This is a genomic window from Roseateles terrae, from assembly GCF_014192155.1.
In the GTDB taxonomy this organism is placed as follows: Bacteria; Pseudomonadota; Gammaproteobacteria; order Burkholderiales; family Burkholderiaceae_C; genus Roseateles; species Roseateles terrae.
In genome coordinates this window covers 55,541-108,848 of record NZ_JACHXO010000002.1, presented here as the reverse complement: position 1 = coordinate 108,848, position 53,308 = coordinate 55,541, and the positions used below count along the sequence as shown (strand labels likewise).

Here is a 53,308-nt window from a genome sequence, read left to right as displayed (position 1 = left end):
CGTGGGCTGATCATGTCCTGGATCACCGCATGGATGGCCGCGCGCTGGTCCGGCGTTTCTTCGAAGCCGAAGCTGGCGGCAAAGGCCTCGTAGTCGTGTGGCGAGTAGCGGAAGGCATGGCCTTCGCGAGCCGCGCGCCGTGCATAGAGGTTGAGCAGTTCGGCGGCGGTGTCGCGCACCTGTTCGGCGGCCTTGCGGCGGGCCTTGTCCCATTGGCCCGACCCCAGCTTGTGAAGCGGCGCCTCTTCCGGGCTGACGCCGGTATAGCGGCTGATCAGGTGCAGTTGGGCCACCGGCACATAGAGCGTGGCCTTGTCGGCATATTCCAGGTGCAGGAATTCGCTGGGGCCTTCGCCCAGGTCGATGTTGATCAGGCCCAGATAACGGCCAATGCCGTGGCTGGTGTGCACCACCGGATCGCCGACCTTGAGTTCGGAGAGGTCCTTGATCAGTGCATTGACGTCACTGACCTGCTCCTGCTTGCGACGCCGCCGGGTGGTCGGCGTGGTGGCGAAGAGTTCGGTTTCGGTGAAGAGTTGAAGGATGACGGGATCGTCGGCAGTACCTGCCTGGGCCTTCGCCTCTGCCGCAGCGCCGGTCACCGTGCCGGCGGGCGTTACCGACGGATTCAACCAGCTGAAGCCGGCGGCCAGCGGTGCGGCCGTGATGGCAAAGCGCTCGTTGCCGGCCAGGAACTCCGCCAGGTCCTTCACCGAGGGCGGATCGATCTTGTTGTCCCGCAGCAGCTCCAGCAGGCTTTCCCGACGGCCTTCGCTTTCCGCCAGCAGCAGCACCCGATGGGAGGTGCTCTTGAGGTGGCCGGCCAGCCGCGCCAGCGGCTCCTGCGCACCGCGCTCCACGCTCACATCCGGGAGCGGCCGGGCATAGTCCACCGGTTCGCGGCCGCGGACGGACAGCACCGCATGCCGGTGCGTCGCGCCAAAGAAGTCTTCCGGTCGGAGATAGATCTCTTCCGGCGGCAGGATGGGCCGCTCGGGGTCATGCTGCAGGAAGCGATGGCGCTCGCGTGTGTCCGCCCAGAAGCGCTGCAGCGCCTCGTCCACTTCGCCGTGCAGCACCAGGCCGGCCTCGGCGGGCAGGTAATCGAACAGGGTGGCCACCTGGTCGAAGAACAGCGGCAGGTAGTACTCGATGCCGGCGGTGGCGATGCCGGTGTCGATGTCCTTGTAGATGCGCGACCGGGTCGGGTCGCCGTCCATCTTCTCGCGCCAGCGGGCCCGGAAGGCCTTGCGTGAGGCCTCGTCCATCGGAAACTCGCGGCCGGGCAGCAGGCGCACGTCCGGCACCGGATAGAGGCTGCGCTGGCTGTCCGGGTCGAAGACGCGGATCGAGTCCACCTCGTCGCCGAACAGGTCCACCCGGTAGGGCACGTTCGAGCCCATCGGGAACAGGTCGATCAGGCCGCCGCGCACCGCATATTCACCGGGCGACACCACCTGGCTCAAATGCTGGTAGCCGCCCAGCGTCAGCTGCTGCTTCAGCGCCGATTCATCCAGCCGCTGCTTCTGCTTGAAATTGAAGGTGGTGGCCGCCAGAAAGGCGGGCGGCGCGAGGCGGGTGAGGGCGGTGGTGGCGGGCAGCAGCACCACATCCAGGTCGCGGTCGGCCACGCCGCGTCCATTGGCCTGCAGCAGGCGCCACAGCGTGGCCAGTCGCTCGGAGATCAGGTCCTGATGGGGACTGAAGTTGTCATACGGCAGCGTCTCCCAGTCGGGGAAAACCGCCACCCGCAGGCCGGGGGCGAAGAACTTGAGCTCATCTTCCAGCCGCTGGATGTCCCCGGGCTCGGCGGTCACCACCACGGTCAGGCGTCCGGCGGCCAGTTGCTGCTGGGCGAAGGTCGCCAGCAACAGCGCGTCGGCGGAACCGATGGGGCGGGGTTGTGTGAAGCGTTTACCGGGGGCGATGGAAGACAGCTGCATGGCGCACAAATGAAGACAGCCCCGAGAGGGGCGTGACGGGATTGTAGGGAGTGTGGGCAACCCGCGTGCGTGCGGGGTGGATGAACACGGGATCAGGTTCCTGCCTCGGACGGGGGAACTTGTGACGGGTTTCGGCGGGGTCCGAGGGGGTGACTCACCCATGGAGGCAATTGGTCGTCGGCGAGGGCGTTTTGAGAATGAAGGCCATCGGCAACTCCGCATTCCTCCTCTGTGAACCTCGTGTCTTCGCTCGCGCCGTGGTCGGCGCATCGGTCCTGTCTGTCATCGATTTCATCTCCGCCCACGGTCCGCGGGGTGGCCCTGGCCGTCGCCCTGTTGGTCGGCGGGTTGTCAGCTGTGCCGGCGCCCGTGCTGGCGCAAGCCGGCCTGCCGGACGCCGGCTTGCTGCGGCAAGACCCGGCCCCGCCGCCCACCCCCAAGCGTCCGCAGGACCTTTCGCGTCCGGAAGACCCGCGCCTGGCCCAGGAGGCCAAAGGCGTCGAAGGGCGCAGGGTGGTGCTCACCCAGGTGGTGGTGGAAGGCAGCACCGTCATCCCGGATGAGGCCTGGGAACAACGCCTGTCGCCGCTGCCTGAAGAAGGTTTGACGCTGCGTCAGATGCGGGCCCTGGCGGAACAGGTGCAAGGGGCGGTGCAGGAGGCCGGCCGGCCGCTGGCCGTCGCCTTCCTGCCACCGCAGGACCTGAGCGAAGGCATCCTGCGCATCCAGGTGGTGGAAGGGCGGTATGGCCAGGTGGCCAGCCAGGGGCCGCTGGCCAGCGAAGCCGCCGGCTGGATGGCACCGCTCAAACCTGGCCTGCCCATCGGCCCGGAACTGGAGCGGCAGATGCTGCTGCTGTCGGAGCTGCCCGGCGTGCGGGCGCAGGCCACGCTGTCCCCCGGCGCGGCGGTCGGCGATGCGGACGTTTCGGTGGACATCCACCCGGGCCCCACCTGGGGCGGCGAGCTCCGTGTGGACAACCACGGCAACCGTTACGCCGGCCGGAACCGGGTCGTCGGCAATGTCTACGTCAACCGGCTCCTGGTGCTGGGCGACCAGCTGACCGTCGCGGCCGGGACCGGCGATGAAGGCGGCGGTCAGGCCCAGCTGGGATATGGGCTGCCGTTGGGCGCTCAAGGCATGCGGCTGGATCTGACGACCGGCTTCAGCCGGTATGAACTGGGCCGGGAGTTCGACATCCTGGGCGCCAGCGGCAAGGTCAGCACCGTGAGCGGCACGCTGACCGTGCCGCTGCAGGTGACGCAGCGTCGTCGCGTGTCCTGGTCCTCCGGGTTGCAGGCGCAGCAGATCTCCAACCGCCAGGCTTTGTTCGAGATCGAAGACCGGCGCTCCGCCCTGGCCTGGGTGAACACGCTGCAAGGCGCGCAGTGGCTGTCCGGCGGCGGGGCGATGTGGGGACGGGTGTCGGCAGAGACCGGCCGCGTCCGCATCAAGGACCACCTGTCGCAGGAGATCGATGCGCTCACCGCACAGACCGCCGGCGGCTACCTGCTGCTGGGCATGGACGTGGCAATGCTCAAGCCGATCGGCGACTGGCAGATCTTTGGTCGAGTGGCGGGACAGGTGGGCAACCGCAATCTGGATCCGTCCAGGAAGTGGGTGCTGGGCGGGCCGAACGGCGTCCGCGCCTGGCCGACGTCCGAGGGCAGCGGGGATGACGGCGCCCTGGCGCAGATGGAAGTGCGGCGGCAGTGGGGGGTGTTCCAGCCTTTCCTGTTCGTCGATGCCGGGCGGGTGCAGATCAATCACCAGCCCTGGGTGGAAGGCCGCAACAGCCGCACCTTGTCCGGTGCTGGGCTGGGACTGCGGGTGAACAAAGGTGCATGGGCTGTGCAAAGCACGGCGGGCTGGCGGCTGGGTCCGGACCGGAACGCTCCGCAGTCCGACCCGGGCGCGAACGCGGTGCAGTTCTGGCTGACCGTCGGTTATCAGCTGTAGACCGGGCCGGGGGCGCGGCTGGTCCGCCCGCGCACCCACCGGCCCCCAACGTGTGTTTCGAGATTCCCAAGATTCACTGAATAAAGGTTCTTCATGACTGTCTCCCTTGCATCCGTCCGGCGTGATGCGTTGTCTGCTTCCGCTTCCGCCCTTTGCGCTGGGCCGTCTCTGGATCGTTCGGCGATGAACGCCTCCATCCGTGTGTCGCGCCGCTCCGCTGAACGCGGCACCCGCTGGTCCCGCGCGGCGCTGCGCTCGAGCTCCTGTGCGGGCGGGCTGTTTGCGCTGTCGCTGCTCAGCCAGGCCATGGCGCAGGCCTTGCCCGGGACGGCCACCATCGTGTCAGGGCAGGCGGATATCGCGCGCACGGCCAATTCAGTGACCCTCACGCAGGGCACCCAGCGGCTCATCACCAACTGGACCGACTTCAACGTGGGCGCCGGCAATACCGTCAGGTTCGTGCAGCCCAACGTCGATGCGGTGGCGCTGAACCGGGTGACGGGGACGACGCTCAGCACGATCGCCGGCACGATCACCGGCAATGGGCGGGTGTTCCTCGTCAACCCCAATGGGGTGTTGATGTCCGGCACGGCGAATGTGTCGCTGGGCAGCCTGGTGGTGTCCACGCGGGCCATCGACAACGACCAGTTCCTCGGCGGGAACTATCGATTCACGGGCAGCTCCACGGCGAGGGTGATCAACCAAGGCAGCATTGCGGCCAACACACCGCGCAATGACGCATATGTGGCGCTGATCGGGAGCGATGTTTCGAACGAAGGGGTGCTGGACGCCGGCAGTGGCGGGCGCATTGCACTCGTCGCTGGCGATCAGGTTCGAATCGCCCCGGAACGGCGGGACTGGGTGACGGCATCGGAGACCACCCCGGACGCCGCCATCACCAATTCAGGGTCGCTGTTTGGGCAGGGCGGCGAGGTGGTGCTGCTGCTGAAGGGAACCAACGGGTCCGCGGGGATCAACCAGTCCGGAATCATTCGAGCGGACAGCCTCATCGACGGGGCGGGCGGACGCATCGTTCTGGACGCCGGCACCCAGCGGGTGACGACCACCGGACTCATGAACGCTTCGGGCCGCTCTCAAGGGGGGCGAGTCGAGGTTCAGGGCGGCACGGTGCAGATGGGCAGCACCATCCAGGCCAATGCGGAGGAGGGGAGTGGCGGCCAGATCCAGATTCAGTCCTCCGGCGACCTGGCCGTGAACGGCGCCATCAGCCTGGAGGGAACGGGCGGCTCCGGGGGGGCGGCCCTGTTGCGATCGGGTGGGGCGCTTCAGATCGGCGCTTCGGTGGACGTCTCCGGGTCCGCCCAAGGGGGCTCCATCGAGATCGACGGTGCCACCTCCCTGACCTGGGGGGCCGGTGCAGCCCTTCGCGCGACCGGTGAGGGGGCGGGTGCGGGCGCGGGCGCGGGCGCCATCCGGCTGACCGCACCTTCGTTCACGGTCGGTAGCAGCGGGGGCATCAACCAGATGCCCGTGGCCGATCTCTTGGTGTGGCTGAATGAACATCGCAGCACCGTGGATCTGCGTGCCGCTCAGGACCTGACACTGGCCAGCAATCTTGCCAGCGATGCAGCCGGCGGCAGACTGTCGCTGACGGCTGGGCGTTCGGTGTTGATCAACAGCACCTTCCGCACGGGCACGACACCGCTCACCCTCGTGGCCAACGCCAAGGATGTCGACCTCCAGGCGGGTCGTGGCACCGGGCAGGGCGCGATTCGCATGGCTGCCAACGCTTCGCTCGTCACCGGCGGCAACGTGAGCCTGAAGGTGGGCGGCGTAGCCGGTGATGCCAACGCCGGAGAGATGGTCCTGACCACCGTCCGGGCCGGTGCGTTGTCCATCGAGTCGCCGCTCTTCGCTGGTACGGCCACCGCCAGCAACAAGGTCTACGACGGGACCTCGTCGGCGCCGCTGCAGTCGGCCACCGTGACCGGTCTCGATCTGTCCGGCAGCAATCTAGAGCTGGCCACTTCCGGCAGCTTTGCCGACAAGGGCGTGGGCACCGGCAAGGAAGTGAGGGTGCGGTACGCCGTCTCCGGCTTTGACACGGCAGAACCGGGTCGCCAGGCAGACCTGCTGCGGCAGGGCGTTGCACTGACGGCGACGTCGACCGCTGACATCACCCCGCGCACCCTGCGCGTCAGCCAGCTGACCGGCACCAGCAAGGTCTACGACGGTCTGACCACCGCCACGGCACAGATCGGCGCGGACGACCGCGTGCAAGGCGATCAGCTGACGCTCGCCGCCACCGGCAGTTTCGCGGACAAGAACGTCGGCACCGGCAAGCAGATCACCATCCAGAGTGTCCGGCTCGAGGGCGCCGACGCCGCCAACTACACGGCAGACACCAGCGGGCTGACCGCTCAGGCCGACATCACCCGGCGTCGCCTGAATCTCGTCGGCGCCTTCGCTGAGGACAAGATCTACGACGGCACGACCGCCGCCACGGTCGGTTTCGTCCGGGACGACCGCGTGGCAGGCGATGTCGTCGAGGCCGAGGCCAAGGGCACCTTCTCCAGCAAGGACGTCGGCGTCAACAAGCGGGTGCAGGTGGGGACCGTGGCATTGACCGGCACGGACGCCCGCAACTATGAGGCGACGACCTCGGAGATCTTCACCGCTGCCGACATCACCCGCCGCACCCTGACGCTGAGTGAGCTGACCGGCCAGACCAAGGTCTACGATGGCACCCGGGCTGCGACGGTCAGTTATGGCGGCAATAACCGGCTGAGCGGGGATGAGCTGTCGGTGAACGTCACGGCGCAATTCGACAGTGCCCACGCCGGTACCGGCAAGCTGGTGACCGTCACGCAGCTGGATCTTTCCGGCGCTGATGCGGGCAACTACCGCATCGACGATGCTCCGCGGACCACCACGGCGGAGATCACCCGGCGGCAGCTGGTGGTCAGCAACCTCGCCGGCCAGAACAAGGTGTACGACGGGACGCGGGTGGCGCAGGTGCAGATCGGCAGCGACGACCGCGTGGCCGGTGATGACCTGCAGTTCAGCACCACCGCCAGCTTCGACTCCAAGCAGGCGGGCATCGGCAAGCGCGTCACGGTGGATGACATCCGCCTGTCGGGCGCCAATGCTGGCGACTACCTCGTACAGAAGGCAGGCCTGTTCACCACGGCGACCATTGACCGGCGTGTCCTGTCACTGGCCGGCCTGTCCGCGCAGGACAAGCTCTACGACGGCAACGCGGTCGCCGAGGTGCGTTATGCGCGCAACGACCGGGTGGCCGGCGACCAGGTGCAGGTCTCTGCCGTCGGCAGCTTCAGCAACAAGCAGGCCGGCACCAACAAGCTGGTGACGGTGAACGGCGTGACCCTGTCCGGCATTGACGCGGACAACTATGTGGTCGAGGTCAGCGGCGACACGACCCGTGCCACCATCGATCCGCGTCTGCTGACACTCGGCGGCCTGACCGCCAGCGACAAGGTCTATGACGGCAACCGGGTGGCGCAAACCCGCTACGCCACCGACGACCGGGTAGCCGGCGACGAGCTGCAGATCCACACCACGGCCAGCTTCGACGACAAGTACGCCGGCACCGGCAAGACGGTCACGGTGAACCAGATCGGCCTGACCGGCGCCGACGCCGCCAACTATCGGTTGGAAGGGGCCGGCGCCACGACCACCGCGGCCATCGACCAGCGCCTGCTCACGCTCAGCCAGCTCGCCGCGCTGGACAAGATCTACGACCAGACGGTGCGGGCCGACGTGTCCGCCGGCGGCGACGACCGTGTGCGCGGCGACCAGCTCACGGTGGCACTGACCGGCGAATTCGACACGCGCCATGTGGGTAGGGACAAGACGGTGACGGTGACGGGCATCCGGCTGTCCGGGGACGATGCGTCGAACTATCGCGTCACCGAGGACCCGCTGACCACGCAGGCCGCCGTGACGCCGCGTACGCTGAAAGTGGGTGTGACCGCCGCAGACAAGGTCTACGACGGCAAGCGCGACGCGTCGGTGGCGTTCGGTGACGACCGGCTCGCCGGGGACCATCTGCAACTGGTGGACGGCACCCACCGTTTTGCGGACGCCAATGCGGGCAAGGACAAGACGGTGACTTCTGCCGGCTGGCAACTGATCGGCGACGACGCGGGCAACTACCGGCTGGACGCGCCGAGCTGGCAGACCTCCGCCCATATCCTGCCGCGGGTGCTGCATGTCACCGCGCCGTCGTCGGTCGAGTTCAGCAAGTCCCTGCGCCCGCAGACCCTGCCGATCGGCCACGATGCGCTGGGGATCGATCCGATCCAGGTGGTGGCCGGTTCGCTGCGCTGGGGTCCGGCCGAGGGCCTGCCCCGGGCCGCGACGCTGGCGGATCTCGCCATCCAGGGGCCCGGCGCCGGCAACTATGTGCTGGACGTACCAACGCTCACCACGCTGGCCATCGTGAAAGCGCCATTGCCGCTGCCCAGCACGAGCGGCGAATGGCTGTGCAGCGGACCGGGCCGGGGTTGCGGCGCCGTGCTGGACGCACGCCTGGGCACCGCAGGCGCGCTGCCGGGCCAGACCTCCGAGGCCGGCACGAAGCCGTCGACGCCGGCACTGGTGGTGCGACAGCGTGGCATCCAGGTGCCCACGCAGCACCTGATGGAAGACGGCGAGTAAGCGACGCTGGCACGCCATGGTGTCGCTGCCGCAGCTGCCGCAGCCGCCGGGTGTCTCGTCGTCAAAGACCGACGACGTCCACACCGGCGGTGTCGGTGTCAGCGCGCGGGCTGGATCGCGACCGTGCGCTTGCGCGGCTGCGCGGCCCGCGCCCGCAGCTGCCCACAGCCGCCGTCCACATCCTGCCCGGCGGAATCCCGCAGCTTGGTCAGAACACCCCGCTGGTGGAGACGCCGCGCAATGTCGCGCGCCTTGTCCCAGTCGGGGCGCTGGAAGGGCAGTTCCGGCACGCTGTTGTAGGGGATCATGTTCAGCACGCCGTATTTGCCCTTGAGCAGGGTGACGATGGCGTCCAGCTCATCATCCCCGTCGTTGACGCCGTCCAGCAGGGTCCACTGGTACTGGATGGGGTAGCCCGTTTCGCGGGCATACCGCTCCCCGGCGTCCACAATGTCTGCGGGTGTCAGGCGCGGTGCGCGCGGCAGCAGTTCCCGCCGCAGCGCGTCCTTGGTGGTGTGCAGGGACAGCGCGAGCGCCGGCTTCACGGGACCTCGCGCCAGGCGCTCAAACACCCGCGGGTCGCCCACGGTGGAAAACACCAGGTTCTTGTGGCCGATGTTGCCCACCGTGCCCAGCACCTCGATGGCCTCCATGACCGCTTCCAGGTTATGGGAGGGTTCGCCCATGCCCATAAAGACCACCTTCTTGACCGCACGCTGCCGGCGGGCGAGGGCCACCTGCGCCACGATCTCGGCGCTGGTCACCTGACGGATCAGTCCATCCCGACCGGTCATGCAGAACTGGCAGCCCACCGCACAGCCGACCTGGCTGGAGACACACAGGCCGTCACGCGGCAGCAGCACACTTTCCACCGTCTGGCCGTCGCCGAGGCGGACCAGCAGACGGGCGGAGCCGTCCGCGCCCGGATGCGATTCGACCAGCGTCGCCAATCCTTCCAGCTCGGCCATCAGCGCCGGCAGGGCCGCCAGCAGCGCATGCGGCAGGTAATGCTCGAGCTGACGCCGGCCCTGCGTGAGTGGCAGCGCCTGCACCCAGTGGCGCATCACCCGCTGCCGATGCGCGGCATTGGCGCCGAGGGCGGCGAGTCGTTGCTCGAGGTCTGCGATGGAAAACACGGTGCGGCGTGGAAATAAGGAGGGGGAAGAGCGGAATCCGTCGGGCGACCAGCGACCCGTGAGCCAACGGCGGATCAACCGGCGGATCAAACGTCGTATTGAACGGCGGATCAAACGGCGGACCCAACGGCGGACCCAACGGCGGTGCGAAGGCTGGCACGCGGTCAGGTCGAACCGCGCTAAGCTGCGCGCCATTCGACCGGGAGACGGCCCCGGGGAACTTCACAGGCGTCGCGAATTCTCGCCGATTTGTTCCCTGTGGATTGTGCATGGAGGGTCGCGAAGGGCAGTGAGACGCCTCCGCCGGCGCCGAATCTGGCCGGCAGCGCGCACTCCAGCCAGTCTTTGTCAGCCTCCCGGCCGCCCCGCACCTTCGGTTCGTTCCGCTCGTTCCGCCAGTCCCGTCCGTCCGTCCGTCCGTCCGCCCGTCCGCCCGTCCGCCATGATCGTCCGCGACCGCCCCTCCGGCCTCCATCTGTTCTTCATCATGAAGGGCTCGATCCTGCGCTCGATCCGCTGGACGCTGCTCGCCAACATCCTGCTGGCGGTGCTGGTCACCGTGAGCCACGGCTCCTTCTTCGACCACAAGCTGCAGGTCACGGCGCTGCCCTTCAGCCTGATGGGCCTGCCACTGGCAATCTTTCTGGGCTTTCGCAACAACGCCTGCTACGACCGCTATTGGGAAGCCCGCAAAATGTGGGGCGATGTGCTCCAGCGCTGCCGCAGCCTGGCCCGTCAGCTCGTGACGCTGGTGGAGCCCGAGAGCAGCACCAGCAGCGGCCACGCCACCGCGCACCTGCGGCGCATCCTGGACGACCGCAACTGGATGGTCCGACAACTGCCGGCCTTTGCGCATGCGCTGCGCCGGCACCTGCGGGGGCTCACCCGCCCCGATCCCGCCTGGGACCACTGGATGCCCGAGGCGGACCGCGAGGCCCTCGCGAGGGTTGGCAATCCGCCGTCCTTCCTGCTGCTGCGGCTGGCGCAGCAGCTTCAGGTCTGCCGCCGGCAGGGCCGCCTGGACACGGTGCTGGCGACTTCCATCGAGGCGCAGCTTGCCGGGCTGACAGCCTCGGCCGCCGCCTGCGAACGCATCCAGAGCTCGCCGCTGCCGTTTGCCTACACCCTGCTGCTGCACCGCACCGCCTACCTCTATTGCTTCCTGCTGCCCTTTGGCCTGGTGGACACGATGGGCTGGCTGACGCCGCTGGTCGTCGCCATCGTGGCCTACACCTTCTTCGGGCTGGATGCGGTGGGCGACGAGATTGAAGAGCCTTTTGGCGATGGCCCCAATGACCTGCCGATGGACGCCATCTGCCGCGCCATCGAGATCGACATGCTGCAGGCGCTGGGTGAACCCGAGGTGCCGCCGCCCCTCAAGCCGGTGGACTATCTGCTCACCTGAGCCGGGGCACAATCACGCCCCATGAGCGACTTTCCGATAGGCGTGGTGCCTCGTTGTTTTGCGCTGGTGCCCGCGGCGGGTGTCGGCAGCCGGTCCGGCGCGGACCGTCCCAAGCAGTATGTGCCGCTGGCCGGGCAGGCCATGATGGCGCACACGCTCGCTGCCCTGGCGGCGGTGCCGCGCATCGAAGCGACGCTGGTGGTGCTGTCGCCCGAGGACGACCAGTTCGAGCAGGCGGTGCCCGGTTTTGAGGGGCCGCGCTCCTGGGTGGCACGCTGCGGCGGTGACACGCGGGCCGAGACGGTGGCCAATGGCCTGCAGGTGCTCCGCGAACACGGCGTCGCCCCCCATGACTGGGTGCTGGTGCACGACGCCGCACGCTGCCTGCTGCAGCCGGCCTGGGTGGATCGTCTGATCGACGCCTGCCAGGACGATGAGGTCGGCGGCTTGCTGGCTTTGCCGGTGGCAGATACGCTCAAGGCGGCTGGTGCGGCTGGTGCGGCTGGTGCGGCTGGTGCGGCTGGTGCGGCTGGTGCGGCCGGCGCCGCTTCTGCGCATCCTCGCGTTGCTGCCACCGTAGACCGGCGCGGCAAGTGGGCCGCCCAGACGCCTCAAATGTTCCGCCTCGGCCTGCTCGCCCCGGCGCTCGCCGCCGGCCTGGACGGCGTGACCGATGAAGCCAGCGCGGTGGAAGCGCTGGGCCATCAGCCGTTGCTGGTCGAGGCGTCGATGGAAAATTTCAAGGTGACCTGGCCCGCGGACTTCGCATTGGCAGAGCGCTTGTTGCGCAGCCGACCCACCAGCGTGTGAAGTCGCCGTAGAACCATTCGATCACGAGGGCGCTGACGCCATCAGGCCTACAGCGACGGAGGGAAGGGTAACCGCCGGGAAGCAGCTCGCGCTCAGGCCTTCATTCCCAACCGCGGCAGCGCCCTTTCTCAAAGCAACGCAGAACTTTTGGACCGATCTATGCAAACCCCATTCCGTATCGGCGAAGGCTGGGACACCCATGCCCTTGTGACCGGCCGCCCGCTCATCCTCGGCGGGGTGACCATCCCTCACACCCACGGCCTGCTGGGCCACTCGGATGCGGACGCGCTGGCGCATGCCATCACCGACGCGCTGCTCGGTGCCGCGGCGCTGGGCGACATCGGCAAGCTGTTCCCCGACACTGCGGCGGAGTTCAAGGGCGCCGATTCGATGGTGCTGCTGGCCGAGGCCTATCGCCGCGTCAAAGAGACCGGCTGGGTCATCGGCAATCTGGACAGCACCATCATTGCGCAGGCGCCGAAGATGGCACCGCACATTCCGGCGATGCGTCAGCGGCTCGCCGAGGTGCTGGGCATCGATGCGCAGCAGATCAACGTCAAGGCCAAGACGGCCGAGAAGATGGGGCCGGTAGGGGAGTTGCGTGCCATCGAAGCGCGTGCGGTTTGCCTGCTGGTGGCCGCCAGGGGCTGAGACCACATCCACGGTTGGTCGGGGCGCAGGGCTTCACGCCGTGGCGCCTGGAAGATGGAGCCTCGGGGGACGAGGCTTCGGGCTCGGACTTCAGGGATTCGCGCGCTTCAGGGATTCGCGCGCTTCAGGCGCAGTTGCGCCACGAATCCGCTGTCTTCCGCATTGGTCAGGCGCAGTTGCGCGCCCAGCCGCTGGATCGACTTCTCCACGATGGCCAGCCCCAGGCCCGCACCGGTGGCGGCGGTCCGGGCGCTGTCGCCGCGATAAAACGGTGTGGTCAGCTTGGCCAGCTTGTCCGGCGGCACACCTGGGCCGTGGTCCCGCACGGTGAGCAGCACCCAGGCACTGTCCGCCTCGGCGGTCACTTCCACCCGCGCCGGCTCGTCGGCATGCCGACCATAGCGCCGGGCGTTCTCGAACAGGTTCAGCAGGATGCGACCAAACTCGGTCGGGTCGGTCCAGATGCGCAGCGCCGCGGAGAGCCGCACGCTGATCTGAATCTGCGCCGGGTCGCGGAAGCCCTGTGCCTCGCGCTCCACCAGTTCCCGCAGGTTCATCGCCGTCAGCTGCAGTTCGCTCGGGCGCGCATAGTCCATGAACTTGTTGATGATGGCGTCGAGCTGGTCGATGTCCTGAGCAATGAACTGGCGCGCCTGCTCATCGGTGACACTCATCTCCGCTTCCAGCCGCAAGCGGGCCAGCGGCGTGCGCAGGTCATGCGAAATGCCCGCCAGCATCACGCTGCGGTCTTCTTCCATCTTGGCCAGTTCGCGGGCCATCCGGTTGAAGCCCATATTCACCTCGCGAATTTCGCTGGTGAGGGTGCTTTCGTCCAGGCGGGAGTCATATTCGCCTTCGCGGATGCGGCTGGCGGCAATGGACAGTTCCCGCAGCGGCTGGTTGATCAGCCGTGCAATCGCCGCCGCACCCAGCAGGGAGGCGCCCAGCGCAATGACGATCCACCACCAGTTGCTGGACATGTTGGCCTGCAGCGGTGCGGGATTGGTCTGGAGCCAGAACTGGTCCGGGCCCACATCAAACCGCACCCACAGGCCGGGCACGCCGTTCAGTCCACTGGCCAGTACCGTCTGCGGGCCCAGCTTGGAGACCAGCTCCTTACGCAGGCGCTGGGCAAACGGCGTGTTCTCGTAGGGCATCCAGCGGTCGGTGGTCTCGGCCACCTCCACCTGCACCGCCTCGCTGCGCGCGAGCGACTTCACCACCGCCACGCGGTTGATCGAATCGGTGCTCGACAGCGCCACGCGAGACAGGTTGACCAGCCCGGCGAGCTGCTGGGCAGCCTCCAGAGCCTTCGGCTCCGCTTCCAGCGCCTTGAAGGTCTGTTGCCAGGCCAGCACACCCGCCGCCAGCAGCAAGGCCAGCAATGCGAAGGTTCGCCAGAAGAGGTTGAGCGCTAAGCGGGGAGGGGTCACGGCGGGTAAATGCTTTCCGTCGGTCTACGTTGGTGGAGCGGAGGCGGGCGGACCGCCCCCCACCAGCCCTGGGCTGGACGCTGCGGGCTGCCCCACCGCGGCGACGCCCGAAGGCGCAGCCGGGGGCGGCCCGTTCGGACTCAGGCCGCTTCGTCAGGCACGAAGACGTAGCCCACGCCCCAGACGGTCTGGATGAAGCGCGGCTGGGCCGGATCTTCTTCCAGCAGCTTGCGCAGACGCGACACCTGCACGTCCAGGCTGCGGTCGAAGGGTTCGAACTCGCGGCCACGGGCCAGCATCGCCAGCTTGTCACGGGACAGCGGCTGACGCGGATGGCGCACCAGCGCCTTGAGCATCGAGAACTCGCCGGTCGTCAGAGGCACCGGTTCGCCGTTTTTCGACAGCCGGCGCAGGGCCAGGTCGAATTCGAACGGGCCGAAGTTCACCGTCATCGGCTCCTTCGACGGCGCGCCCGGGGCTTCCGGCGGCGGACGGCGACGCAGCACCGCATTGATGCGGGCCAGCAGTTCGCGGGGATTGAACGGCTTGGCCAGGTAGTCGTCAGCGCCGACTTCCAGACCCACGATGCGATCCACTTCCTCGACCTTCGCGGTGAGCATGATGATGGGCGTGCTGTCCCCGGCCGCGCGCAGTCGGCGGCAGATGGACAGACCGTCCTCACCAGGCAGCATCAGGTCGAGCACGATCAGATCGACCGTCTCTCGGGTGAGCTGCTTGTTCAGCGCCTTGCTGTCCTCGGCCAGCAAGACTTCAAATCCCTCTTGCGCCAGATACCGGCGCAGCAGGTCGCGAATGCGTGCATCGTCGTCCACGACCAGGACGCGGTTGGGGCGGGTGCTGCTCTGCATGGCGGCCACTCCTGAATTTGTAACAGCGGCACTGTAAGGCCGTTTTTTCGGCTTGTTTGCGGGATGCAGCAGCCCTTACGGCTTAGTTACAACTTATGTAACGGCGGCGGTGATCCTTGGCAGCTGTCTGTGTCGTTATGCTGGTTACCCCTGACTTTGAAGGATCCCGCATGACACGAAAGCAACACTGGTTGGTGATGGGCACCCTGCTCGCAGCGGCTGCCGCAGCGCCCTGGGCGCATGCACAGGCGCCGGAACGCCGCACCGATGTGCTGAATCTGCAGGCGTCGGCCAGCATCGAAGTGGCGCGCGACATGCTGTCGCTGACCTTCTCGACCACTCGCGAGGGCAAGGAACCCGGGGGCGTGCAGACGGAACTGAAGCAGGCGCTTGAAGCAGCCCTGGCCGAAGCCCGCAAGGTCGCCAAGCCCGGCCAGGTGGATGTGGAGGCCGGCAGCCTGTCGGTGTACCCGCGCTATGGCCAGCCAACGGGCAAGGCGAGCAACCAGCCGCAGATCACCGGCTGGCAGGGCAGTGTGGAGCTGGTGGTGAAGGGCCGCGACATGGACGCCATTTCGCGCCTGACCAGCCGCATCACCTCGTTGAACATCGCCAACGTGAGCTATGGGCTGTCGCGGGAAGCCCGTGAAAAGGCGGAACAGAGCGTGGTGGCTGATGCCATCGCCAACTACAAGACCAAAGCGGGGCTGTATGCCCAGCAGTTCGGCTATCGGGGCTTCCAGATCGGCGAAGTCAGTGTGAATACCGATGGCGGCGCGCCGGAGATGGTGGGCCTGTCCCGCATGAAGACCATGGCGGCGCCCGCGGCGGACATGGCCCTGCCGGTCGAGTCCGGCAAGACCACCGTCACGGTGACGGTCAACGGCAACGTCGTGATGACGCGCTGACCGGCACCGGGGTTCGTTGGCCCGAACGGGCTGCATGGGCCCGCACTGCCTGAACCAAGTGGGCAGGCAGGATCAGGTGGATGGGCTGGCTCGAAAGGGCCAGCCCGCCCGTCACTGTGCCGTCCAGCCGCCGTCCATGGCCCAGGCCTGACCCCGCACGTTGATGGCAGCGTCGGAGCACAGGAAGACCGCGAGCGCGCCCAGTTCTTCCGGCGTGGTGAACTGCAGGGAGGGCTGCTTTTCGGCCAGCAGCTGCCGCTTCGCTTCATCCGGATCCAAGCCTTCCTTCTGCGCCCGCGCATCGATCTGCTTTTGCACCAACGGTGTGAGGACCCAGCCGGGGCAGATGGCATTGACCGTCACCGGCAGTTGGGCGGTTTCCAGCGCGGCGGATTTGGTCAGCCCCAGCAGGCCGTGCTTGGCGGCCACATAGGCGGATTTACCGGCCGAGGCGACCAGCCCGTGGGTCGAGGCAATGTTGATGATCCGTCCCCACTGACGCTGCTTCATGCCGGGCAGCGCCAGCCGCATGGTGTGGAAGGCGCTGGAGAGGTTGATGGCGATGATCGCGTCCCACTTCTCCGCAGGAAAATCTTCCACGTTGGCGACGAACTGGATGCCGGCGTTGTTCACCAGGATGTCGCAGCCACCAAATTCCTTGTCGATGTAGGCCATCATGGCCTCAATGTCGGCCGGCTTGCTCATGTCGGCGCCGTGGTACCCGACACGGGTGGCCTGATCCTTGCCTGCTTCCTGGACCTCCTTGATGGGGCCCTCGGAATCTCCAAAGCCGTTGAGCACCACATGGGCGCCCTGTCGCGCGAGCGTCAGGGCAATCCCCAAGCCGATGCCACTGGTGGAACCGGTCACCAATGCTGTCTTGCCTTTCAACATGCCAGGTCCTCTTCAGGGTTGTTAGGATGGGCACAAAGGATACGAGCGATGTCTGAACCCTTGTTGAAAAAAGTCCAGGCCTTGAGCCCTTGTGGACTCCATCAGATGGCCTACTGGGAGTGGGGCCAGGCTGACAATCCTCGCGTGCTCGTCTGCGTCCACGGTCTGTCCCGCCAGGGACGCGACTTCGACGCGGTGGCTCGCCGGCTGAGCGATCGCTACCGCGTCATCTGCCCGGACGTGGTGGGGCGCGGTGAGTCCGACTGGCTGGGCGATCCGCGGAACTATCAGCTGCCGCAGTACGTGTCGGACATGGTCACGCTGCTGGCCCGGCTGGGCGTCTCCCAGGTGGACTGGCTGGGCACCTCCATGGGGGGGCTGATCGGGCTGGCCCTGTCGGCCATGCCGTCCAGCCCGGTGGGCCGGCTCATCCTGAACGATGTCGGCCCCACCATCGAATATGTGGCGCTGCAGCGCATTGCCGGTTATCTGGGCCGTGCGCCCCAGTTTGAGACCTGCCAGCAAGGGGCGGAATACCTGCGCGGCATCTCCGAAGGCTTCGGACCGCACACGGACGAGCAGTGGCTTGAACTGTCCCGCCCGATGTTCAAGGCGGATGGCGACCGCTGCCGCCTGCATTACGACCCGCGCATCGGCCAGGGCCTGGCCGGGCTGACGCCCGAACTGGCCAAGGCCGGTGAAGCGCAGCTCTGGGCCGCCTATGACGCCGTGCGCTGCCCCACCTTGCTGCTGCGGGGTACCGAGTCCGACCTGCTGTCCGCCGCCACTGCGCAGGCGATGACGCTGCGCGGGCCGCGGGCGCGGGTGGTGGAATTCGCCGGGGTCGGCCATGCGCCGACGCTGGTCACCGCCGAGCAGATCGCGGTGGTGGAAGCCTTCCTGGAGGAGGGCAGGCGTTGAGGGATCGACGGTCCCGCGGGGCCTTGGCAGTATGAAGTTGGCGATATGAAGACAGAGTTGGGCTTACGGGCCGAGCAGGCGCCGATCGTGGCCTTGCTCGATGGGGATCTGCCCAGCCGGCTGCCGGCGGCCCAGCCGGTGAAAACCGAAACGGTGGATCCGATCCAGCGCGCCCGGGCCTTTGCCGAGCCGCTGCTGGCCGGCCATGTGCTGGATACCGGCGAGCCGGCACTCGAGCATGCGGACGGGGTCGCCGCGATCCTGGCGGGCGTCGGCGCGGCGCCGTCGATGCGTGCGGCGTCCTACCTGGTGTATGCCGGGGACTATCTCAACAAGCCTGAAGAAATCGTCGCCAAGGCCTTTGGGGAGAGCGACGCCAGCCTGGTGAGCCACACCCGGCGTCTGGTCCAGATCCAGCGCGCAGCCCGCGAAGCGAAGGTCGAGGACCAGCGCCGCCAGGAGCAGACCGAGCTGGTGCGCAAGATGCTGCTGGCGTTCTCCCGCGATCTGCGGGTGGTGCTGTTGCGTCTGGCCTCCCGCCTGCAGACCCTGCGGTGGTTCGCCGCGAGCAAGACGGCCTGCCCCCGGGAACTGGCGGCGGAGTCGCTGCAGGTCTTCGCGCCGCTGGCCAATCGGCTGGGCATCTGGCAGATCAAATGGGAACTGGAGGATCTGTCCTTCCGCTTCCTGGAGCCGGAGCAGTATCACCAGCTGGCCAAGGGCCTGCATGAAAAGCGGGTGGAGCGGGAGCAGTCGGTCGAGGCGGTGCGTGCGTCGCTGGAGTCGCAGCTGCGCGCCCAGGGGCTGCAGGCGGAGGTGCAGGGGCGTCCCAAGCATCTCTACAGCATCTGGAAAAAGATGCGGGGCAAGGGCCTGACGCTGGAACGCGTCTTCGATCTGCGTGCGCTGCGGGTGATCGTGCCGGAAGTGGCCGACTGCTATGCGGTGCTGGCCCGCCTGCATGAGTGGTATCAGCCGGTCGATGGCGAGTTCGACGACTACATCGCCCGGCCCAAGCCCAATGGTTATCAGTCGCTGCACACCGTGGTCGTAGCCACCGACGGCCGGCCGATGGAAGTGCAGATCCGGACCCGCGCGATGCATGAGCATGCGGAGCATGGCGTGGCGGCGCACTGGGCCTACAAGGAAGCCGGGACCAAGGGCTATGCCGGGGTCACGGCCGCCGGGGAGTTTGAAGAGCAGGTCGCGCAGGCCCGCAAGGCGGTGTTGCGGCAGCTGCTGGCCTGGGAGCGCGACTTCATCGCTGAAAGCGGTCCTTCGTTTGACGACCGCATCTATGTGTTCACACCGCAGGCCAATGTGGTGGAGCTGTGTGCCAACGCGACGGCGGTGGACTTCGCATATGCGCTGCATACCGATCTGGGTCACCGCTGCCGGGGCGCCAAGGTCGATGGGCAGATGGTGCCGCTGAACACGCCGCTCAAGAGCGGGCAGACGGTGGAAATCGTGGCGCTGAAGGAGGGCGGGCCCTCGCTGGACTGGCTCAACCCGGAACTGGGATATCTGCAGAGCGCGCGCAGCAAGGCCAAGGTGCGGGCCTGGTTCAATGCGCAGGCGCAAGCCCAGACGATTGCCAAGGGCCGCGAGCTGGTGGAAAAGCTGCTTCAGCGGGAAGGCAAGACCGCCATCAAGCTGGAAGATCTGGCGGGACGGCTGGGATTCCGGAATGCGGATGCGCTGTTTGAGGTGGTGGGCAAGGACGAATACTCCCTGCGCAATATCGAGACGCTGCTGCGACCGCCCGCCCCGGAAACCGACGAAGACGCCTTGCTGGCGCAGCGGCACAACCGCGGACCGGCGGTGGACGGCCGTGCACCCAAGGGTGGCGTGCTGGTAGTGGGGGTGGATTCGCTGCTGACGAGCCTGGCACGGTGCTGCCGCCCGGCGCCGCCGGATGCCATCACCGGTTTTGTCACCCGCGGCAAGGGCGTGGCGATTCACCGGGCCGACTGTGCCAACCTGCGGGAGATGGCGCGCAGCGCGCCGGAGCGGGTGATTGCGGTGGACTGGGGCGAGCCGCCAACGGAGAAGGGCGGCAAGGCCGCGCAATATCCGGTGGATCTGGTGGTGGAAGCGGTGGACCGGCCGGGGCTGCTCAGGGATGTGCTGGAGCTGTTTGCCAAGGACAAGCTGAGTGTCATTGCAGTGAACCAGCAAAGCGGCAAAGGCAAGCCGGCGCGGTCGGACCTGTCCCGCATGAGCTTCACCGTGGAGGTGAGTGATGCGCAGCGCTTGAACCAGACCTTGGCGGCGGTGGTGCAGATCTCCGGGGTGAGAAGCGCGCGGCGGCGTTGACGCGTACGCTAATCGCGCAAACCGACAAGTTATCTCGCACAAGCTCAATTTCCGGGCTATACTGCGAAGCTCTTCAGGCGCATAGCTCAGTTGGTTAGAGCACCACCTTGACATGGTGGGGGTCGTTGGTTCGAATCCAATTGCGCCTACCAAATACAGACCCCGGTAACTCGTTGTCATGCAACGGATTACCGGGGTTTTCCGTTTCTGGCTCTGGCGGCCGTGGGAAGCCGGTGGGAAGTAGCGCCAGTGCGGCGCGCAGCCTCTCCGAGCCGGTCTCGTTGCGCGACAGCCAGCGGGCGTACGAATCGAACAGAACTTGGATGCTGTGGCCGGCCTGGGCCGCCACGTACATGGGATTCACTCCAGCCATGCACAGGGCCGTGCAAAACGTGTGGCGCGTGGCATAGGCCCGCCGGGCGCGGATTCCGCAGCGCCTGAGCGAGGGCTTCCAATAGGTGTCGCGCTGGCTACGCTCGTCGTGCCAAGGCTTGCGCAACTCCGGATGCTCGAAGACTGGCGAGTCCGCCCCTTTGGCCTTGGTGTACTTCTTCATCGTCTTGAGCGCGGCCAGGGCCGGCTCGCAGAGATCCACGTCCCGGTCCTGCTTCGTCTTCGTTTCCTCCCGCTCGCACCCTTTGAACGTCTTCACTCGCTGCACCCGCGCGACCTGGTGGCGCGCGTCGATGTCGCCCCACTGGAGTGCGATGAGTTCCTCTGGCCGCATGCCGGTGAAGAACGCGAACTGGAAATAGGCGTGGACCCGCTCGTCGTAGTGCTTGGCCATGTCCGCCAGGATGGCGTCGCGCTCTGCCAGCGTCAGCGGGTCCGGCAGCTTCTTCTTGGTCCGGGAGTTCTTCACCTCGGCGAGCGGGTTGTCTTCTCGGCGTTTTCCGGTGAAGTGGAGGGCAAACATCCGGCGCAGCGGGATCAGGTAGTTGTTCCTCAGCTTGGCCGACGCCCAGGGGTGCGCGCCGATCTTTGAAGCCACGGCGGCGGCCGTGAGGCTGTCAACTTCCGTCGCTGGGCCCAGCATCGGGACCCAGGTGTTGTTGATCGCATTGGCGTACTGGCTGACCGTCGCCGGCGAAAGGCCTTCGACCGACGCGAGGTACAGCTCGGCCAGCTTTGAGACGGTCAGCTTCTCCTGCTTGGCGCCGGCCGCCCGCGGCGAGTCGGGGAAGAAGTCAGCCAGCACGAAGGTGCCGTGGCGGATCCTGTCCCGCACCGTTGCGGCGACGCGCTCGGCGTATGCGATGTTCTTCGGCGTAGGTGGCAAGGCCTGGCCGTTTGCGGTCAGCCTCTCCTTGATGTACTCCCCGCCGAAGGTGAAGCCGATGCGGATCGAATGTCCGCGGACCTCTACACCCCTTCCAGAACCCATTTCTCAACCTCTTTCATGTCGATCCAGATCCGGCCGTCATCGGCCTTCCGATAATGCTTGCCGCGGGCCCAGATGCCCCGGGCAATTCGCTTCTCGATGGCACCGGCGCTCAGGCCAGTCAGCTCAGCGGCTTTGCGGATGGTGACGAATCGGAAGCCGCCACTGTTTTCGCTCTCAGCCATTCTTTCCTCCTTCCTGTGCTTGTGTGGTGTCGGTCATGAGTCAGTCCTCAGTTGGCACGGATGGCGAAGACCTCAACCGGGTCCGTGCCGAAGTGCGGGTGGGTGATGGTTGCGATGCGCATGCCGCGCCACGGGCGGATGAGCCGGCGCTCTGCATTGCTGCGCGCGGGATAGCCCAGGGTGAACTCGATGTGGCTGAACTCCTTGCCGACTAAGCGTCGAATCCAGTAAGGCGTCACGAGGCGGAACTCCTCTGGCTTAGTACCTTCCCGGATTTCATTGAAGTAACTCGCCTTCAGTGGCAGGATCAGCGGCGTCAAGTCGAATTTGTTGACTGGTTTTCTCAAGGGAGGCTTCCTATGAAAAGGGAGACCATAGAAATTGGCGCAAGGACGGTGGTCCGCAGCCGCTACAGAGGATTCCAGGTGGACGTGATTACCGGTTACGACACCGCGCGCGACCGTTACCCTGTTCACATCGAAGTCACTGGCGCCGGGCCAGACAGCCGGAGCATCAAGCTGCTTCGCGTAGCGACCGAGTTCACGATTTACGATGCGATCGATGCCGGGTTTGCTGCTGCAGAGCGGGCAATTGATGCTGCCGAGTTCAACAATATCTAGTCCGACACTGCATCCTTGACGCGAGCCAAAGGCTTGGTAGTGGGAGACGTTTTTATGACGCTGTACCGAATTCACTTGGCGACGCACAGGGGCCATCGAATCAGGGTCGAGGTTCATCACGATGCCGCACAACCGGAAGGGGAGGGGCAGTGGTCCGCAAATGCGTTTCTCGTTTGGCCCACCCAAGGGCAAACCTCCCTTTTCAGCGGTCTTTTCGGGAGCAGCTCGTACGATGTTGGTGAGCGTGCTATCGCTATGGCGAAGATCGAAATCGACAAGCTGGAAAACTGACGCCAGAGATCTGTAATGGATGAAGATGGCTGGAGCGCGGCAGTGCTTGCGGAACCGATCGGAGCGGGTAAATTCCGGCCCGTATTGGTGGTGACGCGGCGCCGCGGCGATGAGGTGTCGGACGTTGCCATCCCGTTGGACGGTGAGTACGACAGCCGATTGGCCGCCGAGGAGGCGGGGAAGGATGCTCTGGCCGCCATGGCTCGGGGGCAGTGAGTTCACGCCGCCTCCTTCGCTGGCTCTAGCTCTGCACGCAGCGCGCCACAGAACTCGGGCCACAGGTCCCGCCAGAAGCCCACCGCCTGCGGGTCGTCGCGCTTCTGGATCTCGTACCACGGCTCATCGAAGATCGTGGCAAGTTCTGCCAGGTCGAACTTGGACAGCTTGGCTGATCTCCAAGGCTCCTCGCACTCCCGGTGGATCTCGCCGCAGGCGGTAATGAAGGATTCCTCGCCTTCGGAAAGTTCGTAGGATCGGTTGTCGATTTCGTCCCAGACGAAGCGCGCCTCCTCTCGTCCGACCATGCGGCGCCTCCGCATCTCAAGCACCTTGCGCTGAATGCCTGCCACGCTGGCATCGCCGTCAAACTGCTCCAGGCTGTGACCCATGAAGCGCCCGAACACGTAGTCAAAGTTCAGGCCGATGAGGAACTTCTTGAAGCGCACGCCGGGCGCGCCCCAATACTGGGACCAGCTGCCGAAGGTCGAATTGATCAGGATCTCGCCGCGCGGCCATTCGCTGCCGTCCTCATGCCGGTCGGACCACTCGCGCACGACGATGGTCGCCCACTCGCCCCTGTTCTTCACGCTGTAGACGTCGGCGTTGGTGTGCTTGGTGACGCTCATAGCGGCTCCTGCTGAATCGGTTTTAGACGGGGTGTCTGGAGGTCGTATCCGTGGACGGCGCGCCGGGTCCGAGAATTCAATCCATGTCCTATTGACCCGATCGAAAGGAAATCTTCATGAACGGCTACTTCACGCGCTTCGAATTGACTCCCTCCGGATGGACCGGTGCCATCTGTCGCCAGATGGGCGACGTCCTCGCCGGGCGACTGGTGATCGAGTTCGGCTCCAAAAGTACCGTCCGCCGTGCCTTGCGGAAGCAATGGCGTATTGCGGCCCGCGCGCGAGCGCAGGTCTGCTGAGACCGCATCCCAGTCGATCTCGCTGTCTCTGGCATCGATCCAAGGGCGGGCATGAGCCCGCTGGCGGAAGCGGCGGCTGGCCATCAGTCCTCCTCGACCATCAGTTGGTCTGGGTAAGGCAGCGTTTCGCCGGCGAGCGGGTTGTCCGCGCTGAGACTGGCCCCACCCATGTGGAAGATGGCCCATTCCTCCGCCTCGTCCAGCGTGGCATCGCCTGGTACCTCATAGACGGCGGTGACGCGGATCTTCATGCGCCACCCCCGAACATGTCCTTCGTTCGCGTGTCGCGCTCGGCGGTCTCGGTGCTGACCCCGGTCGCCTTGGCGACTGCGGCCCGTGCTTCTGCAATGCGATGCGTGGCGGAGCGCAGGTTCTCCTCCGCCCATCCGAGCTCCCGGGCCGCCTGCTCGAAGTCACCGCGGTCGGCGTAGTGGGCCGCCGCGTCACAGTTGCCGCTGACGTCGCCGGCGCTGCTCGCGGCCGCGCGGACGGCTCTGACGATGGTGGCGCTCATGCTGCCTTCTCCAGGCTGGCGGCAGTCCCTGCCGTCAGCAGCAGGTCGGCGCCGAGGTCGGTCAGGCGGATCAGGTCGGACCGCTTGAACAGCATCGCGGCGCCGCGCTTCGTCCCCTGCAGGCCCAGCGAGGCCATGCCGGCGGCATCGATTGAGAACGGCTTGATCGCGGCGTTGATGTCGGCGATGCGCAGGGTCGGCTCTTCCACCAGGGTGGCGGTGGGCTGGCGGACCTGAGTCACCGCCTCGGCCACCGGCACGATGGCGGCGCGGGAGGCGGTGGCCTCCGCTGCAGCTGCAGCTGCTGCTTCGGCCGCTTGCAGTGCAGCCTGAGCTTCAGCTTCGCGGGCGAGTCGCGCCGTCTCTTCGGCTTCCTCGCGGCGCAGCGCGCCGGGCAGCGCCGCCTGCAGGTGTTCCAGCACCAGGGCGTGCTTCTTCTGGGCCTCGCCCAGCCGGTCGCCAAAGGTGTCCACGCTGGGGGCATTGGAGCTGGCCAGCAGCAGGGCGGCGTTGATGGTGGCGGAGGAGGTCTGCTCGGTGAAGGTCAGCAGGCGGTCGAACTCGGCGAAGCGGCCGGTGACGCGGGCAGCGAACTCGTCGGCCAGGCGCTGCTTGGCCAGCCGCTCCGCTTCTAGGGCTGCCTGCTGCGCGGCGATCTGGCGTTGCTGCTCCGCCAAGCGCTCGGCGGCCTCAGCCTGCTCGCGGGCAATACGGGCCTGCTCTTCCGCGACCTGGCGCTGGCGCTCCGCTTCCGCTTCCTTCGCTTCGGTCTGCTCCAGCAGCACCTTCAGGGACGTGAGGGTCTCGGTCCGGGCGGTGGCAGCCTCCTCGGCGAAGTCCTCCCATGCTGCCGGGTCGATCTCGATTCCTTCCACGGCAGCCACAGCGTTGCGCACCCGTTCGGACGGCAGGCCCTGGGCCCGGGTCAGGCATGCGCGGATCTTCTCGATAGCGGCACGATGAGCGGCCACGCGCTCTGCCTCGATGCGGGCCTTCTCGGCGCGGATGGCTTCCTTGCGGGCTTCCTCGGCCTTGATCTGAGCATCGATCGGCTGCTCCAGCTCCAGGATCTCGCCGGTGATGCGCTTGGCCTGCGCGTCAATGACCTTGCCCATCTCCAGCACCGGCGCCTTGAATGCTTGGCGCTTCTTCTCCAGGTCGGTACGCAGCGTTACCAGCTCCAGGCGGGCGGCGCGGGCGGCCTTGTCGCCGGCGGTGGTGGTCAGGTCGAACTGCACGCCGCCGTGCCGCTGGCGCAGCTCGGCCAGGGCTGCCTCGGTCTTGCTGAACTGGACGACAGCCTTGCCGTCCTTGATGTCTGCGCGGTCGATCAGTTCGTCCGCGACTTCGATGGTTTCGCTCATGGAATGCTCCTCAGAAGTCGTCAAGGGATGCGAGCGCTTCAGCCACAGGCTTGGGCGCACGTGCGGGGGTGGACGGCGCGGCCGTGGGCGCCTTCGGCTCTTCCCACGGGGCCGGGTGGCCTGCGGCGGCCATCGCTGCGATCTCGGCCGGGTCGGCGTGGGTGCGGTCGAACTCCTCAATCACCCGCTGCATGTAGGCCCTGGCCTGCGTCGCCTTTGCTTCCATCGCCGACTCCACCTTCGGGTCCCGCGTCACCAACCAGGTGGTGATCCGCTGGTGGGGCGGGATGTGGTCCACGAAGTGCAGGGCAGGGGACTCGTAGCCGATCAGCCGCTCCGGGGTGTTGACCAGCGCGTAGACCACCTCCCAGCTGTCGGCGTCCCACAGAGCCATGTATCCGCGCATCTGGTACTCGTAGATCGAGTCCTCGCAGGCTTCTGTGGTGATCGGGAAGGTCTGGATGGACCAAGAGCACTTCAGGTCGAAGCCGCGGCGGTCCGGCGCGTGGAACAGGTCGCACTCGCCAGTCCAGAACCGACTCTTGCGACGCTCGGTGTTCTTGGTCAGGGCCAGCCCCCGCACGCGGTTGAACAGGGCGATGCCATCAGGCTCCACCTCAATGCCCTTTTCCAAGGCCTTGCCGGAGATCTCGAAGTCCACGCCGAAGATCTCTTGAGCCGCCAAGCCGCGGATGTAGGTCTTTGCGGTCTCGCTCAGGGTCTGCGCCTTCAGGTGCTCCAGCAGCTGGATCTCGCCTTCGGTGCGCTTGTCCACGCGCTTCTTCTGGATGGCGCGCACGTCATCGGTGATCAGCGCCTTGTCGATGCTCTTGGGCTCGCCCATGAGCATGCCGATGCTGCTGCAGCGGAAGAGGTAGTCAGCCATGATTGGCCTCCTCGTCGGCGGCGCGGGCCTTCTTGCGCATCGCGGTGAAGGCCTGGCCGTAGTCGCTGCGCTGCCGGTTGTCCAGCTTCGACCACCAGGCGGTGAGGGCGACCATCCCCTTTGCGGCGGCCTCTTCCCCAGCGCGCAGGGTAGGGTCTCCTTCCGGCGAGGCATCGTCCCCGGCCCCAGCGAACCGCAGGCCGCTTTCATCATCCTCACCGCCCGTGGCGGTGCCGGTGATGGCCAGCAGGGACACGCGCTTGAGGTAGCTTGCGGTGGCCTGCATGTTCTGCACCGGCGTGTTGGCGCTGAGATCCCCAGGCGGGGCCTCAAGCTCCAGTTGTTCTGCGTGGCCGTCCTTGTGCTCCAAGAAGCAGGTGACCCACACCCAGGGAACTCCGTCCTTCGCGCCAAAGCGCTGGTCATGGCGAAAGCCGAAGCCATGGCGGGACAGTGCCGGTGACAGGAGGCCGCACACAGCGTCGAATTCCGCCTGATTGAACGATCCGGCCCGACCGCGGTCCACCCGCTTGGACTTCGGCACGATGATGTTCTCGCCCCGGAAAGCCGCGAAGTCACGCTTGTGCGCCAGCATGGCATCGCGCTGGCGGTCCTTCTCCTGCAGTTCCCGGTACCGGATGTCCATCTGCATCAGGCGCTCGAGGCGCTCGATGTCCTTGTCGCCGGTTTCCATGGCGACCTGCAGCAGGTCCGCCGGCGTCACGGCGGCCCGCGGCTGCACCGTCAGTGCCGCCTGCTGGAGCGCTGGCACCTGTGTGCCCGGCATCGGTTGCAGTTCGAGCGCGGGGCTCGCTTCCGCGATTGCATTCATTGCTCTCTCCGTTGAAAAGGGTGGGGCGGCCTTGGCTCCACGCGTCAGCGCTTCAAAGCCGCGGCGGCGCCCCGTTGATCAGGTCAATACCGCCGGCGCTGCCAGCGCCAGGACGATCAGAAGTGCAGCCAGGAACAGACCGCCGATCTCGGTGATCTGGCCCAGGGCTTCAGATGCAATGGGGTCCAGGTCCTCGCTCATGGCAAGAGCCCCAGGCGCCCCGCGACATGGAGGGCGGCCACGGCGGCGAGCCCCACGCCAGCCATGCGGCCAATCACCTGCCAGTAGCCGGGCTCGCCAGGCTCTGCCTGATAGACCGCCTCGGGGCGGTCCAGTTCTCCCGGGCAGGTGTCGCAGACTCCAGCGCGGTCCTCGCGCAGAAGCTGCCGTGCGACCATGGTTGGGAGGCGGCGCCCCTGGTGATCTAGGCCGAGTGCGATGTAGCCGTTCATGCTGCCTCCGGGGTGACCGGGGCCGGGGCAATCTCCTGCAGCTGGATCAGCGGATCGAGGACTGCGACGCGCTTGATGCGCTGCTCTTCGATGCGGTGCTCGATGGCGCGGACCACACGATCCTGCTTGTCCATGCGGCCCTGCAGGCTGTCGCGGTACTGGCGGGCCTCCACTGACTTTTGCAGGATCCGGCATCGATCGGTGAAGGAAACAACGGCGGCGGCCTGCGCCATCAACTCCACGTAGTGACCGTGCTGCTCATTCACGAGCTGACCGAGCATCGACAGGGTGCGTCGCTCGGCGGCCAGTTCGTCTTGAAGGGTGGTGACTTCCATCGCGTCGCTCCGTGATTCGATGGATGGCATTCTGGACAAACCTGTCCAACAAAGCAAGACGTATTTGTCCAATTCCGACAGGGCGAGTCGGATATGGACGTAAAAAAACCCGCGCAGGGCGGGCCTCTATCCGAGCAGATGCTCGTTTAGGAATCTTCGTTGAAGACTCGCTTCATCGTGCCGTACCACAGTGTGCTGGCGAGGGCCGAAGCAAATGCTGGGTTGCGGTGAGCTTCGCCGCACGAGCTAAAGAAGAACTCTCGATTCGACTCCATAGCGGCATAGCTGATCCCGATGATTTCGCCGCGTTCGGCTCGCTCCAGCAGCTTCTTTAGGCACTTCACAACGTCGTGGGACTGCTTTGGGAACTGAACCAGCCGAAATGGCCGTTCAACGTTCATGTTCCCTCCTTGCGCCTTGGCTGTGGCTTCCTTCTCCCTGGGTAGACCTCCACCGGTTCCTCCGAGGTAGTGGTCTGGCCGAGCCGCTTCGGCTCCCGAGTCGTGGAATCCCATTTGCTTTCCTCCTGCTGCATGTGATGGGTAGCCGAGTGCTCTTGCTTTTGTTCGGCTCTGGATACTGATGATGCATCCAGTAATGGCTCATAGGATGAGCCACCCCCAACGGAGGTATTCGAGTTCAGATCGATCATCACCGGCCCCATCGCGTCGATTGCTGCCGCGTGTCTCGCCGATGGCCCGTGCTTGGCCAAGTGGGCAATGTGGTGGGAGAGAAGCTCGCGTTCAGCTTCAGGCAGGGACTGAAGGGCGCCGGCGATCACGAGAGCAGCGTCGCCCAAGCTTAGGGGGGCGGCAACGGGAGCAGAGCTATCCGGGCCGGCTAACTTCGGAGGCCGGGTGACGTCGAGGCCAGGCACGAGGAGCTGCCAAGGATCGAGCTTGAGACGCGCGGCGAGCTGATCGACGTAGCTCAAACCGACACCTTTGTCCCCGTGCAGGTCCTTCTCGACTCGCTCAACTCCCTTCACATCTAGTTTCAAGGATTGCGACCAGGCGAGCCTCGACAACCCGGAGTCTCGTATCGCTCGCGCGATGTTCTCTGAAAGAGCCTTCCGGCCAGATTTGTCCATAACCGAAGTATTCCCGACACGATAAGTCGGATTTGTCCAAATTTGTCTTGATGAATTGGACGAATTTGTCCCACAATCGGCGCCCATGGACATGATTACCTCACTCACTGCGCGACTGGCCGCTGCCAACCTCGCGGAGCTGGCTAGTAGGGCGGATGTTTCCCGGAAGACCCTGGAGCGCATCCTCAGCGGCACGAACAGTCCAACCCTTCGCACGGTCGGCAAGATCAATCGGGCGCTTGACGAGATGAAGGTCAAAGCGCCCCGGGTCGTGAAGGTTAAGTCCCGTCCACCGGAAGAGATCGCCGAAAGCGGGCGTTGCGGCGGCCGGGATAACAGCCTCACTGGGCCGATTTGAGCCATGCGGTCTCACTTCGACTTCGCTTTCAGCTCCGCCGCACGCAGGGCCAGGGCGTCGGTCTCCAGCTGCTGCGCGAGCGAGCGCAGACAGCGCCGCAGCGTCTCGCGCCACGCGACTTGGGCCCACGCGAGATCTCGCTGGGTCTGTGACATCCGCTTCTCGTTCATCGCATTCCTTTCGTCTGTGACTTGGCAGGGCCATCCGGCCGTGATGCCTCGGGCTCCGTCTCCTCCCACTCTGGGTCAGGGGCGGATCGGTCCGGGTGTCCCTGCGAGGCCATAGGCCTCGAAGTAGTTTTTCAACCTGAGTGGGAGCTCAAAGATGGGAGCAAGTCTCTCCTCCAAGTGGAGGAAACCGGTGGATACCGGAGCAAACCCAGCGCAACCTGAGGAAACCGAATTCGACCTGGAGCAGCTGGATCAGCGCCAGATCGAAGCCTTCGATCTCACGCGCTGCCTGACGGAAGCGATGCGCAATGACCCGCGCACGGACCAGAAGATCGCCAAGGCGATCGGGGTCAGCAAGGGCTACATGTCGAAATGGCTCAACAGCGTCGGCGCCGAGCAGCTGGGGCGGTTCGCCCGTTTCTGCCTCACGACTGGCCACGTCGGCCCCATCCAAAAGCTTGCCGATGAACTTGGCTTCGAGCTACGCCCCAAGCGGCAGCGCCGGCCCCGCCGGTTGAAGCCCGTCACCAACGACTGAACCCCCGAGAGGGAGGAACCATGTCCATCTATTCCCGGCGCCAGATCACGGCGCGCTATCGCGAGCTGCTGAAGAGCGAGCCGCGCCTCCACGCGATCCAGACCACCGCATCGGAGTTCGGCCACAGCGCCGAGACGATCGAGCAGGTAATTACGCAGTCCGCTGTCACCGCCTACCTGCACGCGCTCGGTCTGGACGGTGCGCCTGCAGCTGCAGTGCTCAAGGCTGCGGCGGAGGCATTCGGCATGGACACCGGCGTGCTGATGGACGCGGTCCAAGAGCAACACGCAGCCATGGAGGCCTGACATGCTGAAGCAACTGATCATCTATCGCATCGGCTCCGACTGGTCGCCGAATGCTGACCTGTTCCTGAACTCGCTTGAGCAAGAGCGCTTCCAGCCCTGCGGCCCCACTCAGGCCCTGTCCGCCGGCTGGGTGCCGCCGCGGGGAGAGCAGGGCGCTCCGCTGCTGGAGGTGGTGGACGGCCACTGGCTGCTGACCCTGCGCGTGGAGAAGAGGATTCTTCCGTCGAGCGTGGTGCGTGAGCACACCGAGGAGCGGCTGGACCAGATCGAGGACGAGACCGGCCGCCGGCCGGGGAAGAAGCAGGCGAAAGACGTGGCCGAGCAGGTGACGCTGGAGCTGCTGCCGCGGGCCTTCACCACCCAATCTCACCTCGCGGTGTGGATCTTTCCGGCCCAGCGCCTGCTGATGGTCGATGCGGCCAGCATCGGCAAGGCGGACGACCTGGTCACACTGCTGATCAAGGCGGACCCGTCGCTGAGCCTGCACCTGCTGCAGTCGGCCGAGTCGCCGGCGGCCTGCATGGGCGCCTGGCTTATGGACGGAGTTCCGCCAAAGGACTTCGTGATCGACCGCGACTGCGAACTGAAGGCTCACAACGACATGAAGTCGGTCGTGAAGTACGGTCGGCATCCGTTGGACCGCGACGACGTGAAGGCCCACCTGGTGAGCGGCAAGATGCCGACCCGCCTGGCCATGACCTGGAAGGAGCGGATCTCCTTCACGCTCACCGACACCCTGCAGGTCAAGGGCATCAAGTTTCTGGACGTGGTCTTCGACGGTCGGGACAAGCCAGCGAAGGACGAAGCCTTCGACGCAGATGCGGCCCTGGCCACTGGTGAACTGTCCCAGCTGATCCCCGCGCTGATCGAGGCGCTGGGCGGTGAACTGGACTTCATCGGCCAGTCCAAGAAGGTGGCTGCCGCGCACGCGCCGTCCGCCGCAACGCCTGCCGCGACCGAGAAGCAGGTGCGCACCGCTGCGAAGCTCTACGAGGCACGCGATGCCGCCAAGACGCTCTTGGGAGAGAACTTCAAGCCTCGCATGCTGACGTTGGGCGCCGTGCTCGTGCTGACCGCCAAGGCCCACGCGAAGTCCATCGTGGATGCGGCGCTGAAGATCATCGATGACGACCGACTGGACGGCTTCGCCGCCATCGAGATGCTTGCCGCCGCGGTGGAGCAGGTGGAGCCAACCCAATGACCTCGCCCTTCAACCGGGAGCACCTGGTAGCGCAGGGCGTCATGCCGAAGGCCATCTTGCTGACGGCCACGCAATCCAGGGTTCTGGAGTTCGTCCGCGAGTACCGCCGACGCAACCAGATGCCGCCGACGCAGGCGGAGATCCAGCAGCACTTCGGCTGGGCCTCCCCGAACGCAGTCACCGACCACCTCAAGGCCCTTGAGCGCAAGGGCGCCATCCGCATCGGAGCCAACAAGGCCCGCGCGATTTTCGACCTGGAGACCGTATGAGCATCCCGACCCCACGCGAGCCGGCGGACCCATTCCGCTTCCCTGTCCCGGCGCCAGCACCGGCCCCCGCGCCGGCCAACACACCCGCGCCCAAGATGGTGACCTGGTCGCCGCCTTGCGCCCACTTCGCTCGCCCGCTGGGAGGCAAGCCCGCATGAAGCGAGACGCCTTCACGATGCCGCTGGACCTGGGCCGCGAGCTGATCATCGACAACTTCGCCGGCGGCGGCGGAACCTCCACTGGCCTGGAGCAGGCCTTCGGCCGGCCGGTTGACATCGCGATCAATCACGATCCCGAGGCGCTGGCGATGCACGCCATCAACCACCCGCACACACTGCACCTGTGCGAGTCGGTGTGGGACGTGAACCCGGTCAAGGTCACGAAGAACCAGCCGGTCGCCCTGGTGTGGCTCAGCCCCGACTGCAAGCACTTCAGCAAGGCCAAGGGCGGCACGCCAGTGGCGAAGCATATCCGCGGCCTGGCCTGGGTCGGCATGCGCTGGGTGGCGCTGACGAAGCCGCGCGTGCTGATGCTGGAGAACGTCGAGGAGTTCCAGGATTGGGGCCCGCTGATCATTGAGGCTGACGGAACTGCCCGGCCGGACCCGGCCAAGAAGGGCAAGACCTTCGAATCGTTCGTTCGCCAGCTGCGGCAGCACGGGTATGCAGTCGAGTGGCGCGAGCTGCGGGCCTGCGACGACGGTGCCCCGACGATCCGCAAGCGCCTCTTCCTGGTGGCGCGTCGCGACGGCCTTCCGATCCAGTTCCCGGATCACCAGTTCGGCAAGCCTACCTCCGCTGAGGTGCAGGCCGGGCGCCGGCAGGCTTGGCGCACCGCCGCCGACTGCATCGACTTCAGTCTTCCGGCCCTGAGCATCTTTGGCCGGAAGAAGGACCTGGCCGAGAACACCCAGCGCCGGGTGGCGAAAGGCCTGTGGCGCCACGTGCTCACCAGTGCATCCCCATTCATCGTGGGGGTAGGGGGGCGAATGGGGCAGTCGCCGGAGCGGAGCATTCACCAGCCGGCGCAGACCGTCACATCGAAGGCTGACTCCTGCCTCGCGACGCCGGTGCTGGCGCCGTTCATCGGCGACCAGTCGCGGCCCGCCGAAGGGCGCACCGCCGCCGCCAATGAGCCGCTACGCACTGCATGCGCGCAGGTGAAGGGCGGTCACTTCACCGTCGTTGCACCGGCCCTGGCCCCCATGCGTGGGACCAGCGAGGGTCACATGGGCGGCCACAGCGTGGAATTGCCCCTGTCCACCATCTCCGCTGGCGGAACTCACCACGGCCTTGCCGCAGCCAATCTGGTGACGGTCGGTTATGGGGAGCGGAAGGGGCAGGACGCGCGCACCCAGGACGTTGAGCAGCCGCTGGGCACCGTCGTGGCAGGTGGCGTGAAGCAGTACGTCTCACTGGCCCATCTGGTGGACATGGGCCACGGCGAAGGCAAATGCGGTACGAAGCGCTTCAGCCACGGCGTCCGCGACCTGCAGGTTCCGCTCAACACCGTTACCGCAAGCGGCGCGACGAGTGCGCTGGTGGCGGCATGCTTGGAGCAGGCGAACGGCGGCTTCTACGTCGGTGACGGCCGCGCCGCCAATGAGCCGCTCAGCACGATCACCGCCGCCGGCAGCAACCAGCGCCTGATCACCGCCTATGCAGTGAAGTACTACAGCAACGGCGGCCAGTGGCAGGATCTGGACGACCCGATGCACACGATCCCGACCAAGGGCCGCATGGGACTGGTGCAGACCATGCAGGTCCCGGCCGCCAGCCTGGCGCCGGAGCATGCCGAGCGTGCCCGCCAGTGCGCCGACTTGCTGCACAAGTACCTGCCTGAGCACTTCGCGGAGCCGGCGGAGATGGTGATGGTGCACCAGCGCGGCCAGTGGTGGGTCCTGGTGGACATCACCCTCCGCATGCTCAAGCCTCGCGAGCTGTTCAATGCCCAGGGCTTCCCGGCGGACTACGTGATCGAGGAGATCCCCGACCCGGAGAAGCTGTTCGTGGACGGCGTCCAGGCGGCGAACCCGCTGCAGGTGCCGCGGATCCCGCTCACCGCCACGGCGCAGGTCCGCATGTGCGGCAACAGCGTCAGCCCGCCTCAGGCGCGGGCCCTGGTGGAAGCCAACTTCCGCCACGAGCGCGAGATCTACCGGGAGGCCGCATGAACCGCTACCGCACCACGTTCTTCGCCGACTGCCCAAACAACGGTATCCGGATTCAGTACCACCTGGAGATCGTCACCGGTCAACTGATCAAGGTGGAGGACATCCTCGCGGCTACCGCTGCGATCACGCGGGGTTATCACGAAGAGATCGCGGACCAGTTGCTGCAGTCGCTGGGAGGCGCCCAAACGCTGACTGCCACTCACCACGGTGTTGAGATCGAGACGACACGGCCGGCACTGCAGGCCATCGTCAAGCCAAGCGAGGTGTCTCGATGATTCACTACCACGGCACACCCATCGGTGGATCGCGCCAGGATGCGGCCAGGTTCCTGATCGGCCGCCATGCCTTGGTGCCTTGGCCGCGTCGAGATGACATGGCCATTGTTGCCGAGGCCTGCCAGTCATTCTGCTTCGACAACGGCGCCTTCAGCGTCTGGAAGCGAGGCGAGAAGCTTGACGTGGACGGCTACGTCCGATGGACGGATGAGTGGCACAAGCATCCGGGTTTCGACTGGGCGTTGATCCCTGATGTGATCGAAGCATCCGAGGCGGAAAACGACGCATTGCTGCGTGATTGGCCGATGCACTTGCCGGGCGTTCCGGTCTGGCACATGCACGAGTCGGTCGAGCGTCTGGCACGCCTCTGCGCCGATTACAGGACCGTCGCGCTCGGATCGTCCGGTCGATGGGCCGCCCCGGGAACAAGCGAATGGTGGCAGCGTATGACCGTAGCCATGGACGCAATTTGCGACGACGGCGGTCGCCCGGCGGCGCGCCTTCACGGCCTACGCATGCTGGATCCCGCCATCTTCACCCAGCTACCGCTGTCGTCGGCCGACAGCACCAACGCAGCTGTGAACTGCGGCAGTCTCGACCGGTTCGGCATGTACCCGGCGCCGACTGCATCGCAGCGCGCAGCGGTGATTGCGGAGCGCATCGAACACCACAGCAGCGCCGCAGTCTGGCGCCGTGCACCCATTCAAGACGACATTTTCGCGGAGGCCGCGTGAACGCGTTCAGCCCTGACTATGTGCCGGTGATGGCCGGCCTGACCGCGCGCGAACGCGGCTACGCGTCCACCAGCCGCAAGCTTGCGGCGCTCAACCAGGCGAAGGTGGACCGTCACGGCCCATCGCCGGCACCCACGCTCACTGAGAGCCAGAAGCAGGCAGGCCGGGACAAGGGAAACGCCATCAGGGCGGGGAGGAGGGTGTGATGGGGGTGTCCGGTTCGTCCCCTTGCACGCGGCGCAGGTGCGCGACGGTATTTCTGAGGCGATTCGCGAGGGCGACTAGGTCTTCTTCGTTGCGGAGCTGGCTCATTGTCGGGCCCGGTCCATTTCCAGCGAGATGCGACTTGACCAGAGCTTCATTCTCCGCTTTGGCCTCTTCAGCCATCCGTGAGTACCTCTCGAAAGAGTCCTCAGCAGTCTTGAGCATCTTTCGGTGCTCGTCCATTGGCGAACCCATCAGCCTCTCCATGTCGTGGGAACCGCCACTTTACCGGGAGCATGCATGAAGCGCGACACCGCAGAAACCAGCATCCGCGCCTACTACGAAATAGCCCAGGCCGACCTCAGCGCCAGCGAGCGCAAGGTGCTGCACGCAATGGCAGTGGGCCAGCTCTACACCCGCCGGCAGCTGGAGGTCCTCACCGGCTTCCGCTCTGGCCCTGTCTGCGGCCGGGTGCACGCCCTTATCGAGAAGGGCCTCATTGAGGTTGTGGGGGAGAAGCTGTGCCCGGAATCTGGCCGGCCTGTGGAGGCCCTGCGCCTGGTGGCCCAGCAGCTGGAGCTTGCACTGACGTGAGCAGAACACCTCTGACACCCCCTGACTGCGACCTCCAGGACTACCCGTCCATGTTGGTCGACGTGGTCCGGGTTCGTGATTCCAGCCTCGCGTCTGACGAGACGCCGGAGGCCTGCTGGGCGGCTTTCCTGCTGTGGTGCGCGTCGTGGCACCAGGTGCCGGCCGGGTCCATCCCGGACACCGACAGCTGGATTGCGAAGCAGGCCGGCTACGGTCTGCGCGGCAAGATCGACAAGGCATGGACCAAGGTTCGGGACGGCGCGCTGCGCGGATTTGTGAAGTGCGACGACGGCCGGCTCTATCACCCCGTCGTGTGCGAGAAGGCACTGGAGTGCTGGATCGACAAGCTGGGGCGCACGATCAGCAGCGGCAACGGCAATGCGAAACGCTGGGGCGGCACCTTCGACTCTGCACCCTTGGAAGCCCAAATCATCGGGGCCAAGGCGCTGCTGAAGGCGCTCAATCCTCACTCCCGCGCCCTCATGAAGCGGAAGCATTCGGCAGTCCCGACTTCATCCGACCCAGATCCCACCGGGACTCCCGACGTTATCCCGTCGGGATCGCAAGGGAAGGGAAGAGAAGAGAAGGGAAGTAAAGGGAATAGATATTCCGAACCTATCGGTTCGGCCGACGCTGACGCGACGGCTTCTGTGGATAAGTCCTTCGAGGATGAGGCCAAGGCCCTGGCCCGCCGGCGGCTGTGGCAGGACTCCGGGAACTGGCTCACCGACAACGGCGTCAGCGTGGGTGAGGCCAAGTCCTTCCTGAACGCTTTCGCCAAGGACCACGGGTCCGAAGTCGCTGCTGAGGCCATGCGGGAGGCCATCAAGACCCAGGCCCCGGCGGACTGCCGCGCATTCGCCACCGGCATCGCCCAGCGGATCACCGGCGAGCGCAAGAAGCCCCTGACCGTTCCCAGCACGGCCGTGGAGGCCACGCAGGCCCATCTGGCTGAGCAATCTGCCCACGTCCCTACGCCACCCCCGCCAGCGGCCGCAGAAGCCCTCCAGGCGATCCGCAAGCGCCTGGACAAGACCAGCAACCACCAGGCGGCCAATGAGCCGTCTGTGACCGAAGGAGAAGCAGCGTGAGCACGATCCTGCATCCCTGCATGGGTGGCTGGTGCCAGATCCGCGAGGACTGCGCCAACTACCACCAGAGCGGCGTCATGGTCGTCGGCAAGCCCCACGACCGCCTATGCGTCAAAGGCGAGGACGGGACATCCGAGATCGCCATCGTCAAACCCCTGAGCCAGATCGAACTTGAGGAGCATCGCTTTGGAAAAGCAGCCTAACCAGAAAAAATTGTCCGGCCAGAGGGTCGGCATCAAGGGTTATCTCAGCCTGATTGCCAGGGTTCGCCGCAGCCCGGCGACCCTTGGCCAGGTGACGGAGTTTCTCGGAGTGACGCGCAGTCGCGGCGCTGCGATCATTCGCAGCCTGCGCGCGGTCGGCTTGTTGCGCGTCTCCGCGTGGACTGACCACGACAATGGCTGGAGCGCAAAGCAGCCTGTGTTTGGATATGGCGGGGATCCCGATGAACCGCACCCCACAGACTCACCGCGTCCATCTGGCAAGGCTCACAACTCGATCAATGCCACGGCCATTGCCGCAAAGTCGCTGATCAGGGCGATCGTTGAGCCTGCATCCAAGGGCGACATCGCGAAAGAGACCGGGATTTCTCTCTCGATTACCTGCGGCCTGATCAACCACATGACCGAGATCGGTCTTGCCAGGGTCTCAGGCTGGCTTCCGACCCTCTACGGAGGACCGCCCACGGCGCTCTACGTCTTTGGCAACGGGCCGAGCGCTGCGCGCCCCAAGCCAATCGACACGAAGGAGCTCGGGAGGAAAAACCAAGCTGCACGCGCACGTCGCATGCAGCAGATCGAGCTGATCCGAATGACTGCTGCGCCGGCGAACGACGCGCAGATCAAGGAGGCCGCATGAGCATGCACTTTGTTTGGGGCTACATGCCCAACATCGCCGAGGGCAAGGACAAGATGCTGCAGTTCTGGCGGCAGATGTCGTCTCTGATGCGAGCTCGCCTGGAGGGCATGGCCGTGGTGGCCTACTTCCCCCAGACCCGCTCCCAGCAGAACACCTACAACTCGGCCCTGCAGGACCTGGCCGACCAGCTGGAGCTGGGGGGCGAGAAGCGGCAGCCGATCGTCTGGAAGCGCTTCATGCTGGCCACGCTGTATGAGCATACCCGGCATGACCCGCAGTTCATGGAGGAGTGGAAGGCCATCGACCCGGTGTTGCTGCCCGACATGGATGGCGACGGCCTGCACCTGATCGCCCTCAGCACCAAGCCACTCACCCGCGAGCTGGCCGGGATCTTCCTGAACCTCTGCCACTCCTACGGGGATGAGCGGGGTGTGAAGTGGAAGCCGCAGAGCCTGGGCCGGCAGGAGGCCGCCAACGACGCCAGCGCGGCGCAGAGGGAGGCCGCCTGATGGCCGAGACCGAGAAGCAGCAGCGCACCCGCCTGGCCGCCGGCCTGCTGGGCTGCCAGGCCGGCGAGGTGCAGAAGAGCGTGAAGTCGATGGATCAGGTCCAGCGCCAGAACCTCACTGAGGCGGTGGACTGGGTGGCCGACTACGAGGCGACAGAGACCGAAGCGGGGTGGAACCGATGAAGCGAAGCGCCCCCATGAAGCGGACCCCATTCAAGGCCAAGCCGCCTGAGGCTGGCCAGCAGCCCGGGAAGAAGCCGGTGAAGTGCAAGGCGCCCGGCTGCCAGAACCGTTTCGTGCGCCGGTCCATGACGCACAAGGCCTGCGGGCCCGACTGCGCGGCCGTGCTGGGCCGCCTGGCCAATGAAAAGGCCGCGGCGCGGGCAGCGCTTGAGGACCGCAGGCAAACCCGCGCGCAGCTGGAGGACCTGAAGACCGTCCCGCAGCTGAAGAAGGAGGCCCAGGCCGCGTTCAACCGGTGGGTGCGCCTGCGCGATGCCGGGCGCCCCTGCATCTCCTGCGGAGCCCCGCCGCCGGACCTCACCAAGCTCCACGCCGGCCGCGACGCTGGCCACTACCGCAGCACCGGAAGCGCCGATCACCTGCGATTCCACGAAGACAACTGCCATGCCCAATGCGTGAAGTGCAACCAGTGGGGCGCCGGGATGGCGGTGGACTACCGGCTGGGCCTGATCGCACGGATTGGCGCCGGGCGCGTGGAGGCGCTGGAGTGCAACAACGGGAGCACCAAGTGGACCCGCGAGCAACTGCGCCAGGTCCGCGACACCTACCGGCTGAAGGCGAGGGCGCTAGAGAAAGGCGCCGCCAACGATCCCAGCATGCAGGAGGCCGCATGACGCCCCGTGGCTGGCTGGGCCTGGCCGCCCTGGCGACCCTGGGAGGACTGTTCATCCTGGCCGTGACGGTCATAGGGCTGGCCACGATCCTCTGCATGGGTGCGGCCAAGGTGGGGAGGGACCTACGCGACTACGTCCGTGATTTTCACGCCTCTCCGTAGCATGCCCGCTCCATGCGCACCTAACCGGAGCGGGGAGGCAGAGGGATGAAAGCAATGATGACCGCCGCCGAGCAGCTTGAACTGTTCTGTGGCCTTATCGCGCCCATAGCTCCGCCGGTGAAGCGGGTTCGCCTGGTCAAACAGGCCGCCAACGAATCCACGTTCGTGCAGCTGGAACTGGTCTATGTGCAGCCGGACATCCTGCCGCGCCTGGAACTGGAGCCTGAGGACCTGGACGAGATCCAGATCGAGCCTTTCCGGCACACGGTGGTCAGCGCGGCGGACTGCAAGATCCCCAAGGGCCTGGGCCCGGCCAGCGTATTTGCCCTGGCCAACTGCGCTGTGATCAACCGCAGGCCCCGCGGCCGCGCCGCCAACCAGCCCATCCCGCAGATCCACCGCCAGATCATCCGAGAGGACGGCCGGATCGTTCACCTGTCCATGCGGGTGCAGGAAACCGAGGAGTGGCGCCTGAAGGAGGAAGCCCGCCGGGCCCGCCAGAAGCCGCCCAAGCCGCCGAAGCAGAAGTTCAAGACGAAGGGGAGCAGGGTATGGGCCGACGCCCGCAATTAGGCCAGAAGCGCCGCCCGGCGCCTCCCCAGCACCTGCTTGAGCAGATGTTCCTCACCTTCGCCCCAGCGCCTGAGGTTCTGGAATGGCTGAAGGCGGAGATCCTGGAGGACACCGGCAAGCTGCACAACCCGGACCACCAGCACATCCTGAGCGTGGACCTGGCCGTGCTTTGGGCTAGTGGACCATCCCGATCCAAGGGGAAGGCTGTGATCGGCACCGCTGAGGAGGTCCTGTTCCGTGCATCGCAGTGGGTGAAGGGCCGGCAAGAGCAGCAGATGCGCGACTGGTTCGGCCGCGTGCCGGATTACCTGATCACCCTGGACGCCGGCTACAGCGCCCAATGCACAGACACCGCCTTCTGTGCGCTCGTGGAGCACGAGCTCTATCACATCGCCCAGAAGCGAGACGAGTTCGGCTCCCCAGCATTCACCAAGGACGGGGAGCCCAAGATCGAGATCACCGGCCACGACGTGGAGGAGTTCGTTGGAGTTGTCCGCCGGTATGGCGTCGGGGACCCTGGTGGTGCACTCGCCCAGCTGGCAGCCGCAGCCCGATCCGCCCCCGAGGTCGGAGAGCGTGAGATTGCTGGCGCGTGCGGAACCTGCCTCATGAGGGTTGCATGACCAAGACCCGGCCCCGACAGAAAGTAACCTGATGGCTACCCTTTCCGAAGACGTGAAAGTCTTTATCGTTCAAGCACTTGCGTGCTTTGACTCTCCTTCGACGGTGGCTCAGGCCGTCAAGGAGCAGTACGGCCTGACCGTTTCCCGACAGCAGGTGGAGAGCTACGACCACACCAAGGCCAGCAGCAAGGGGGTAGCGAAGAAGCTGGTGGCGCTTTTTGATGAAACGAGGGAGAAGTTCCTCAAGGATGCGGCCGTGGTGCCAGTGGCCCGCCAGGTTTACCGCCTGAGGGTCCTGCAGCGGGCGCTGGACAAGGCCGAGAAGCAGGGGAATTCGGCCATGGTCCTCCAGATCCTGGAGCAGGCCGCCAAGGAGTCGGGCGGGGTCTTCACGAACCGCCGGGAGATCACCGGCAAGGATGGCGGGCCCATCCAGCAGCAGGCCGTGACCCCGGAGCAGGTGGCCGCGGAGGTGCGGCGTGTCCGCGAGGATTACTGACCCAGCAAAGCGCCTTGCCGCCGCCGGGTGGGCCCGAGAAGACCTCTACGAGTTCTCGCGGTGGATGTTTCTGGAGCGCAAGGGCTTCCGGTGGCAGCGCGCGCGCCATCATCAGCTGATCTGCGACGCCCTGATGAAGGTCTATCGCGGGGAAACGAAGCGCCTGGTGATCAACATCCCGCCCCGGTATTCGAAGACCGAGCTGGCGGTGGTGAAGTTCATCGCCTGGTCCTTCGGCCGACACCCGGACTGCGAGTTCATCCACACCAGCTACAGCACGCCGCTGGCGGTCAACAACTCCACCCAGATCCGCAACCTGATCCAGCATGAAGCCTATCGGGAGATCTTCCCAGGCACTGAGCTGGCCAGCGATGCCGGACACCACTGGAAGACCACCGAGGGCGGGGTGATGTATGCCACAGGCTCCGGCGGCACGATCACTGGCTTCGGAGCCGGCAAGATCCGCGACGAGTTCAGTGGGGCGATCGTCATCGATGACCCGCACAAGGCGGACGAGGCGAACAGCGACACGGTGCGCGGCGGCGTGATTGAGTGGTTCAAGAACACCCTGGAAAGCCGGGTCAACGATCCCCGCACTCCGATCATCGTGATCATGCAGCGCCTGCACGAGTCGGACTTGGCCGGCTGGCTGCTGGGCGACCGAGGCCGTGACATGACAGGCCCGCCCGTGGAAGGTGGCAACGGTGAGGTGTGGGAGCACCTGTGCCTCTCCGCGTGGAACGACGATGGCACGCCCCTATGGCCTGAGAAGCACAGCGCCGAGGATCTGCGGCGCATGGAGAAGGCGAAGCCCTACGTGTTCGCCGGGCAGTACCGGCAACGCCCCAGCCCTCCGGACGGTGGCGTCATCAAGCCCGACATGATCGAGATCGTGGATGCCATTCCAGGGAAGGTGGTGGAGTGGTGCCGCGGCTGGGACCTGGGCGCCAGCGCCGGCGGCGACTACACGGCCGGCGCCAAGCTGGGCCGCCTGCAGGATGGCCGGTATCTGATCGCCCACATGGTGCGCGAGCAGTTCACCACGGCGGCCCGTGATGCGCTGATCAAGACCACCGCCCGCAATGACGGCATGCTGCTGAAGCAAAGCATCCCTCAGGACCCGGGCCAGGCCGGTAAGTCGCAGGTCCAGGCCTTCGCCACGCTGCTCGCCGGGCACAACGTGCACTTCTCACCTGAGTCGGGCGACAAGGTCGTGCGCGCAACGCCGCTGGCCAGCCAGGTGAACGCGGGGAATGTGGTGATGCTGAAGGGCGCCTGGAACGAAGCCTTCAAGGACGAGTGCCGCCTGTTCCCGAACGGCAACTTTGACGACCAAGTCGATGCAGCTGCCCGGGCCTTCAATGGGATGCTGCATCCGACCGTTGGTGTTTTCGTCTAGGGGCCGGATCAGATGTCTTTTGGCACCTGCGGAGGAAGATCGTTGGGCCAGCCCAAGCTGTAAACAAAGTATGTGGATTCCCCATCGCGTTCGGTGGCCGTGTTCAGGAGAACCCAACCAGCCTGCAGATAAGCATTGGCCCGACCTTCGCCAGCCACCTTTTCGACAGCTTGAATCTCGCGCATTTCCATTTCCATCCCTTTTGGTTTGAAGGAGTTGGAAGTTTATGCCTACCTAGCATCCCGGCCCATGGCCGACCTCATCACCAACACCTACGAGCTGACCCAGATCGCCCGGGCCCGCAATGACTTCCTCTCGGAGTTTGCGGGCTCGCTGGACGCAAAGCGCCCGGACGCGTGGCGCCAGTACGGCTACAAGACCGACCTGTGCTTCCGGGACTACCGGCAGGCCTACGAGCGAGGCGGCCCGGCACACGGCGCGGTGCACAAGATCCTCGGCAAGTGCTGGGAGCGGCTGCCACGCATCAAGCAACCTGAGGCGGACAAGGCCACGCCCTGGGAAGAGGCAATCACTGCGCTGCTCAAGCCAATCAACGGCTGGCAGAAGCTCATGGGATTGGACCGGCGCAACCTTGTGGGGCGCTTCGCGGCATTGATCTATCGGGTCGCGGACGGTCGGCCGCTGAGTGAGCCACTGTCAAAGGGCGATGCACTCAAGGACCTGATCCCCCTCTATGAGGACCAGATCAAGGTCACGAGCTGGCATTCGGACCAAAACGACCCAGACACCTACGGCAAGCCGGCCATGTTCCAGTACCGGGCCCGGGGTGAATCCCTGAGCGGCGACAACCAGGGCAAGCCTGAGATGTGGGCCGATGTGCACCCATCGCGGGTCCAGATCCTGGCCGAGGGAGCAGACGGTGACGACTTCTTCGAGGGCGTGCCGCTGCTGAAGGCTGGCTTCAACGCGCTGGTGGACCTGGAGAAGCTGCGCGGTGGTGGCGCTGAGTCGGCACTCAAGAACGCTGCCCGAACCATCGTGGTCAAGTTCGATGCCCAAGCAAGCCCGACCACCATCACGTCCAACCCTGACGGCAGTCCGACCGAGCGGTCCGTGAAGTCGGTCATTGAGGACCAGACAAAGGCCCTGAACAGCAATCAGGACAGCAGCATGGTGCTGCAGGGCGGAGAGGCCACCACGCTCCAGACCCAGGCCTCCGACCTGTCGCCACAGTGGACCATCGCCGCCAATGAGTTTGCGGCCTCGGTGGGCCTGCCGTTCACGGTGCTCTTCGGCCAGCAGACCGGCCGCCTGGCCAGTGACGAGGACCAGAAGGACTACATCGCACGGGCGGTGGGCCGCCAGCTCAACACCCTCACCCCGATGTTGACGGAGTTTGTCCAGCGCATGCAGGCCTGCGGGATCATCGAGGCAGGTGAGTTTGAGATCGAGTGGCCCGACCTCGGCGCCCCCAGCGATGAGCAGCGCCTGGACAATGCGGTCAAGATGGTGACTGCCAACAAGACGGCCTATGACGGTGGCTCCCTGGAGCCGATCTTCGACCTGAACGAGATCCGGAAAGTGGGGGGCTTTGAGGAACGCGCGGCCGGGGCGGGCGACGAGTTCAAGGAGGACACGCCGCCGGCGGACCCGGCCGCCGATCCCAATGCGGACCCGACCGCCGCGAAGAAACCGCCCGCTGATCCCAAGGCGAAGTCGCAGGCGAAGAAGTGAGGCGGCCCATCCGCAATCCGATCATCCCGGGGACGCGCCAGGAGCGCACCGGGACGGTCCCCATCATCCGCCGGGCCCGCGCGGAGATCTCGCGGCGCTTCGCCGGCCTGACTGAGCGGGTGCTGCAGCTGTTCGACGGCATCCGGACCTACTCCGTCAATGAAGCGTCGGCGGTGCTGTATGGCCTGACCCCTGAGGAGCTGACAGCGCTCAATGGCGAGCTGCAGGCGGCCCTGGATTACTGGATCGCCAGCGGCCGGGAGGCGGCGCACTCGTTTTGGTGGTCGCCCTATGTGTCGGACGCATCCCAGACAGGCGCCGCACAGTCGGCGGCCAACCTCACGCGCCTGTCTGAGGCCTACGCCGCATCGCGCAGCCTGGCCACCATCGTCCGGAGCGAGCCTTACCGCAACCGGGTTGGGCTGGCGCAAGTCAAGAGCTATGAGCACTGGACGGGGCAGGGCGCACAGGTCCGGGCTGAGCTGGCGCAGATCATCGGCAGCGCGGTGGCGGACGGCCGCAACCCGAAGGAGGTCAAGACGCTGATCCGTGACCGCCTGGACGTCAGCGCCAGCAAGGCCAAGGCCTTCGCCCAGACCGACATCACCGACGCGCTGCGCCAAGCCCGGTGGGCCGAGCGGGATCAAGCGGAGGCGGAGTTCGGGCTGAACATCGGCCTGTTGTGGACCTCAGCCCTTCTGCCGACCACCCGCGCCACGCACGCAGCCCGGCACGGGCAGGTCTACACCTCGAAGGAATGCCGGGAGTTCTACGCCAAGAACGGCAACCGGTATAGCTGTCACTGCAGCCAGACTGAGTGCCTGCTGGATGACGACGACAAGCCACTTCTCTCCGACACGCTCAAGGCGGCAATGGCGAAGGAGAAGAAGGATTGGCGGCCGACGCAATAGTCGTCATGCCAGCCTAGCTAAGCGCGGTGGCAATGAATTTTGGGACGAACTCACCGAGCCGACAAAGAGCGGTTACTCCAAGGACAACCGGGAGAAAAAAGTCCAGCAGATATAGGCGGACAAGTTCGAATCGAGCCAGATGCTTTGTGCTTGTGACGGCCTTCTGCTGTTCCGTATCCAAGAGGTCGCACGCCTCATTCATGATTTGCAAAGGCACGAAGAGAACACCCGGTATGGCAGCCGGCTCGCTCTGTGCAACATTCTTCAACTCGGTGAACCGGTTTCTGAATTCGTCAGTCGCGATCGTGAAGTCCACAATCGTTTTGGCGGTTTTCCAATGCATCCAGTCCTTCACAAATCCCGCCAAAAACATAATCAGGAGGTAGGTAACTGCTATGCAAAAGGCGCCCTTTGCGAGCGCAGGATCACCCGAGGGGTGTGAGAACCCAAGAAGCTCACCGGCGCTTCCGGCATTCAGCGCAAGTCCCGCCGCTGAGGCGATCACGAGGTTTCTTCGCTCCTGAGCTGTGCGCTCGCCCAATGGACGCTCTTTGGCAAGAAGTCTTATGTCTGGGTTCATCGTTGTGAGAGTGTGAGTGACATCGGTATGCATCGGCAGGCGAGCAACCATTGCAGGCCTTTGTAGGTGGCCTCCCTAATATTTGGAAAGGTGAGGGCGAGCTCCCTGACCGCTGGTGTGAAACATGAGACCTCCCCCAGGCCCCAGTCGGCCCAAGGGGCGGCACAGAACAGCACCACAGTAACGCCCTCACACCTTCGAAGCACCGCGTCGCGCGCGCAGCGAGTAAGTAAGCCTCGTGAGCCTATAAATCACTGCTTGTCTACGGCTGGGCTCCCCGAGCGCTGCCGGCTTCTCATTATCTGAGCAATGGCCCGAGTACGCGTGAAGAGGCGAGGAGTGGGTCGGAACTCCTCGTCAAGTAGGCCGGCGGCTTGCAAATCCATGGCTTTGCCCATATCCAGGTCGTCGAGCAGGGCAGTAATCGCCAGCTTCAGGTCTTCGACCGCCATGCCGAGCACCCGCTGAGGACCATCGAGTGCGGTCACCATTGTCCGAATATATCTTCCAGTCTGAGCATGCAGATCATTGTGTTGTCTCGCTGAGGTTTGGCGTGCGTCATCGCCAGATGCCTCATTGGAGGGAACGCTTTTGGCAGTAGTCAGAGCTGACTGGGCGGCTTCAATGCGAGCCGCCTGCAATTTAAGTTCAGTCAATTCTCGTACGAGGGAAGCGACTTCATCCGGCCGAGCTTCACTGATCTGCTCCTCCACAACATCTGCCTTTTCTTGAACCGCCTCTTTCGCCTCCTGGAAGGCTCTATTGGCCATCTCGAACTCACCCCACTTCACGGAGTTCATCCGGCGGATCATGCGCGATGTTCCCACCAGCAGTCGGGTGATGGGCTTGCGGTATGTGTAAATGGCAAAGCCGATAAGCCCGGGCCAAGCAAGCGACCCCGTAACTGAAGCAATGAGATCCAGGATCCCCATTTCTGGGCCAAACGTCTGAGTCGCAGGCATGTTGTTTTCCCTCCAGCGCCTGATCCTAACCCGGCCGCTCACACACGTTCCGCCGAGCTAGTGACCGGCCCTTCCTAGCATGCACACGCATGGCAAAGAAGCTCATTCGCATCCTCACCGCGGTCAACGCCTCTGCGGTGAGCAAGGACGGCGGGAAGTACTTGATCAAGGGCGTGTGCGGGGCCGTGGACGACATCGTCATGAACGGCATGCTCTATCCGGCGGATCAGCTGGCCAAGGGCATCGCGACGCTGAACGGGAAGCCGGCGCCGGCCGGGCACCCGAAGAACAAGAGCGGCCAGTACATCAGCGCCCGGGACGGTGAGGCCCTGTTCAATTCGTACATGGGCGCCATCTGCACCAATGCCCGCCACGAGGGCGGCCGGTCGCTGGTGGACATCGAGGTGAACGCGGCCCAGGCCCTGGCCCACGCCGACGGCAGGAAGCTGGTGGAGCGGCTGGACGCGGTGATCGCTGGCAATGCGGCCGACCCCATCCACGTCAGCACCGGCCTGTTCGTCGAGGCCATCCAGGCCAACGGGGAGAGCCTGGGGAAGAAGTACAGCCGGATCGCCACCAACCTCCAATACGACCACCTCGCAATCCTGCTGAACGAGCAGGGGGCCGGCACGCCGGAGCAGGGCGTCGGGATGTTCCTGAACGCCGCGGGCGAAGAGGAAGAGGTCGAGTGTGTGCAGGTCAACACCGAGCCGCAGGACCGCCGCGATGAGGGTGTGCTGGCAGGCCTGCGCGCGCTGGTCCGCCGCCTGGTGGGGAACGGGACCACGGACGTCAGCTTCGACCAGATCACCGGCGGGCTGTACGGCCTGCTGCCTGAGGGCGCCTGGCTCCAGGAGGTGTTTGAGCGCTATGCCGTCTGGCGCGACAAGGACGGTCGCCTCTTCAAGCAGGACTACTCCGTCTCTTCTGACGGCTCCGTAGCATTTTCTGGAAGCCCGGTCGAAGTGGTTCGGCGGGTCGATTACCACCCCATCACTAACCGTGAGGAAGACCAAGTGAAAGAGCAGATCGTCGCCGCGCTCAATGCAGCCGGCATCAAGACGGACGGCATGAGCGACGCGCAACTGCTGGACGCCTACAACTCCACCGTCCGCAAGCCGGTGGAGGACAAGCTGAACGCCGCCAATTCGAAGCTCGCCGAGCTGGAGCTGGCCGCGAACGCCGCCCGTGACGCCGAGGTCACCACCCTGGCGACTGAGCTGGCCGCCAACTCCTCGCTGACCGTGGACGACTTCAAGGCGCTGGGCATCGACCGCCTGAAGGCCCTGAAGGCCAACGCCGAAAGCGGCAAGAAGGCTGCCCCCGTGACCCCCGCCGGCGGCAAGGCCGAGGGTGAGAGCGAGTTCAAGGGCTACTCGCTCAACAGCCATTACGACAAGGAGGGCAAGTAATGCCGAACCGCGCCTATCGTGGTCCTCAGGACCGCCAACCCAAGACCCTCAGCAACCGCACGGTCAACGGCGCTCTGCTGCCGTGCACCGGTGTGGTGGTGGGTGCCACCCAGTTCTCGCAGGCGACCTCGCCGAGCGGCGGCCGGCTGGCGCTGCTGGTCAACCGGGACTTCTACGCCCTGGGCCATTTCGACAGCACCGACCCGTTGAAGACCGCCTACACATCCGGCGATACCGGCGTGGCCCACCTGCTGGAGCCGGGCCAGGAATACCAGTGGGCCGTGGCCTCTGGCGCCTACACCAACGGCCAAGAACTGACCGTCGCCGCCGGTGGCCGCCTTGCTGCCGCCGCAGCCGGGAACATCGTCGTGGCCTTCTACGACGCCGCTGGCGCCACCAAGGCCGCCGGTGACCTCGCTGACGTGGTCATCGCCAACTTCTACACCAAGGCATAAGGAGGGAGCATGCTCCGTTTCACGAATGAGCAAGAGCTGGCGGTCAATGCCGCCCGCGAAGGCTTCAACCAAACCCAGACCGCGCTGGCCGCGAACCATCGCGACATCGTCGGCAACGCTTCGGTCATTCCGCTGGATGCCTGGCGCCGCATCGACCAGCGCACCGTGCAGATTCAGCGCGACGTGCTGGGCGTGTTCAACCGCCTGGCCCGCGCCAACTACACCCCGGTGGGCATCGGCGACCTGGTGAACTACTTCCCGAAGGTCTCCGACAGCGGCGAAGTGCACGTTTCCATGGATGGCCGCTCCGAAGGCAAGGCCGATCAGGCGCTGGTGACCTATGAAGGCACCCCGGTTCCCATCTTCGACGCCTACGCCCGCTTCGGCTGGCGTCAGATGGCGGTGATGCAGAAGGCCCCGTCCGGCATCGACACCACCACCATCGCCAACAATGTGCGCAAGATCGCCGAGCGCATGGAGAACATGGCGCTGAACGGTGAATCGGGTATCAGTGTGGCGGGCACCCAGATCTACGGCCTGCGCAACTTCCCGCTGCGCAACACCGCGGTGACGGGCGTGACCCTGCAGGGCGCCACCGGTGCCAACTGGCTGGCCGTGTTCCAAGCGCTGATCTTCCAGCTGCTGGGTGACAACAATTTCGGCCGCGTGACCGTGTTCATGAACTACACGGACTACACCTACGCGGACATCAACGAGTTCGCCGCCGGCTATCCGAAGACCATCCTGCAGCGCCTGTCGGAGATCAAGGGCATCGCCGAGATCATCCCCGTCTCGCGCCTGCCGGCGGACGAACTGATCGGCATCAGCGACATCGACACCAGCGACTGGGGCACCGTGCTGAACGCCATGCCGCTGGTCACCCGGCCGAAGGCACGCCACAACCCGGAGGATGACTACACCTTCGGCACCATGGCCGCCGCCGCCACGCAGCTGAAGTCGGACTTCGACGGCCGCTGCGCGATCGCTCACCTGACGAAGGTGTGACCATGAAGGTGCGCATCACTCACCTGAAAGCGCCCTGGCCCTCCGGGGCCGTGGTCGGGTCCGTGCTCGAGATGGAAGCGGTGACGCCGGCCTTCACCGGCAAGTGCGTCGAGGTCGGGGAAGACGTGGAGGTGACGCTGGAGTATCAAGCGCCGCCCCCGCTGCTGCCTGTCGGCGCCGTGCTGGCGGACGCGATCGAAGCCGCCGGACTGCCTGCGGGTGACGGCTCCGGCCTGTCTGACGTTGAGGCGCAGGCCGCTGCCGAACGCTCCGCACTGGAAGCCCAAGCCGCGAAGGGCACCAAGGGCAAGGCCAAGCAATGATCACGAGCACGCAGGCGACCGAGTACCTGGACCAGGCGCTGGGCGTCAGCGTGCCGTCGTTCATCGTTGACGCCGCGGTGGCTGAGGTGGCCACCGCAGAAGCTGCCATGGTGGCAGCCGGCTACGGCACCTCCAAGCAAGTACTGGTGCAGTCCATGGCTGTTGCCATCAAGGCCGCCGCCGGATCTCCCCGGCGCATCCAGTCCCAGGGAGCCCCTTCGGGGGCGTCCCGCTCATTCAAGAACCCAGACGGTGACCTGACGGCACTGCGCCGCTCGCTCGCCGCGCTGGACACCGCCGGAACGGTCGCGGCCATCGTCGGCCCCGATCCCGCCGGATCAACCCTCTTCATGGTCGTCTGACCGGAGCATTCATGTCCGATCTCGCACAAGGCCTGTCGGCCAAGGTCCCTCTCAATCCTGGCCAGGTCCTGCGCGTGAGCACGCCCGGGGTGGCGGTCGTCGCTGTGCTGTATGGCGCGTCCCAGGGCGCCACGGTGACGGCCAACTCGCAGACCTTCGGACCCTACAGCGTCCCGGCCATGCTCCGCATCACGGCCACGTCCGGGACCACCAGCTACGGTCTGGAACGGCAAGCTTCGGTGCAACTGGGCACCGATGGGAAGCTCTACGCAGACGGCAATGAGGTTGCAGTCGCCGGCGGCGTGTCAGCCAGCCAGTACGTCAGCGCACCCGCCGGATGGGACACTGGATGGCGCGCTGCTCTGGCCAGCGGTACGGCGCGCCTATCCGCAGCAGGCGACAGCATGACGAAGGGCCTGCTGTGCTCGGATCTGGACGTCAAGAGCTGGGTGCGTTTGATGGCCGCCGACCTGCAGGCTAAGTACGGTGATGGCGGATCCGGTTTCAAACCCTCGTGTCACTCGGTCGCGGGCATCAACTCCGCTGCCTACACCACCGCGCTCCCCGCGGCATGCCTGTGGGCCACCACCGGGACGTGGGACCAGAACCTCACCAACTGCGACGGCCCGAGCGGTAGCGTCTTGCAGGCGAAGTCTGCTGGCGCAACGCTGACCTACACGCGCGCACGCGGGACCTCGATTGACATCTATTTCCTGAACGGCAACTCGGCGGCCTTCGGAAGCTGGTCCTACCAGATCGACGGCGGCGGCTGGATGTCTGCTGGAAGCACGAACACCGGCGCCCAAGGCATCGGCGTGAGGACGATCAATGGCCTGTCGGCCGGCAACCACACGGTGCAGATCCGAGCCGATGACGCCAGCTCCACCGTGTTTTTCTTCTTCTGCGGCATCCGTGCGCGCAACGCCACCGGCGTCCGCGTGGATAACTACGGCCGGGGTTCTTACATCGCCCAGGTCTTCAACAACGAAGTCGGCGGCACCTTCACCACGACTGGCGGGCAGGTCTTCGGCGGCGCATCGTCTGGCCTGTTTGGGCCGGCCGGGAAGTGGTCGGGTGGCTCATTGAATCCAACTGACCTTGCGATCTGGTCGTTCGGATTGAACAACGCACGGTTCACGACGCCCACCACCACCCCGCAGATGTTCTATCGCGCCGGGCAGCAGTACCTGGAGGATGTGCGAGCCGGCAACCCAAACGCTTCGCTGATGATCCTCATGCAACACCGCGGGGACGTCTCTTTCGAAGATGCGACCAACCGCTACTACAGCCAGTACATCGGGATGGCCAAGCAGCTTGCAGACCAGTTCGGCGCCGCGTTTGTTGACCTCTGGAAGGCGGGCAAGCAGTCCTATTCCTGGATGAATGGCCAAGGCTACTGGGGCAACCAGAACGTGCCCGGCGCAGCTGGCACAGACCTCGTGCACTTCAGCGACGCCGGTGAGGTCTGGGCCAAAAACATCATCACTCCGTTGGTGATCTGAGCCGATGAGCGCATCCGCCCGCTGGAGCTACACCGCCAAGGCCACCGTGTGGCCCTTGGTGGGTCGCGACGACTGGAAGGGGACGGCGGTCTACGGTCCGCCGGCCGCCTTCCTGTGCGACTACTCGTCCGAGTCCAAGCGCATGACCGACGCCAAGGGCGTGGAGTTCACCTCCCGCCAGGTGGTCTACACCGAGAAATCGGACATCAAGCAGGGCGACATGCTGCTGGTAGGGGAGAGTGCGCTGGTGTCACCCGTGGCTGCCGGCGCGTATGAGGTCCGACTGGTGACGCGGGATGCCGACACCTTCGACCGGAAGGCCGATGACTTCACTGTGGTGACCTGATGGCCAGCAAGGTGAAGGTGACGAACAAGCTGCCGCAGTTCACGGCGGACCGGCAAAACCAGGCCGCCCGGGCCATCACTCAGGCCCTCGTGCTGGGAGCCTCGGAGGCAAGCGTCCTGACCCCCATCGACACGTCCACGTTGCTGAACAGTCAGTTCAAGAACGTGCGCGTGGAAGGCGACAAGGTGGTGGGGACGGTGGGCTACACGGCCGCCTACGCGCTGCCGGTGCATGACCCCTCCAACCCCCAGAACTTCCGCCGCGCTACGGCTGAGAAGGAGTTCCTGAAGAAGGGCTTCGAGCGGGCGGCCCCGAACATTGACGCGGTCATGAAGAAGGTGATGAAGGCATGAGTGCAGCAGACGAGATCCGCAACTTCCTTGCTCCCATCCTGGGCACAGGCTGGCGCCTCCAGTTCGGGCGCTGGATGGACGGCGCCAAAGATGCGCGCTATGCGGTGCTGAAGCCTGTGGGCGGGGTGCCGGCCGAGCTGGTCCGTCGCCCCCAGTTCACGCTGATCCTCATCGGGGCACTTGGAGAAGACGTCTCCATAGCATCAGACGCTGCTGAAGCAGTGATTGAGGCGACGCGAACGAGCGCTGGAACTCTGGTCCTGATTCAAGCGGGCGAGCCCGTCTCATCGTTCACCGACGACGGGCGCGCCATGTTCGAAATCGCAATCTCAACGATCACCAACTGAGGACACCAGACCATGGGTGCATATACCGGACGCGATGTCGTCGTCAACTTCGCCATCGCGGATGAAAACGCCGTTCCGAGCGGCCTGACCTACAAGCGCCTGGGCATGATGCGCGGCAAGGGCATGAAGGCCAGCTGGGATACCGTGGACACCACCGCGGACCAGTCGCCTTCCTTCACCAAGACCAACCTGGTCACGTTCAAGTCGGCCGAGTTCTCCGGCGACGGTGTGACCTACACCGATGCAGTGTTCAACCAGAAAGAGCTGAAGGCCCACGTGATCAGCCCTGGCGCTGCCACGGCCAACCAGCCCAAGGTCTGGTTCCAGATCATCTATCCGGACGGCAGCAAGTACGAAGGCCCGTTCATCGTGACCGAATGGTCCGACGACAGCCCGTATTCCGACGCCGCGACCTGGAGCATCAGCGCCATGAGCAACGGTGCCGTCAACTTCACCGCCTAAGGAGGGGACATGGCTGCAATCGCTTCCATCGACGGCCGCACGCAGGCCCGTGAATTCCTGGCCCCGGCCACGGTGATGACCGCCAGCGACACCATCACGATCAACCCCACCGCGAAGCAGCTGCTGGTGCTGCGCAATGGCACAGCCGGCGCGCTGACGCCCAAGATCGACGGCGATGGCGGCACGACCGTCAACGTGCCGGGTCTGGGCGTGGTGGACGTCT

The 53,308-nt window shown here is 65.7% G+C and carries 65 protein-coding genes, 1 tRNA gene and 1 pseudogene (2 of these 67 cut by a window edge); 44 read left to right on the top strand and 23 right to left on the bottom strand.

Translation table 11 applies throughout. The annotated features are described in order from the left end of the window. Positions 1-1,943 carry the 5' portion of a transcription-repair coupling factor gene (gene mfd / locus FHS28_RS06870; RefSeq protein ID WP_088449892.1) on the bottom strand. The gene continues 1,588 nt to the left of window position 1, outside the view, so only the first 1,943 of its 3,531 coding nucleotides appear in the window; the start codon lies at positions 1,941-1,943; its stop codon lies off the left edge, out of view. Positions 1,944-2,300: 357 nt separating this feature from the next. Here mfd and FHS28_RS06865 point away from each other — a divergent pair, with 357 nt between their 5' ends. Together FHS28_RS06865 and FHS28_RS06860 are read left to right on the top strand one after the other, a co-directional pair. Next, entirely contained in the window at positions 2,301-3,902 is a 1,602-nt protein-coding gene (locus FHS28_RS06865) for a ShlB/FhaC/HecB family hemolysin secretion/activation protein (RefSeq protein ID WP_310736766.1), read from the top strand. 183 nt (positions 3,903-4,085) lie between these two features. Beyond that, positions 4,086-8,543, top strand: coding sequence for a YDG domain-containing protein (locus FHS28_RS06860; RefSeq protein ID WP_184294324.1), 4,458 nt, complete (start codon positions 4,086-4,088; stop codon positions 8,541-8,543). Positions 8,544-8,641: 98 nt separating this feature from the next. Here FHS28_RS06860 and FHS28_RS06855 read toward each other — a convergent pair whose 3' ends face one another. Next, a complete protein-coding gene (locus FHS28_RS06855; RefSeq protein WP_184294322.1) occupies positions 8,642-9,679 on the bottom strand; it encodes an RNA methyltransferase in 1,038 nt (345 codons plus the stop codon). Positions 9,680-10,121: 442 nt separating this feature from the next. Here FHS28_RS06855 and FHS28_RS06850 point away from each other — a divergent pair, with 442 nt between their 5' ends. The 3 genes from FHS28_RS06850 to ispF all read left to right on the top strand — a co-directional run bounded on the left by FHS28_RS06850 (position 10,122) and on the right by ispF (position 12,545). Beyond that, positions 10,122-11,084 (top strand): bestrophin family protein, encoded by a 963-nt coding sequence (locus FHS28_RS06850; protein ID WP_088449888.1) that lies wholly within the window; start codon positions 10,122-10,124, stop codon positions 11,082-11,084. Positions 11,085-11,105: 21 nt separating this feature from the next. Continuing rightward, positions 11,106-11,894 carry a 2-C-methyl-D-erythritol 4-phosphate cytidylyltransferase gene (gene ispD, locus FHS28_RS06845; RefSeq protein WP_088449887.1) on the top strand — a complete coding sequence of 263 codons (789 nt, stop codon included), beginning with the start codon at positions 11,106-11,108 and terminating at the stop codon, positions 11,892-11,894. Between the two features lie 159 nt (positions 11,895-12,053). After that, positions 12,054-12,545: a 2-C-methyl-D-erythritol 2,4-cyclodiphosphate synthase gene (ispF, locus tag FHS28_RS06840; RefSeq protein ID WP_088449886.1), complete on the top strand. Its 492-nt coding sequence runs from the start codon at positions 12,054-12,056 to the stop codon at positions 12,543-12,545. Between the two features lie 107 nt (positions 12,546-12,652). Here the strand turns inward: ispF and FHS28_RS06835 are convergent, their stop codons facing one another. Together FHS28_RS06835 and ompR are read right to left on the bottom strand one after the other, a co-directional pair. After that, on the bottom strand, positions 12,653-13,978 hold the full coding sequence (locus tag FHS28_RS06835; RefSeq protein WP_088449885.1) for an ATP-binding protein: 1,326 nt from the start codon (positions 13,976-13,978) through the stop codon (positions 12,653-12,655). A gap of 140 nt (positions 13,979-14,118) precedes the next feature. Further along, on the bottom strand, positions 14,119-14,847 hold the full coding sequence (gene ompR / locus FHS28_RS06830) for an osmolarity response regulator transcription factor OmpR (protein WP_058935902.1): 729 nt from the start codon (positions 14,845-14,847) through the stop codon (positions 14,119-14,121). 170 nt (positions 14,848-15,017) lie between these two features. On the opposite strand from ompR, the gene FHS28_RS06825 reads away from it, so the two are divergent. Further along, positions 15,018-15,755, top strand: coding sequence for an SIMPL domain-containing protein (locus FHS28_RS06825; protein WP_246409694.1), 738 nt, complete (start codon positions 15,018-15,020; stop codon positions 15,753-15,755). 111 nt (positions 15,756-15,866) lie between these two features. Here the strand turns inward: FHS28_RS06825 and FHS28_RS06820 are convergent, their stop codons facing one another. Next, on the bottom strand, positions 15,867-16,649 hold the full coding sequence (locus FHS28_RS06820) for a 3-hydroxybutyrate dehydrogenase (protein ID WP_088449884.1): 783 nt from the start codon (positions 16,647-16,649) through the stop codon (positions 15,867-15,869). Positions 16,650-16,697: 48 nt separating this feature from the next. Between FHS28_RS06820 and FHS28_RS06815 the strand changes: the two genes are divergently transcribed. From FHS28_RS06815 to FHS28_RS06805, 3 genes are all read left to right on the top strand, one after another. Beyond that, positions 16,698-17,570 carry an alpha/beta fold hydrolase gene (locus FHS28_RS06815; RefSeq protein WP_088449883.1) on the top strand — a complete coding sequence of 291 codons (873 nt, stop codon included), beginning with the start codon at positions 16,698-16,700 and terminating at the stop codon, positions 17,568-17,570. Positions 17,571-17,615: 45 nt separating this feature from the next. Further along, positions 17,616-19,886 (top strand): RelA/SpoT family protein, encoded by a 2,271-nt coding sequence (locus FHS28_RS06810; RefSeq protein WP_088449882.1) that lies wholly within the window; start codon positions 17,616-17,618, stop codon positions 19,884-19,886. Positions 19,887-19,961: 75 nt separating this feature from the next. Beyond that, a tRNA-Val gene (locus tag FHS28_RS06805) sits at positions 19,962-20,038 on the top strand. Between the two features lie 233 nt (positions 20,039-20,271). Here the strand turns inward: FHS28_RS06805 and FHS28_RS24735 are convergent. From FHS28_RS24735 to FHS28_RS06780, 4 genes and pseudogenes are all read right to left on the bottom strand, one after another. After that, a pseudogene (locus tag FHS28_RS24735) lies at positions 20,272-21,270 on the bottom strand (Arm DNA-binding domain-containing protein); the annotation flags it as partial. After that, positions 21,249-21,452: an excisionase family protein gene (gene xisR / locus FHS28_RS06790; RefSeq protein ID WP_088449881.1), complete on the bottom strand. Its 204-nt coding sequence runs from the start codon at positions 21,450-21,452 to the stop codon at positions 21,249-21,251. The gene xisR and the pseudogene FHS28_RS24735, both read right to left, overlap by 22 nt. 47 nt (positions 21,453-21,499) lie before the next feature. Beyond that, entirely contained in the window at positions 21,500-22,585 is a 1,086-nt protein-coding gene (locus tag FHS28_RS24565; RefSeq protein ID WP_310736753.1) for a hypothetical protein, read from the bottom strand. Next, on the bottom strand, positions 22,582-23,208 hold the full coding sequence (locus FHS28_RS06780) for a phiTE_072 family protein (RefSeq protein WP_088449876.1): 627 nt from the start codon (positions 23,206-23,208) through the stop codon (positions 22,582-22,584). Before FHS28_RS06780 ends, FHS28_RS24565 begins: the two co-directional genes overlap by 4 nt. Positions 23,209-23,324: 116 nt before the next feature. Between FHS28_RS06780 and FHS28_RS06775 the strand changes: the two genes are divergently transcribed. Beyond that, a complete protein-coding gene (locus FHS28_RS06775) occupies positions 23,325-23,507 on the top strand; it encodes a hypothetical protein (protein ID WP_088449875.1) in 183 nt (60 codons plus the stop codon). Between the two features lie 83 nt (positions 23,508-23,590). Here FHS28_RS06775 and FHS28_RS06770 read toward each other — a convergent pair whose 3' ends face one another. The 10 genes from FHS28_RS06770 to FHS28_RS06730 all read right to left on the bottom strand — a co-directional run bounded on the left by FHS28_RS06770 (position 23,591) and on the right by FHS28_RS06730 (position 28,890). Next, entirely contained in the window at positions 23,591-23,758 is a 168-nt protein-coding gene (locus FHS28_RS06770; protein WP_184294320.1) for a hypothetical protein, read from the bottom strand. Further along, complete coding sequence (locus tag FHS28_RS06765; RefSeq protein ID WP_088449874.1) at positions 23,755-24,021, bottom strand: hypothetical protein; 267 nt, start codon at positions 24,019-24,021, stop codon at positions 23,755-23,757. Before FHS28_RS06765 ends, FHS28_RS06770 begins: the two co-directional genes overlap by 4 nt. After that, complete coding sequence (locus FHS28_RS06760; RefSeq protein ID WP_088449873.1) at positions 24,018-25,385, bottom strand: coiled-coil domain-containing protein; 1,368 nt, start codon at positions 25,383-25,385, stop codon at positions 24,018-24,020. The genes FHS28_RS06765 and FHS28_RS06760 overlap by 4 nt, the downstream gene beginning before the upstream one ends. Before the next feature lie 10 nt (positions 25,386-25,395). Beyond that, positions 25,396-26,271 (bottom strand): hypothetical protein, encoded by an 876-nt coding sequence (locus tag FHS28_RS06755; RefSeq protein WP_088449872.1) that lies wholly within the window; start codon positions 26,269-26,271, stop codon positions 25,396-25,398. After that, positions 26,264-27,103, bottom strand: a complete 840-nt coding sequence (locus tag FHS28_RS06750) for an ERF family protein (protein ID WP_088449871.1) — start codon at positions 27,101-27,103, stop codon at positions 26,264-26,266. Before FHS28_RS06750 ends, FHS28_RS06755 begins: the two co-directional genes overlap by 8 nt. Before the next feature lie 78 nt (positions 27,104-27,181). Beyond that, positions 27,182-27,304 (bottom strand): hypothetical protein, encoded by a 123-nt coding sequence (locus FHS28_RS24435; protein ID WP_259373051.1) that lies wholly within the window; start codon positions 27,302-27,304, stop codon positions 27,182-27,184. After that, a complete protein-coding gene (locus tag FHS28_RS06745; protein ID WP_088449870.1) occupies positions 27,301-27,555 on the bottom strand; it encodes a hypothetical protein in 255 nt (84 codons plus the stop codon). The genes FHS28_RS24435 and FHS28_RS06745 overlap by 4 nt, the downstream gene beginning before the upstream one ends. Continuing rightward, positions 27,552-27,890, bottom strand: coding sequence for a hypothetical protein (locus FHS28_RS06740; RefSeq protein WP_088449869.1), 339 nt, complete (start codon positions 27,888-27,890; stop codon positions 27,552-27,554). The genes FHS28_RS06745 and FHS28_RS06740 overlap by 4 nt, the downstream gene beginning before the upstream one ends. Before the next feature lie 146 nt (positions 27,891-28,036). Continuing rightward, positions 28,037-28,291, bottom strand: a complete 255-nt coding sequence (locus tag FHS28_RS06735; RefSeq protein ID WP_088449868.1) for a hypothetical protein — start codon at positions 28,289-28,291, stop codon at positions 28,037-28,039. Then, the gene (locus FHS28_RS06730) at positions 28,288-28,890 is read right to left on the bottom strand and encodes a hypothetical protein (protein ID WP_184294318.1); all 603 of its coding nucleotides are present in this window, start codon (positions 28,888-28,890) and stop codon (positions 28,288-28,290) included. The genes FHS28_RS06735 and FHS28_RS06730 overlap by 4 nt, the downstream gene beginning before the upstream one ends. Before the next feature lie 175 nt (positions 28,891-29,065). Between FHS28_RS06730 and FHS28_RS06725 the strand changes: the two genes are divergently transcribed. Continuing rightward, a complete protein-coding gene (locus FHS28_RS06725) occupies positions 29,066-29,338 on the top strand; it encodes a helix-turn-helix domain-containing protein (protein ID WP_088449866.1) in 273 nt (90 codons plus the stop codon). Between the two features lie 11 nt (positions 29,339-29,349). On the opposite strand, the gene FHS28_RS06720 is transcribed toward FHS28_RS06725, so the two are convergent. Beyond that, the gene (locus tag FHS28_RS06720; protein WP_184294316.1) at positions 29,350-29,508 is read right to left on the bottom strand and encodes a hypothetical protein; all 159 of its coding nucleotides are present in this window, start codon (positions 29,506-29,508) and stop codon (positions 29,350-29,352) included. Between the two features lie 154 nt (positions 29,509-29,662). On the opposite strand from FHS28_RS06720, the gene FHS28_RS06715 reads away from it, so the two are divergent. The 20 genes from FHS28_RS06715 (at position 29,663) to terL (ending at position 42,370) form a co-directional block, all read left to right on the top strand. After that, positions 29,663-30,046, top strand: coding sequence for a hypothetical protein (locus FHS28_RS06715; RefSeq protein ID WP_184294314.1), 384 nt, complete (start codon positions 29,663-29,665; stop codon positions 30,044-30,046). 20 nt (positions 30,047-30,066) lie between these two features. Then, positions 30,067-30,351, top strand: coding sequence for a hypothetical protein (locus FHS28_RS06710; RefSeq protein ID WP_088449864.1), 285 nt, complete (start codon positions 30,067-30,069; stop codon positions 30,349-30,351). Between the two features lies 1 nt (position 30,352). Continuing rightward, positions 30,353-31,552 (top strand): recombination-associated protein RdgC, encoded by a 1,200-nt coding sequence (locus tag FHS28_RS06705; protein WP_088449863.1) that lies wholly within the window; start codon positions 30,353-30,355, stop codon positions 31,550-31,552. Continuing rightward, complete coding sequence (locus tag FHS28_RS06700; RefSeq protein ID WP_088449862.1) at positions 31,549-31,821, top strand: LexA family protein; 273 nt, start codon at positions 31,549-31,551, stop codon at positions 31,819-31,821. Before FHS28_RS06705 ends, FHS28_RS06700 begins: the two co-directional genes overlap by 4 nt. A 154-nt stretch (positions 31,822-31,975) precedes the next feature. After that, entirely contained in the window at positions 31,976-33,994 is a 2,019-nt protein-coding gene (locus FHS28_RS06695; RefSeq protein ID WP_088449861.1) for a DNA cytosine methyltransferase, read from the top strand. Further along, a complete protein-coding gene (locus tag FHS28_RS06690; protein WP_088449860.1) occupies positions 33,991-34,269 on the top strand; it encodes a hypothetical protein in 279 nt (92 codons plus the stop codon). The genes FHS28_RS06695 and FHS28_RS06690 overlap by 4 nt, the downstream gene beginning before the upstream one ends. Continuing rightward, positions 34,266-35,003 carry a hypothetical protein gene (locus tag FHS28_RS06685; RefSeq protein ID WP_088449859.1) on the top strand — a complete coding sequence of 246 codons (738 nt, stop codon included), beginning with the start codon at positions 34,266-34,268 and terminating at the stop codon, positions 35,001-35,003. Before FHS28_RS06690 ends, FHS28_RS06685 begins: the two co-directional genes overlap by 4 nt. Continuing rightward, on the top strand, positions 35,000-35,209 hold the full coding sequence (locus tag FHS28_RS06680) for a hypothetical protein (RefSeq protein ID WP_088449858.1): 210 nt from the start codon (positions 35,000-35,002) through the stop codon (positions 35,207-35,209). The genes FHS28_RS06685 and FHS28_RS06680 overlap by 4 nt, the downstream gene beginning before the upstream one ends. 298 nt (positions 35,210-35,507) lie before the next feature. Next, the gene (locus FHS28_RS06675; protein ID WP_088449856.1) at positions 35,508-35,801 is read left to right on the top strand and encodes a hypothetical protein; all 294 of its coding nucleotides are present in this window, start codon (positions 35,508-35,510) and stop codon (positions 35,799-35,801) included. Between the two features lie 50 nt (positions 35,802-35,851). After that, positions 35,852-36,892, top strand: a complete 1,041-nt coding sequence (locus tag FHS28_RS06670) for a hypothetical protein (RefSeq protein ID WP_088449855.1) — start codon at positions 35,852-35,854, stop codon at positions 36,890-36,892. Beyond that, positions 36,889-37,095 carry a hypothetical protein gene (locus FHS28_RS06665; RefSeq protein ID WP_088449854.1) on the top strand — a complete coding sequence of 69 codons (207 nt, stop codon included), beginning with the start codon at positions 36,889-36,891 and terminating at the stop codon, positions 37,093-37,095. Before FHS28_RS06670 ends, FHS28_RS06665 begins: the two co-directional genes overlap by 4 nt. Next, complete coding sequence (locus tag FHS28_RS06660; protein WP_184294312.1) at positions 37,079-37,750, top strand: hypothetical protein; 672 nt, start codon at positions 37,079-37,081, stop codon at positions 37,748-37,750. The genes FHS28_RS06665 and FHS28_RS06660 overlap by 17 nt, the downstream gene beginning before the upstream one ends. Further along, entirely contained in the window at positions 37,747-38,259 is a 513-nt protein-coding gene (locus FHS28_RS06655; RefSeq protein WP_088449852.1) for a recombination protein NinB, read from the top strand. Before FHS28_RS06660 ends, FHS28_RS06655 begins: the two co-directional genes overlap by 4 nt. Beyond that, the gene (locus tag FHS28_RS06650) at positions 38,259-38,441 is read left to right on the top strand and encodes a hypothetical protein (RefSeq protein ID WP_088449851.1); all 183 of its coding nucleotides are present in this window, start codon (positions 38,259-38,261) and stop codon (positions 38,439-38,441) included. Before FHS28_RS06655 ends, FHS28_RS06650 begins: the two co-directional genes overlap by 1 nt. After that, a complete protein-coding gene (locus tag FHS28_RS06645) occupies positions 38,438-39,115 on the top strand; it encodes a recombination protein NinG (RefSeq protein WP_310736751.1) in 678 nt (225 codons plus the stop codon). The genes FHS28_RS06650 and FHS28_RS06645 overlap by 4 nt, the downstream gene beginning before the upstream one ends. Further along, positions 39,112-39,276: a hypothetical protein gene (locus FHS28_RS06640; RefSeq protein ID WP_184294310.1), complete on the top strand. Its 165-nt coding sequence runs from the start codon at positions 39,112-39,114 to the stop codon at positions 39,274-39,276. The genes FHS28_RS06645 and FHS28_RS06640 overlap by 4 nt, the downstream gene beginning before the upstream one ends. 54 nt (positions 39,277-39,330) lie before the next feature. Next, a complete protein-coding gene (locus tag FHS28_RS06635; protein ID WP_088449849.1) occupies positions 39,331-39,849 on the top strand; it encodes a hypothetical protein in 519 nt (172 codons plus the stop codon). Between the two features lie 44 nt (positions 39,850-39,893). Continuing rightward, positions 39,894-40,472, top strand: a complete 579-nt coding sequence (locus FHS28_RS06630; protein ID WP_246409685.1) for a putative metallopeptidase — start codon at positions 39,894-39,896, stop codon at positions 40,470-40,472. Positions 40,473-40,503: 31 nt separating this feature from the next. After that, positions 40,504-40,971: a DUF2280 domain-containing protein gene (locus FHS28_RS06625; protein ID WP_088449847.1), complete on the top strand. Its 468-nt coding sequence runs from the start codon at positions 40,504-40,506 to the stop codon at positions 40,969-40,971. A 64-nt stretch (positions 40,972-41,035) separates the two neighbouring features. After that, positions 41,036-42,370: a phage terminase large subunit gene (gene terL / locus FHS28_RS06620; protein WP_088449846.1), complete on the top strand. Its 1,335-nt coding sequence runs from the start codon at positions 41,036-41,038 to the stop codon at positions 42,368-42,370. Between the two features lie 8 nt (positions 42,371-42,378). Here the strand turns inward: terL and FHS28_RS06615 are convergent, their stop codons facing one another. Beyond that, a complete protein-coding gene (locus FHS28_RS06615) occupies positions 42,379-42,555 on the bottom strand; it encodes a hypothetical protein (protein ID WP_184294308.1) in 177 nt (58 codons plus the stop codon). Between the two features lie 64 nt (positions 42,556-42,619). On the opposite strand from FHS28_RS06615, the gene FHS28_RS06610 reads away from it, so the two are divergent. Both FHS28_RS06610 and FHS28_RS24560 read left to right on the top strand, forming a co-directional pair. Beyond that, positions 42,620-44,065 carry an anti-CBASS protein Acb1 family protein gene (locus FHS28_RS06610; RefSeq protein ID WP_088449844.1) on the top strand — a complete coding sequence of 482 codons (1,446 nt, stop codon included), beginning with the start codon at positions 42,620-42,622 and terminating at the stop codon, positions 44,063-44,065. Next, positions 44,062-44,976, top strand: coding sequence for a phage minor head protein (locus tag FHS28_RS24560; protein WP_088449843.1), 915 nt, complete (start codon positions 44,062-44,064; stop codon positions 44,974-44,976). Before FHS28_RS06610 ends, FHS28_RS24560 begins: the two co-directional genes overlap by 4 nt. Before the next feature lie 13 nt (positions 44,977-44,989). On the opposite strand, the gene FHS28_RS06600 is transcribed toward FHS28_RS24560, so the two are convergent. Next, entirely contained in the window at positions 44,990-45,607 is a 618-nt protein-coding gene (locus FHS28_RS06600; protein ID WP_184294306.1) for a hypothetical protein, read from the bottom strand. 200 nt (positions 45,608-45,807) lie between these two features. Continuing rightward, positions 45,808-46,518 (bottom strand): hypothetical protein, encoded by a 711-nt coding sequence (locus FHS28_RS06595; RefSeq protein ID WP_184294304.1) that lies wholly within the window; start codon positions 46,516-46,518, stop codon positions 45,808-45,810. Between the two features lie 89 nt (positions 46,519-46,607). Between FHS28_RS06595 and FHS28_RS24070 the strand changes: the two genes are divergently transcribed. The 11 genes in view from FHS28_RS24070 to FHS28_RS06540 are tightly spaced (at most 12 nt apart) and all read left to right on the top strand, a layout consistent with a single transcriptional unit that may run on beyond the window. Continuing rightward, positions 46,608-47,930, top strand: a complete 1,323-nt coding sequence (locus FHS28_RS24070; RefSeq protein WP_246409682.1) for a DUF2213 domain-containing protein — start codon at positions 46,608-46,610, stop codon at positions 47,928-47,930. Next, entirely contained in the window at positions 47,930-48,385 is a 456-nt protein-coding gene (locus FHS28_RS06585; RefSeq protein WP_088449840.1) for a hypothetical protein, read from the top strand. The genes FHS28_RS24070 and FHS28_RS06585 overlap by 1 nt, the downstream gene beginning before the upstream one ends. Positions 48,386-48,394: 9 nt before the next feature. Continuing rightward, on the top strand, positions 48,395-49,390 hold the full coding sequence (locus FHS28_RS06580) for a major capsid protein (RefSeq protein ID WP_088449839.1): 996 nt from the start codon (positions 48,395-48,397) through the stop codon (positions 49,388-49,390). A 2-nt stretch (positions 49,391-49,392) separates the two neighbouring features. Further along, entirely contained in the window at positions 49,393-49,713 is a 321-nt protein-coding gene (locus FHS28_RS06575; RefSeq protein WP_088449838.1) for a hypothetical protein, read from the top strand. After that, on the top strand, positions 49,710-50,075 hold the full coding sequence (locus FHS28_RS06570) for a DUF7370 family protein (protein WP_088449837.1): 366 nt from the start codon (positions 49,710-49,712) through the stop codon (positions 50,073-50,075). Before FHS28_RS06575 ends, FHS28_RS06570 begins: the two co-directional genes overlap by 4 nt. Before the next feature lie 11 nt (positions 50,076-50,086). Continuing rightward, positions 50,087-51,577, top strand: coding sequence for an SGNH/GDSL hydrolase family protein (locus tag FHS28_RS06565; protein WP_088449836.1), 1,491 nt, complete (start codon positions 50,087-50,089; stop codon positions 51,575-51,577). 4 nt (positions 51,578-51,581) lie between these two features. Beyond that, positions 51,582-51,923 carry a hypothetical protein gene (locus tag FHS28_RS06560; protein ID WP_088449835.1) on the top strand — a complete coding sequence of 114 codons (342 nt, stop codon included), beginning with the start codon at positions 51,582-51,584 and terminating at the stop codon, positions 51,921-51,923. Beyond that, a complete protein-coding gene (locus FHS28_RS06555) occupies positions 51,923-52,276 on the top strand; it encodes a hypothetical protein (RefSeq protein ID WP_088449834.1) in 354 nt (117 codons plus the stop codon). The genes FHS28_RS06560 and FHS28_RS06555 overlap by 1 nt, the downstream gene beginning before the upstream one ends. After that, positions 52,273-52,623: a phage tail termination protein gene (locus tag FHS28_RS06550; RefSeq protein WP_088449833.1), complete on the top strand. Its 351-nt coding sequence runs from the start codon at positions 52,273-52,275 to the stop codon at positions 52,621-52,623. The genes FHS28_RS06555 and FHS28_RS06550 overlap by 4 nt, the downstream gene beginning before the upstream one ends. A 12-nt stretch (positions 52,624-52,635) precedes the next feature. Further along, complete coding sequence (locus tag FHS28_RS06545) at positions 52,636-53,085, top strand: phage tail tube protein (protein WP_088449832.1); 450 nt, start codon at positions 52,636-52,638, stop codon at positions 53,083-53,085. 9 nt (positions 53,086-53,094) lie between these two features. After that, positions 53,095-53,308, top strand: partial view of a hypothetical protein gene (locus tag FHS28_RS06540; protein ID WP_088449831.1) — the 5' portion only. The gene runs 134 nt beyond the window's last position; 214 of the gene's 348 nt are visible here — the first part of the coding sequence; it begins with the start codon at positions 53,095-53,097; its stop codon lies beyond the right edge, outside the window.

Excerpts from the sequence above, each read along its gene's own strand:
- FHS28_RS06860 (WP_184294324.1), top strand. The coding sequence starts at position 4,086 with ATGAACGCCTCCATCCGTGTGTCGCGCCGCTCCGCTGAACGCGGCACC.
- FHS28_RS06850 (WP_088449888.1), top strand. The coding sequence starts at position 10,122 with ATGATCGTCCGCGACCGCCCCTCCGGCCTCCATCTGTTCTTCATCATG.
- ispD (WP_088449887.1), top strand. The coding sequence starts at position 11,106 with ATGAGCGACTTTCCGATAGGCGTGGTGCCTCGTTGTTTTGCGCTGGTG.
- ispF (WP_088449886.1), top strand. The coding sequence starts at position 12,054 with ATGCAAACCCCATTCCGTATCGGCGAAGGCTGGGACACCCATGCCCTT.
- ompR (WP_058935902.1), bottom strand. The coding sequence starts at position 14,847 with ATGCAGAGCAGCACCCGCCCCAACCGCGTCCTGGTCGTGGACGACGAT.
- FHS28_RS06825 (WP_246409694.1), top strand. The coding sequence starts at position 15,018 with ATGACACGAAAGCAACACTGGTTGGTGATGGGCACCCTGCTCGCAGCG.
- FHS28_RS06820 (WP_088449884.1), bottom strand. The coding sequence starts at position 16,649 with ATGTTGAAAGGCAAGACAGCATTGGTGACCGGTTCCACCAGTGGCATC.
- FHS28_RS06815 (WP_088449883.1), top strand. The coding sequence starts at position 16,698 with ATGTCTGAACCCTTGTTGAAAAAAGTCCAGGCCTTGAGCCCTTGTGGA.
- FHS28_RS06810 (WP_088449882.1), top strand. The coding sequence starts at position 17,616 with ATGAAGACAGAGTTGGGCTTACGGGCCGAGCAGGCGCCGATCGTGGCC.
- xisR (WP_088449881.1), bottom strand. The coding sequence starts at position 21,452 with ATGGCTGAGAGCGAAAACAGTGGCGGCTTCCGATTCGTCACCATCCGC.
- FHS28_RS06780 (WP_088449876.1), bottom strand. The coding sequence starts at position 23,208 with ATGAGCGTCACCAAGCACACCAACGCCGACGTCTACAGCGTGAAGAAC.
- FHS28_RS06775 (WP_088449875.1), top strand. The coding sequence starts at position 23,325 with ATGAACGGCTACTTCACGCGCTTCGAATTGACTCCCTCCGGATGGACC.
- FHS28_RS06770 (WP_184294320.1), bottom strand. The coding sequence starts at position 23,758 with ATGAAGATCCGCGTCACCGCCGTCTATGAGGTACCAGGCGATGCCACG.
- FHS28_RS06765 (WP_088449874.1), bottom strand. The coding sequence starts at position 24,021 with ATGAGCGCCACCATCGTCAGAGCCGTCCGCGCGGCCGCGAGCAGCGCC.
- FHS28_RS06760 (WP_088449873.1), bottom strand. The coding sequence starts at position 25,385 with ATGAGCGAAACCATCGAAGTCGCGGACGAACTGATCGACCGCGCAGAC.
- FHS28_RS06755 (WP_088449872.1), bottom strand. The coding sequence starts at position 26,271 with ATGGCTGACTACCTCTTCCGCTGCAGCAGCATCGGCATGCTCATGGGC.
- FHS28_RS06750 (WP_088449871.1), bottom strand. The coding sequence starts at position 27,103 with ATGAATGCAATCGCGGAAGCGAGCCCCGCGCTCGAACTGCAACCGATG.
- FHS28_RS24435 (WP_259373051.1), bottom strand. The coding sequence starts at position 27,304 with ATGAGCGAGGACCTGGACCCCATTGCATCTGAAGCCCTGGGCCAGATC.
- FHS28_RS06745 (WP_088449870.1), bottom strand. The coding sequence starts at position 27,555 with ATGAACGGCTACATCGCACTCGGCCTAGATCACCAGGGGCGCCGCCTC.
- FHS28_RS06740 (WP_088449869.1), bottom strand. The coding sequence starts at position 27,890 with ATGGAAGTCACCACCCTTCAAGACGAACTGGCCGCCGAGCGACGCACC.
- FHS28_RS06735 (WP_088449868.1), bottom strand. The coding sequence starts at position 28,291 with ATGAACGTTGAACGGCCATTTCGGCTGGTTCAGTTCCCAAAGCAGTCC.
- FHS28_RS06725 (WP_088449866.1), top strand. The coding sequence starts at position 29,066 with ATGGACATGATTACCTCACTCACTGCGCGACTGGCCGCTGCCAACCTC.
- FHS28_RS06720 (WP_184294316.1), bottom strand. The coding sequence starts at position 29,508 with ATGAACGAGAAGCGGATGTCACAGACCCAGCGAGATCTCGCGTGGGCC.
- FHS28_RS06715 (WP_184294314.1), top strand. The coding sequence starts at position 29,663 with ATGGGAGCAAGTCTCTCCTCCAAGTGGAGGAAACCGGTGGATACCGGA.
- FHS28_RS06710 (WP_088449864.1), top strand. The coding sequence starts at position 30,067 with ATGTCCATCTATTCCCGGCGCCAGATCACGGCGCGCTATCGCGAGCTG.
- FHS28_RS06705 (WP_088449863.1), top strand. The coding sequence starts at position 30,353 with ATGCTGAAGCAACTGATCATCTATCGCATCGGCTCCGACTGGTCGCCG.
- FHS28_RS06700 (WP_088449862.1), top strand. The coding sequence starts at position 31,549 with ATGACCTCGCCCTTCAACCGGGAGCACCTGGTAGCGCAGGGCGTCATG.
- FHS28_RS06695 (WP_088449861.1), top strand. The coding sequence starts at position 31,976 with ATGAAGCGAGACGCCTTCACGATGCCGCTGGACCTGGGCCGCGAGCTG.
- FHS28_RS06690 (WP_088449860.1), top strand. The coding sequence starts at position 33,991 with ATGAACCGCTACCGCACCACGTTCTTCGCCGACTGCCCAAACAACGGT.
- FHS28_RS06685 (WP_088449859.1), top strand. The coding sequence starts at position 34,266 with ATGATTCACTACCACGGCACACCCATCGGTGGATCGCGCCAGGATGCG.
- FHS28_RS06675 (WP_088449856.1), top strand. The coding sequence starts at position 35,508 with ATGAAGCGCGACACCGCAGAAACCAGCATCCGCGCCTACTACGAAATA.
- FHS28_RS06670 (WP_088449855.1), top strand. The coding sequence starts at position 35,852 with ATGTTGGTCGACGTGGTCCGGGTTCGTGATTCCAGCCTCGCGTCTGAC.
- FHS28_RS06655 (WP_088449852.1), top strand. The coding sequence starts at position 37,747 with ATGAGCATGCACTTTGTTTGGGGCTACATGCCCAACATCGCCGAGGGC.
- FHS28_RS06650 (WP_088449851.1), top strand. The coding sequence starts at position 38,259 with ATGGCCGAGACCGAGAAGCAGCAGCGCACCCGCCTGGCCGCCGGCCTG.
- FHS28_RS06645 (WP_310736751.1), top strand. The coding sequence starts at position 38,438 with ATGAAGCGAAGCGCCCCCATGAAGCGGACCCCATTCAAGGCCAAGCCG.
- FHS28_RS06640 (WP_184294310.1), top strand. The coding sequence starts at position 39,112 with ATGACGCCCCGTGGCTGGCTGGGCCTGGCCGCCCTGGCGACCCTGGGA.
- FHS28_RS06635 (WP_088449849.1), top strand. The coding sequence starts at position 39,331 with ATGATGACCGCCGCCGAGCAGCTTGAACTGTTCTGTGGCCTTATCGCG.
- FHS28_RS06630 (WP_246409685.1), top strand. The coding sequence starts at position 39,894 with ATGTTCCTCACCTTCGCCCCAGCGCCTGAGGTTCTGGAATGGCTGAAG.
- FHS28_RS06625 (WP_088449847.1), top strand. The coding sequence starts at position 40,504 with ATGGCTACCCTTTCCGAAGACGTGAAAGTCTTTATCGTTCAAGCACTT.
- terL (WP_088449846.1), top strand. The coding sequence starts at position 41,036 with ATGTTTCTGGAGCGCAAGGGCTTCCGGTGGCAGCGCGCGCGCCATCAT.
- FHS28_RS06615 (WP_184294308.1), bottom strand. The coding sequence starts at position 42,555 with ATGCGCGAGATTCAAGCTGTCGAAAAGGTGGCTGGCGAAGGTCGGGCC.
- FHS28_RS06610 (WP_088449844.1), top strand. The coding sequence starts at position 42,620 with ATGGCCGACCTCATCACCAACACCTACGAGCTGACCCAGATCGCCCGG.
- FHS28_RS06600 (WP_184294306.1), bottom strand. The coding sequence starts at position 45,607 with ATGGTTGCTCGCCTGCCGATGCATACCGATGTCACTCACACTCTCACA.
- FHS28_RS06595 (WP_184294304.1), bottom strand. The coding sequence starts at position 46,518 with ATGCCTGCGACTCAGACGTTTGGCCCAGAAATGGGGATCCTGGATCTC.
- FHS28_RS24070 (WP_246409682.1), top strand. The coding sequence starts at position 46,608 with ATGGCAAAGAAGCTCATTCGCATCCTCACCGCGGTCAACGCCTCTGCG.
- FHS28_RS06585 (WP_088449840.1), top strand. The coding sequence starts at position 47,930 with ATGCCGAACCGCGCCTATCGTGGTCCTCAGGACCGCCAACCCAAGACC.
- FHS28_RS06580 (WP_088449839.1), top strand. The coding sequence starts at position 48,395 with ATGCTCCGTTTCACGAATGAGCAAGAGCTGGCGGTCAATGCCGCCCGC.
- FHS28_RS06575 (WP_088449838.1), top strand. The coding sequence starts at position 49,393 with ATGAAGGTGCGCATCACTCACCTGAAAGCGCCCTGGCCCTCCGGGGCC.
- FHS28_RS06570 (WP_088449837.1), top strand. The coding sequence starts at position 49,710 with ATGATCACGAGCACGCAGGCGACCGAGTACCTGGACCAGGCGCTGGGC.
- FHS28_RS06565 (WP_088449836.1), top strand. The coding sequence starts at position 50,087 with ATGTCCGATCTCGCACAAGGCCTGTCGGCCAAGGTCCCTCTCAATCCT.
- FHS28_RS06560 (WP_088449835.1), top strand. The coding sequence starts at position 51,582 with ATGAGCGCATCCGCCCGCTGGAGCTACACCGCCAAGGCCACCGTGTGG.
- FHS28_RS06555 (WP_088449834.1), top strand. The coding sequence starts at position 51,923 with ATGGCCAGCAAGGTGAAGGTGACGAACAAGCTGCCGCAGTTCACGGCG.
- FHS28_RS06550 (WP_088449833.1), top strand. The coding sequence starts at position 52,273 with ATGAGTGCAGCAGACGAGATCCGCAACTTCCTTGCTCCCATCCTGGGC.
- FHS28_RS06545 (WP_088449832.1), top strand. The coding sequence starts at position 52,636 with ATGGGTGCATATACCGGACGCGATGTCGTCGTCAACTTCGCCATCGCG.